Annotated in this window: 43 protein-coding genes (1 of these 43 running past the window's edge); 36 read left to right on the forward strand and 7 right to left on the reverse strand. The window is 70.7% G+C overall.

Going from position 1 to position 57,671, the window contains the following annotated elements; translation table 11 throughout:
- The first annotated feature begins 296 nt into the window (after positions 1 to 296).
- Positions 297 to 3,224 carry an alpha-mannosidase gene (locus ABTY62_RS42550; protein WP_352134743.1) on the forward strand — a complete coding sequence of 976 codons (2,928 nt, stop codon included), beginning with the start codon at positions 297 to 299 and terminating at the stop codon, positions 3,222 to 3,224.
- Complete coding sequence (locus ABTY62_RS42555) at positions 3,217 to 5,385, forward strand: ROK family protein (protein WP_352134744.1); 2,169 nt, start codon at positions 3,217 to 3,219, stop codon at positions 5,383 to 5,385. Before ABTY62_RS42550 ends, ABTY62_RS42555 begins: the two co-directional genes overlap by 8 nt.
- 36 nt (positions 5,386 to 5,421) lie before the next feature.
- Here the strand turns inward: ABTY62_RS42555 and ABTY62_RS42560 are convergent, their stop codons facing one another.
- Positions 5,422 to 6,681 (reverse strand): glycoside hydrolase family 99 protein, encoded by a 1,260-nt coding sequence (locus tag ABTY62_RS42560; protein ID WP_352134745.1) that lies wholly within the window; start codon positions 6,679 to 6,681, stop codon positions 5,422 to 5,424.
- 392 nt (positions 6,682 to 7,073) lie between these two features.
- Between ABTY62_RS42560 and ABTY62_RS42565 the strand changes: the two genes are divergently transcribed.
- Genes ABTY62_RS42565 through ABTY62_RS42590 form a run of 6 tightly spaced genes read left to right on the forward strand, consistent with a single transcriptional unit; the run spans position 7,074 to position 18,177 of the window.
- On the forward strand, positions 7,074 to 7,730 hold the full coding sequence (locus ABTY62_RS42565; protein ID WP_352134746.1) for a ThuA domain-containing protein: 657 nt from the start codon (positions 7,074 to 7,076) through the stop codon (positions 7,728 to 7,730).
- Positions 7,715 to 8,812, forward strand: coding sequence for a Gfo/Idh/MocA family protein (locus ABTY62_RS42570; RefSeq protein ID WP_352134747.1), 1,098 nt, complete (start codon positions 7,715 to 7,717; stop codon positions 8,810 to 8,812). The genes ABTY62_RS42565 and ABTY62_RS42570 overlap by 16 nt, the downstream gene beginning before the upstream one ends.
- A gap of 51 nt (positions 8,813 to 8,863) precedes the next feature.
- A complete protein-coding gene (locus ABTY62_RS42575; protein WP_352134748.1) occupies positions 8,864 to 11,896 on the forward strand; it encodes an alpha-mannosidase in 3,033 nt (1,010 codons plus the stop codon).
- Positions 11,893 to 13,869 carry a DUF2264 domain-containing protein gene (locus ABTY62_RS42580; RefSeq protein WP_352134749.1) on the forward strand — a complete coding sequence of 659 codons (1,977 nt, stop codon included), beginning with the start codon at positions 11,893 to 11,895 and terminating at the stop codon, positions 13,867 to 13,869. Before ABTY62_RS42575 ends, ABTY62_RS42580 begins: the two co-directional genes overlap by 4 nt.
- Positions 13,862 to 16,966: an alpha-mannosidase gene (locus ABTY62_RS42585; protein WP_352134750.1), complete on the forward strand. Its 3,105-nt coding sequence runs from the start codon at positions 13,862 to 13,864 to the stop codon at positions 16,964 to 16,966. Before ABTY62_RS42580 ends, ABTY62_RS42585 begins: the two co-directional genes overlap by 8 nt.
- A gap of 59 nt (positions 16,967 to 17,025) precedes the next feature.
- A complete protein-coding gene (locus tag ABTY62_RS42590; RefSeq protein ID WP_502997638.1) occupies positions 17,026 to 18,177 on the forward strand; it encodes an ROK family transcriptional regulator in 1,152 nt (383 codons plus the stop codon).
- 46 nt (positions 18,178 to 18,223) lie between these two features.
- Here ABTY62_RS42590 and ABTY62_RS42595 read toward each other — a convergent pair whose 3' ends face one another.
- Positions 18,224 to 20,014, reverse strand: a complete 1,791-nt coding sequence (locus ABTY62_RS42595; RefSeq protein ID WP_352134751.1) for a pectate lyase-like domain-containing protein — start codon at positions 20,012 to 20,014, stop codon at positions 18,224 to 18,226.
- Positions 20,015 to 20,455: 441 nt separating this feature from the next.
- Here ABTY62_RS42595 and ABTY62_RS42600 point away from each other — a divergent pair, with 441 nt between their 5' ends.
- The 3 genes from ABTY62_RS42600 (at position 20,456) to ABTY62_RS42610 (ending at position 24,488) form a co-directional block, all read left to right on the forward strand.
- Positions 20,456 to 21,544 (forward strand): DUF1996 domain-containing protein, encoded by a 1,089-nt coding sequence (locus ABTY62_RS42600; RefSeq protein ID WP_352134752.1) that lies wholly within the window; start codon positions 20,456 to 20,458, stop codon positions 21,542 to 21,544.
- Positions 21,545 to 21,637: 93 nt separating this feature from the next.
- Positions 21,638 to 23,386 (forward strand): discoidin domain-containing protein, encoded by a 1,749-nt coding sequence (locus tag ABTY62_RS42605; RefSeq protein WP_352134753.1) that lies wholly within the window; start codon positions 21,638 to 21,640, stop codon positions 23,384 to 23,386.
- 61 nt (positions 23,387 to 23,447) lie between these two features.
- Positions 23,448 to 24,488 (forward strand): LacI family DNA-binding transcriptional regulator, encoded by a 1,041-nt coding sequence (locus ABTY62_RS42610; RefSeq protein ID WP_352134754.1) that lies wholly within the window; start codon positions 23,448 to 23,450, stop codon positions 24,486 to 24,488.
- 3 nt (positions 24,489 to 24,491) lie between these two features.
- On the opposite strand, the gene ABTY62_RS42615 is transcribed toward ABTY62_RS42610, so the two are convergent.
- A complete protein-coding gene (locus ABTY62_RS42615; protein ID WP_352134755.1) occupies positions 24,492 to 25,799 on the reverse strand; it encodes an ROK family transcriptional regulator in 1,308 nt (435 codons plus the stop codon).
- Positions 25,800 to 25,983: 184 nt separating this feature from the next.
- Between ABTY62_RS42615 and ABTY62_RS42620 the strand changes: the two genes are divergently transcribed.
- From ABTY62_RS42620 to ABTY62_RS42670, 11 genes are all read left to right on the forward strand, one after another.
- Positions 25,984 to 27,303, forward strand: coding sequence for an ABC transporter substrate-binding protein (locus ABTY62_RS42620; protein WP_352134756.1), 1,320 nt, complete (start codon positions 25,984 to 25,986; stop codon positions 27,301 to 27,303).
- Between the two features lie 14 nt (positions 27,304 to 27,317).
- Positions 27,318 to 28,316 carry a carbohydrate ABC transporter permease gene (locus ABTY62_RS42625; protein WP_352134757.1) on the forward strand — a complete coding sequence of 333 codons (999 nt, stop codon included), beginning with the start codon at positions 27,318 to 27,320 and terminating at the stop codon, positions 28,314 to 28,316.
- Complete coding sequence (locus ABTY62_RS42630) at positions 28,309 to 29,181, forward strand: carbohydrate ABC transporter permease (protein WP_352134758.1); 873 nt, start codon at positions 28,309 to 28,311, stop codon at positions 29,179 to 29,181. Before ABTY62_RS42625 ends, ABTY62_RS42630 begins: the two co-directional genes overlap by 8 nt.
- A gap of 29 nt (positions 29,182 to 29,210) precedes the next feature.
- Positions 29,211 to 30,581, forward strand: a complete 1,371-nt coding sequence (locus ABTY62_RS42635) for a GH1 family beta-glucosidase (protein ID WP_352134759.1) — start codon at positions 29,211 to 29,213, stop codon at positions 30,579 to 30,581.
- A gap of 42 nt (positions 30,582 to 30,623) precedes the next feature.
- On the forward strand, positions 30,624 to 31,604 hold the full coding sequence (locus ABTY62_RS42640) for a threonine ammonia-lyase (protein ID WP_352134760.1): 981 nt from the start codon (positions 30,624 to 30,626) through the stop codon (positions 31,602 to 31,604).
- A 237-nt stretch (positions 31,605 to 31,841) separates the two neighbouring features.
- A complete protein-coding gene (locus ABTY62_RS42645) occupies positions 31,842 to 32,879 on the forward strand; it encodes an ABC transporter permease (protein WP_352134761.1) in 1,038 nt (345 codons plus the stop codon).
- Positions 32,876 to 33,772 carry an ABC transporter permease gene (locus ABTY62_RS42650; protein ID WP_352134762.1) on the forward strand — a complete coding sequence of 299 codons (897 nt, stop codon included), beginning with the start codon at positions 32,876 to 32,878 and terminating at the stop codon, positions 33,770 to 33,772. Before ABTY62_RS42645 ends, ABTY62_RS42650 begins: the two co-directional genes overlap by 4 nt.
- 70 nt (positions 33,773 to 33,842) lie before the next feature.
- Positions 33,843 to 35,459, forward strand: coding sequence for an ABC transporter substrate-binding protein (locus ABTY62_RS42655; RefSeq protein ID WP_352134763.1), 1,617 nt, complete (start codon positions 33,843 to 33,845; stop codon positions 35,457 to 35,459).
- Positions 35,459 to 37,288, forward strand: coding sequence for a dipeptide ABC transporter ATP-binding protein (locus tag ABTY62_RS42660; protein ID WP_352134764.1), 1,830 nt, complete (start codon positions 35,459 to 35,461; stop codon positions 37,286 to 37,288). The genes ABTY62_RS42655 and ABTY62_RS42660 overlap by 1 nt, the downstream gene beginning before the upstream one ends.
- Positions 37,285 to 38,751, forward strand: coding sequence for an amidase (locus ABTY62_RS42665; protein WP_352134765.1), 1,467 nt, complete (start codon positions 37,285 to 37,287; stop codon positions 38,749 to 38,751). The genes ABTY62_RS42660 and ABTY62_RS42665 overlap by 4 nt, the downstream gene beginning before the upstream one ends.
- The gene (locus tag ABTY62_RS42670) at positions 38,748 to 40,010 is read left to right on the forward strand and encodes a metal-dependent hydrolase family protein (protein ID WP_352134766.1); all 1,263 of its coding nucleotides are present in this window, start codon (positions 38,748 to 38,750) and stop codon (positions 40,008 to 40,010) included. The genes ABTY62_RS42665 and ABTY62_RS42670 overlap by 4 nt, the downstream gene beginning before the upstream one ends.
- A gap of 69 nt (positions 40,011 to 40,079) precedes the next feature.
- Here ABTY62_RS42670 and ABTY62_RS42675 read toward each other — a convergent pair whose 3' ends face one another.
- The 3 genes from ABTY62_RS42675 to ABTY62_RS42685 are packed head-to-tail and all read right to left on the reverse strand — an operon-like array spanning position 40,080 to position 44,772.
- The gene (locus ABTY62_RS42675) at positions 40,080 to 41,582 is read right to left on the reverse strand and encodes an AMP-binding protein (protein WP_352134767.1); all 1,503 of its coding nucleotides are present in this window, start codon (positions 41,580 to 41,582) and stop codon (positions 40,080 to 40,082) included.
- Positions 41,579 to 43,888, reverse strand: a complete 2,310-nt coding sequence (locus ABTY62_RS42680; protein ID WP_352134768.1) for a CaiB/BaiF CoA-transferase family protein — start codon at positions 43,886 to 43,888, stop codon at positions 41,579 to 41,581. Before ABTY62_RS42680 ends, ABTY62_RS42675 begins: the two co-directional genes overlap by 4 nt.
- A gap of 17 nt (positions 43,889 to 43,905) precedes the next feature.
- Entirely contained in the window at positions 43,906 to 44,772 is an 867-nt protein-coding gene (locus tag ABTY62_RS42685; protein ID WP_352134769.1) for an alpha/beta fold hydrolase, read from the reverse strand.
- A gap of 126 nt (positions 44,773 to 44,898) precedes the next feature.
- Here ABTY62_RS42685 and ABTY62_RS42690 point away from each other — a divergent pair, with 126 nt between their 5' ends.
- Entirely contained in the window at positions 44,899 to 45,381 is a 483-nt protein-coding gene (locus tag ABTY62_RS42690) for an FAS1-like dehydratase domain-containing protein (RefSeq protein WP_352134770.1), read from the forward strand.
- A 10-nt stretch (positions 45,382 to 45,391) separates the two neighbouring features.
- Positions 45,392 to 45,823, forward strand: coding sequence for a hotdog family protein (locus ABTY62_RS42695; protein ID WP_352134771.1), 432 nt, complete (start codon positions 45,392 to 45,394; stop codon positions 45,821 to 45,823).
- 6 nt (positions 45,824 to 45,829) lie between these two features.
- On the opposite strand, the gene ABTY62_RS42700 is transcribed toward ABTY62_RS42695, so the two are convergent.
- Positions 45,830 to 46,783, reverse strand: a complete 954-nt coding sequence (locus ABTY62_RS42700) for a quinone oxidoreductase family protein (RefSeq protein ID WP_352134772.1) — start codon at positions 46,781 to 46,783, stop codon at positions 45,830 to 45,832.
- Between the two features lie 240 nt (positions 46,784 to 47,023).
- Here ABTY62_RS42700 and ABTY62_RS42705 point away from each other — a divergent pair, with 240 nt between their 5' ends.
- The 12 genes from ABTY62_RS42705 to dmpG all read left to right on the forward strand — a co-directional run.
- Positions 47,024 to 48,280: a Rieske 2Fe-2S domain-containing protein gene (locus ABTY62_RS42705; RefSeq protein WP_352134773.1), complete on the forward strand. Its 1,257-nt coding sequence runs from the start codon at positions 47,024 to 47,026 to the stop codon at positions 48,278 to 48,280.
- A gap of 115 nt (positions 48,281 to 48,395) precedes the next feature.
- Positions 48,396 to 49,766, forward strand: a complete 1,371-nt coding sequence (locus ABTY62_RS42710) for a M20 family metallopeptidase (RefSeq protein ID WP_352134774.1) — start codon at positions 48,396 to 48,398, stop codon at positions 49,764 to 49,766.
- The gene (locus tag ABTY62_RS42715) at positions 49,763 to 50,707 is read left to right on the forward strand and encodes a DODA-type extradiol aromatic ring-opening family dioxygenase (RefSeq protein WP_352134775.1); all 945 of its coding nucleotides are present in this window, start codon (positions 49,763 to 49,765) and stop codon (positions 50,705 to 50,707) included. Before ABTY62_RS42710 ends, ABTY62_RS42715 begins: the two co-directional genes overlap by 4 nt.
- A 12-nt stretch (positions 50,708 to 50,719) precedes the next feature.
- Positions 50,720 to 51,577: an alpha/beta fold hydrolase gene (locus ABTY62_RS42720; RefSeq protein ID WP_352134776.1), complete on the forward strand. Its 858-nt coding sequence runs from the start codon at positions 50,720 to 50,722 to the stop codon at positions 51,575 to 51,577.
- Between the two features lie 145 nt (positions 51,578 to 51,722).
- Positions 51,723 to 52,559: an IclR family transcriptional regulator gene (locus tag ABTY62_RS42725; RefSeq protein ID WP_352134777.1), complete on the forward strand. Its 837-nt coding sequence runs from the start codon at positions 51,723 to 51,725 to the stop codon at positions 52,557 to 52,559.
- Positions 52,556 to 53,065 (forward strand): hypothetical protein, encoded by a 510-nt coding sequence (locus tag ABTY62_RS42730; protein ID WP_352134778.1) that lies wholly within the window; start codon positions 52,556 to 52,558, stop codon positions 53,063 to 53,065. Before ABTY62_RS42725 ends, ABTY62_RS42730 begins: the two co-directional genes overlap by 4 nt.
- Complete coding sequence (locus ABTY62_RS42735) at positions 53,062 to 53,487, forward strand: hotdog family protein (RefSeq protein WP_352134779.1); 426 nt, start codon at positions 53,062 to 53,064, stop codon at positions 53,485 to 53,487. Before ABTY62_RS42730 ends, ABTY62_RS42735 begins: the two co-directional genes overlap by 4 nt.
- Positions 53,488 to 53,645: 158 nt before the next feature.
- Positions 53,646 to 54,668: an NAD(P)/FAD-dependent oxidoreductase gene (locus ABTY62_RS42740; RefSeq protein WP_352134780.1), complete on the forward strand. Its 1,023-nt coding sequence runs from the start codon at positions 53,646 to 53,648 to the stop codon at positions 54,666 to 54,668.
- A 1-nt stretch (position 54,669) separates the two neighbouring features.
- Positions 54,670 to 54,990: a ferredoxin gene (fdxA, locus tag ABTY62_RS42745; RefSeq protein ID WP_352134781.1), complete on the forward strand. Its 321-nt coding sequence runs from the start codon at positions 54,670 to 54,672 to the stop codon at positions 54,988 to 54,990.
- Positions 54,987 to 55,793, forward strand: a complete 807-nt coding sequence (locus ABTY62_RS42750) for a 2-keto-4-pentenoate hydratase (RefSeq protein ID WP_352134782.1) — start codon at positions 54,987 to 54,989, stop codon at positions 55,791 to 55,793. The genes fdxA and ABTY62_RS42750 overlap by 4 nt, the downstream gene beginning before the upstream one ends.
- An 8-nt stretch (positions 55,794 to 55,801) precedes the next feature.
- Complete coding sequence (locus ABTY62_RS42755) at positions 55,802 to 56,734, forward strand: acetaldehyde dehydrogenase (acetylating) (protein WP_352134813.1); 933 nt, start codon at positions 55,802 to 55,804, stop codon at positions 56,732 to 56,734.
- Positions 56,731 to 57,671: the 5' portion of a 4-hydroxy-2-oxovalerate aldolase gene (dmpG, locus tag ABTY62_RS42760; RefSeq protein WP_352134783.1), read on the forward strand. 73 nt of this gene lie beyond the right edge of the window; 941 of the gene's 1,014 nt are visible here — the first part of the coding sequence; its start codon is at positions 56,731 to 56,733; its stop codon lies beyond the right edge, outside the window. Before ABTY62_RS42755 ends, dmpG begins: the two co-directional genes overlap by 4 nt.

Here is a 57,671-nt window from a genome sequence, read left to right on the forward strand (position 1 = left end):
TGCGGACCGGGCGGGCCGAAGGGGCCCGGGCCGGTTACGCGGAGGCCTGGGTGGCCGCCGTGATCCGCTCGTTGCGCAGCGCGTCGTCCCACTGGGTGTGCTCTCGCCGCGCTCGCATACCCGAAACGTCAATCCTTTTCTTTACAAGCGACCTCGGATTTGGAATCTAAGTCCCCTGACAAAAGAAATCTCCCCGGCTCTCATCTGCAATTCAAGGGAGCGGGTGCGAGGCGTTGACTTGATAACACACATGGTTTTACATGGCGGTTACTGGCTGGACGCGAAGGGGACCGCCCATGCTCGAAGAGCGCATAGCCGCATTCCTCGCCCAAAGGCTGCGACCGGCGCTGTACCCGCACCGCATCCCTCTCGATGTCGGCGCCTGGCATCTGCCGGGCGAGCCCGTGCCGGCACATGTCGCCCTGCGCGCCGACTATGAACCGTTCTCCGTGGGCGACCCATGGGGGCAGCCGTGGTCAACCTCCTGGTTCACGCTCCGGGCGACCGTACCGAAGCGCTGGGCGGGCCGCCGCGTCGAGGCGGTCCTCGACCTGGGCGGCGGGGAAGACGCCAGGCCGCAGGCGCTCGTCCGCGACGCGTACGGAGCGCCGCTGCGAGGACTGGGCGCCGGGCATCCGGATCCGGTCCTCGTCGCCGGGCGCGCTCATGGAGGCGACGACGTACGACTCTTCGTCGAGGCCTCCGTCACCGCGACCGCGGCCGATGCCCTGCCGCTGCGGGTGGGCCGTGCCGACCTCGCCGTGCGCGACGAGGCGGTGTGGCGGCTGTCGCACGACATACGGGCACTGCACCGACTCCAGCGCTCGCTGTCCGACGACGTACCGCGTGCGGCCCGCATACGCGACGCCCTGGAGCGCGCGATGGACGCCGTCGACCCGCGTGCCGTCGGCCGCACCGCCTCCGCCGCATGCGCCGTGCTCGCCCCCGAACTCGCACGCGCCGCCGAGCCGTCGAGCCGTCCCGCCCTTGTGGTGGGAGAGAGCGCACCCGTCTCACTCGGCGCCGTGCCCCTGCACGAGGCGGTCCGCGCCTGCGCCCGGGACTTCAGCACGCTCGCCGCGCTTTCCGACGAGTACCCCGGATTCGTCTCCGTCGCGCCCGCGGTGCAGCACTACGCGTGGATGAAGCAGCATGAGCCGCATGTCTTCGAGCGGCTGCGCAAGATGGTCGCCGACGGCGCCTGGCTGCCGGTCGGCGGCCTGTGGGCGCAGGCCGACACCGAACTGGCCGGAGCGGAGTCGCTGGTACGGCAGTTCGTACACGGGCGTCGGTTTCTCCGTGGCGAATTCGGCGCCGACAGCGACGGTGTCTGGCTGACCGACGCGGACGGTGTCTCGCCGGCCCTGCCGCAGATCGCCAGGGCCGCGGGCGCGCACTGGCTGCTGGTCTCCCGACGGGACGAGTCGCGGTCGGGGCCAACCTTCACCTGGGAGGGCATCGACGGCACCACCATGCTCACCCGCCTCGCGGGCCGTGCGGCCGGCCCCGGGAACGATGACGCCTCCGCCCGGTCCTTCCACACCCTGCGCAACCCCGACCGCGCCACGCTGGAGCGGGCCCGCCGCCTCGCGGACCTGGACGGCCCGCCGTCACACACCCTGCACCCCGCACACGACACGGGCGTCGGCGCCGGCATGCGCGGCGCCCTCGACCTCGCCCCGCACGCGGGCGCGTACACCAGCCAGGCGCGCACCAAGCGAGGCAACCGGATGTGCGAGGTGCTGCTCCATGAGGCGGAGCTGTGGTCGGCGACGGCAGCGGTGCGGCGCGGCATTCCCTATCCGTACGACGCACTGAACCGCATCTGGCAGTCGGTGCTCACCCAGCAGAGCCACGACGTCCTCGCCGGCGCCGCGGTCGCCCGGGCCCGCCAGGACGCCGAGGATGCGCACCACCAGGCCGCGCGCCGGCTCACCCGGATCGTCCACCGCGCCCTCGGGCCGGGCGGGGACGTCGCCGCGCACAACGCGGCACCGTTCGCCCGCCGCGAGGTCGTCGTGCTGGACGGCGTGGTCGGGGGCGCCGCCGTCGCCCAGGGGCTGCCCGACGGGCGGTGCGCCGTGCTCGCCGAGGCGCCCGCCCACGGCAGCGGCCCGGTGGGCGTCGCACTGGACGGCACGGCACCGGTCATGGCCCGCCGCACCCGCGAGGGGCACCGCGTCCTCGACAACGGCCTGGTGCGCGTCACCATCGACGGCGACGGTCTCGTGCGTTCCCTTGTCGACCCGGCCACGGGTCACGATGTCATCGCCCCCGGCGGGCGCGGAAACCTGCTGGAACTCCACCGTGACGAGCCGGTCGCCGACCCTGCCCGCACACTCGCGCTCGGCAGCGACCGTACGCGCCGGGACCTGATCCACGCGCAGGACATCGAACTTCTCGCGAGCGGGCCGCTGGTGGCCACGGTGCGGGTACGCCGCGGAAACGGCCGTTCCGTCTTCACACAGGATCTGACGCTGACCGCGGGCCGCCCCTCGCTGACGGTCGACACCGAGGTCGACTGGCGCGAGCGCGACACCACCCTCAAGCAGACGTGGCCGCTCAACGGGCAAGCATCACACGTACGGTGCGGCATCGCCTTCGGCCACACCGTGCACCCACCGGGCGACGGAGACGAACGGGTGGCGCAGCGCTGGATCCATGTCGGCGCCCCCACGTGGACGGTCGGCTTCGCCGGCGACGTCACCCACGGCCACGACGTCGTCCGTCACGAACGGTGCGACGGCGGCACGGACACGACGCTGCGGCACACCCTGCTCCGCGCCCCGCACAGCCCTGACCCGTACGCCGACCGGGGAGTGCACCGCTTCCGCCACACCGTGCGGCCCGGCGCCACCATCGGCGACGCTGTCGTGGACGGCTACCGCCTGGACATGCCCCTGCGCCTGTCGGACGGGGTTTCGTCGTTGCGTCCGCTGGTATGCGTCGACCACCCGGACGTCGTCGTGGAGACGGTGAAGCTCGCCGAGGACCGCAGCGGAGACGTTGTCATACGTCTGTACGAAGCCGGCGGCAGCGCTGCGCGGACCACGCTCACCGCGGACTTCGCCGTCGCCGAAGTGTGTACGACGGACCTGCTCGAGGAGAACGCCGTCCCGCACGCCCACGACGGACCCCACATCCACCTGGAACTTCGCCCGTTCGAGATCCGCACCCTGAGGATCAGCCGGGCCGAGGCCGACGAGGAGCCGCTCGGTGCCTGATCCCCTCCACGCCGACACGCTGACGTCCCCGGCCCGGGCGACGCTGCGCGACTGGGCCGCCGCCGACGGGCCCCTCGCACTGCGCGCCCGGATCGTGCTGCTGGCCGCCGAGGGGCGGCGCGACGCGGAAATCGCACGGCGCCTCGGCGTGTCCCGACAGACCGTGGGCGCCTGGCGGCACCGCTGGTACAGCGGCGGACTCGCCGGGCTCGAACAGCGCAGGCGCACCGGACGGCCCGTCACGGTCGACGAGGCGGACGTCGTCACCCGAACCCTGCTCGCGCCCGGCGGCAGCGGCGCGAGCCGTGCCATCGCCCGCGAACTCGGCGTCTCCCACGCCACGGTCGCGGCGATCCGCCGCCGCTGGAACATCATGCCGGACCAGCCGATCGTCCCCCGCGTCCCGACCCGTCCGCCACTGCCCGGCGCCGATGCGTGGGTCATGGGCCTGTACGCCGACGTCGACCGCGGCGTCCTGCTCGTCGGTACCCGCACGGAGGCCCCGAGGCCCGCGGCCGCGGTCACCGTGATCGACGCCGAGGTCCTGGCCGGACTCGACCGGGCCCTGGACACGTTGCGCCTCGAACCGACCGCGGATGAGCGGGAGTTCAGCGCCTTCCTCGCCGATGCGGCGGCCCTGCACGCGGACATCACCCTGCACGCCGTCACGCTGTGGTCGACCGATGAGCGGTGGCCCGCCGGATCGCTCGTGAGCCACCACGACCTGCCGGTGCGCGCGAGCTGGCGCGGCTTCCTCAATGCCCTGATCGCCCTGGACAGCACGAGTCACCCTGAGTCGTCACGCCGGGTCTTCCTCGACCTGGTGGCGGCGCTCGAGCGCCCCGCACAGTCGGCCGGCCGCTCGGTCCGGTGGCTGCGCGAGCGCGTCGCCGAGCACCAGAGCCGTCCGGATGGCGGTTGGCACGCCCCGGACGCACCGTCGTTCAGCGGAGTCAACCAGCTGGACCTCGGATCCTTCAACGAGTGCGTGGTCATCGAGACCGTACGCCTCGTCGGCACCGTCACCCGCGGCGAGATCGCCCACCGGACCGGCCTCACCCAGCAGTCCGTGTCCCGCATCGCCCGGTCGCTGCTGGACCGTGGCTTTCTCGTGGAGGATGCCCAGCGCCGTGCCACCTCCGGCAAGCCGCGCACACCGGTGCGGCTGTGCGGCTCCGCCGCGCACGCGCTCGGCCTGCACATCGACCCGGAGGTGCTCACCGCCGTCGTGATCGACCTCGACGGAGCCCTCGTGTGTACGTGCACACGCACCATCAGTGCCGACATCGACCCCGCCGAATTCGTCGCGCAAGCCGTCGAGGTGGGCAATGAAGCGCTGGGCAAGGCGCGTGGCGCCGTTCAGCCAGGCGGCTTCCTCGGCGTCGGCGTGGCCGTGCCGGGGCCGGTCGACATCGCCTCCGGCACCGTCCTCGGGCCGCCCCTGATGCGGGCCTGGCAGGACCTGCCCCTGCTGTACCTGCTGAAGGAGCACTTCCCCTGCCCGGTCCTCATCGAGAAGGACTCGCTCGCCGCCGCCGCGGGCGAGCGCTGGATCGGGCGCGACCGCAGGGCCCGGGACTTCGCCTATCTCTATCTCGGCACCGGCGTCGGCTCCGGCCTCTACCTCAACGGCGACCTCTACCGAGGAGTCAGCGCGAACGCGGGGGAGTTCGGGCAGCTGTGCGCGCTCGCCCTCGACCGCGTCGCCGTGGACGGACGGCCCGAGATCCTGCCCGAGTGCAACCCGCCCGTGTCCGTGCCGAAGTTCGCCGAGCGGCTCGGCCTGCACACCGTCGGTACGGAGCACAGCAGCACCGAGGCATACCGCGCCGTCGGGCGCGCGGCCGCGGCCGGACACCCGGCCGCAACCGCCGCCCTGCGCGAAGTGGCACGTGCCGTCGGACGAGGAGCCCTGGGGCTCGTCGACCTTCTCGACATCGACCTGATCGTCCTGGGCGGCCCGTTCTTCACCGACGACGTCGCCGACTGCTACTTGGAGGAGATCGGCCGCGCCGTCAACGAGTTCCCCACCGCCCGCCGGTTGCGGCGCGTCCACGTGGAGCGCTCGGTGCTGAGCGCGGAAGCCGCCGCGGTGGGCGCCGCGTCGACCCTGTTCCACGCCACGTTCACCCCGCGCCTGAAGGGACGCGAGCGGGGCTGAGGCAGGGGGAGCACCCCGCCTCGGCCCCGGCCGCCCTCACGTGGTCGGTGTCGGCCGGTTGGGGGTGAGAGCGATCTGCCCCTTGAGCATGCGGCCGCCGTCACCGGTGAGCCGCAGGTAGTAGTCGGACGAGCACGCCGTCCCGTCCTCGTCGAGCGCCCAGATCCCCGAACCCGACGGCACATCGGCCGCCCTCGCCGCTGTCTTGGCGATCTGATTGCCCTCGTTGAACTCGTCGAACATGGAGATGTAGATGCCGCCCGCACCCAGCCGCACCATGTTGTAGAACTGCCGCCACATGAAATCACCGTGCCTGCGGTGACGTTCCTGGAGATCGCCCGGCATCACGCACGGCTGATAGTCGATGCCGTGCGCATCACAATCCGCCTTGTCCGGCGTATTGATGTTGGTGAAGAAGTCATCGGACTGGGAGGCGCTGGAAATGCGCCCCACCATCCACGGGGAGATCATGTTGAACGAATGGTACACGTCGGAGAATCCGGGCCGTGAATCCTCGGTCCCGTTACGCCAGTGTGTGGGCACACCGCCGATCACATAACAGCCCTGCGCCTTGAACCAGTCCACAACGTCCTTGCACGGCCCTGGCTCGAACGGTCTCCCCGAGTCATTGAAGCCGAACCCCCAAATGCACACCACCGGCTTGCCGTTCTGTCGCGCATAAGCGCTGGACGCGGTGTGCGCCTTCATCTTTTCCGTCCAGTCCTGCTTGATCTGGGACTGCATGGACGTCCAGCCGGTGACGTCGTACATGATGTAGAACTTGCGCCCGTTCGCCTCGGCCGACTGACGCACCTTCTGTGCCATGCCGTCACGCGTGGGACCCTCGTCACCGAAGGGGTTGAAGCGCTGAAGAGCGGCCGTGTCGATGTTGTTCTCGCGCATCCAGCGAAAGTGCGTGTCGACGGTCTGCTGGTCCCACGACGAGAAGAGCTGAGCGGGTCTGCCGCTGTTGAGGTTCGGGTACGCGGTGGTGAACCCGCGCTGGTAATCGGCCATATCCGGCCATGATTTGATGGTGGTGTTGGACAGTGACGGAGATTGGAACCGGTCCCTGCTCCAGTGCCACCAGCTGTTGATGGGGGAGCCGTCGCCTGTGCAGGCGAACCAGCCCTGATAGCCGACAGATATCTTGCCGACGACATCACCCGGCCCGCTGGCGGCGGGATGGGCGCCGGCGCTCTCGGCCGCGTCGGCCCGCGTCAGTCCGGCCACGGTGCTCAGGCCTGCGGTCGCGGCGATCGCGCCGCCGATCATTCTGCGCCTGGTGAGGGCCATGGAGTTCCTCCAGTGGGGTTGGGGGAGTGGGGTATTTCTCCGCGTGCCAGCAAAACCACGGCGCCGCCCGGCGTCAATGGCCGGCGTGGTCATTTCTCCCGCGAATCGGAAACTGGTCAAGAAGAATTCTGGTTGCCGGTAGTAAATTGAGTGGGGAGTGGAAAATAAGTGGCCTGACATCTGAACCGGCAGGCGTGAACAAGACCTTCGTCGACTCGGGGTGCGCGGGCCCCTCCCATGCTTCCTCCAACGTATTGACAAAATGCGACGGCGGTTCGTAGTTTCTCGCTCAGCATCAACTTCTGCTGGGCCGCGACGATCCGTTGAGCGACTTCATCCGACTCCGACCGCCGCACTCCACCCTGCGGCGCCGATGGGAGCGTGTCATCACCTTGACCAGCGACATCCGGCGGGCGCTCGTCGTCCGTGGCGGCTGGGACGGGCATCAGCCCGTGACGATCAGCGACAGCTTCGTACCGTTCCTCAAGGACCGCGGATTCACCGTGGAAACCTCCGAGGACCTCGCCGTGTACGAGGACGCGGAGCGCTTGGCCGCGACCGACCTGATCGTGCAGTGCTGGACGATGGGGACCATCACCCGCGAGCAGAGCGAAAACCTCGCCGTGGCGGTGCGCGCGGGCACCGGCCTCGCCGGCTGGCACGGCGGCATCGTCGACTGCTTCCACGACCACGGCTACCACCTGCTGACCGGCGGCAAGTTCGTGATGCACCCGCCGGGCTTCCACGACCACACCGTGCGCCTGCTGCCCGAGCGAGCCGACCATCCCGTCATCGAAGGCCTCGACGACTTCACCGTGCACACCGAGCAGTACTGGGTGCTCACCGACCCGCACATCGACGTCCTCGCCACCACCACCTTCGCGGCCGACGAACTGCGGGACCGGCCCGCGGTGATGCCCGCCGTGTGGACCAGGACCTGGGGCGCGGGCCGGGTCTTCGTCTCGACCATCGGGCACAAGCCCGACGACTTCGACGTGCCCGAGGTGCGCACGCTGACCGAAAGGGGACTGCTGTGGGCGAGCCGCTGAAGCCCTTGAACATCGGCATCGTGGGCGCGGGAAAGATCAGCGGTGCCTACCTCGCCACGCTGGAGCGGCTGACTTCGCTGCGGCTGACCGCCGTCACCGACCTCGACCGCGGCCGCGCCCAGGCCGTTGCGGAGCAGGTCACGGGCGGGGGAGAGCCGGCCGTCGCGGAGTCCGTGGCCGACCTGGTGGCCCGGGACGACGTGGACGCCGTGCTCAACCTGACGATCCCGGCCGCGCACGCCGAGGTCGCCCTCGCGGCGCTCGGCGCGGGCAAGCATGTGTACGGGGAGAAGCCCCTGGCGGCCAACCGCGAGGAGGCCGACGCCGTGCTGGAGGCGTCGCGCGCGTCAGGCCTGCGGGTCGGCTGCGCGCCCGACACGGTCCTCGGCACCGGGACCCAGACGGCGCGCAAGGCGGTGGACGACGGTCTGATCGGCGCGCCGGTCGCGGCCACCGCGTTCATGACCACCGCGGGCCATGAGAAGTGGCATCCGGACCCGGAGTTCTACTACCAGCCGGGCGGCGGCCCACTGCTCGACATGGGGCCCTACTACCTGTCGGCCCTGGTCCACCTGCTCGGCCCGGTGGTCAGGGTGACCGGCGCGTCCTCCCGACCGCGCGCACGGCGCACGATCGGCAGCGGCCCGCGCGCCGGGCACACCTTCCCGGTGGAGGTGGACACCCACATCACCGGCGTCCTGGAGCACGCGGGTGGAGCCCTGTCCACGCTCGTAATGAGCTTCGACATCGGCGCCGCGCGGCTGCCGCGCATCGAGGTCCACGGCACCGAAGCCTCGCTGTCCCTGCCCGACCCGAACGGCTTCGACGGCGCCGTCGAGATCCACCGCGGAGACGGCTGGAAGATGCTGCCCGTCTCTGCCGGCTACCCGGACGCGGGACGCGGCGTGGGCCTCGCCGACCTGGCCGATGCCCTGTCGGCCGGACGGCCGCACCGGGCGTCGGCCGAACTCGCCGCACACGTCCTGGACATCATGCTCACCCTCATGGACGCGGCGGCCCAGGGCCGAGCCCTCCAGGTGACCAGCTCCTGCGAGCGCCCCGCTCCGGTGGACGGTCGCTGAACGACACCCGCACCACCTCCCGCCCGCTCGCAGCAACAGGAGACCCCTTTCATGCACGACGACCGGAAGCTGGTCGAAGCACGCCTGGAACGCGTCCTCAGAGAGCGCATCCGGCCGGCCGTCCACCCCCTCACGACACCCCTCGCCGTGGAGATCTGGTCCACCCCCGGAGAACCCGTGCCGGTGGCCGAGGGCCTTGCGGCACCCACCCGCCCCATCGCCCCCGGCACCCCGTGGGGAACGCCGTGGGGGACCAGCTGGTTCAAGGTCACCGGGACGGTCCCCGCCGAGTGGGCGGGCCGCACCGTCGAGGCCATCCTCGACCTCGGATTCACTCCGCGCACCCCGGGTTTCCAGTGTGAGGGCCTCGTTTACGCCCCCGACGGCACCCCGGTCAAGGGACTCCACCCGCGCAACAGCCACGTCAGCGTCGGCTCGCCCGTGTCCGGCGGCGAGCGGATCCACTGGCGCATCGAGGCGGCCTCCAACCCGGACCTCGACGCGAGCGGCGTCCCGTTCCAGCCGACACCGATGGGCGACAAGGCCACCGCCGGTGACGCACCCCAGTACGCGCTCGGCGAGATGCGGCTGGCCGTCCTCGACGAGACGGTCTGGAACCTGGTCATGGACCTGGAGGTGCTCGGGGAACTGATGGCGGAACTGCCCGTCGACGGGGCCCGCCGCTGGGAGATCCTGCGCGCGGTCGGCCGCGCCCTGGACGCCGTCGACCTCCAGGACGTCAACGGTACGGCGCAGGCCGCACGGCACGCACTGGCCGGTGTGCTCGCCACGCCCGCCGTCCCCGCGGCCCACCGCATCAGCGCCGTCGGCCACGCCCACATCGACTCCGCGTGGCTGTGGCCGCTGCGGGAGACGGTCCGCAAGGTCGCCCGCACGGCGTCGAACATGACGCAACTCATCGACGCTGACCCCGAGTTCATCTTCGCCATGTCCCAGGCGCAGCAGTTCGCCTGGATCAAGGAGCACCGGCCCGAGGTGTACGCCAGGGTCAAGAAGGCCGTCGCCGAAGGACGGTTCGTACCCGTCGGCGGGATGTGGGTCGAGTCCGACACCAACATGCCCGGGTCGGAGGCGATGGCCCGCCAGTTCGTCCACGGCAAGCGCTTCTTCCTCGAAGAGTTCGGCATCGAGAGCGACGAGGCGTGGCTGCCCGACACGTTCGGCTTCGCGGCCGGCCTGCCGCAGATCATCAAGGCCGCGGGCGCGACACGCCTGCTCACCCAGAAGATCTCGTGGAGCCGCACCAACACGTTCCCGCACCACACGTTCTTCTGGGAGGGCATCGACGGCACCCGCATCTTCACGCACTTCCCGCCCGTCGACTCGTACAACTGCGAAATGACGGGCCGTCAGCTGGCCCATGCCGCGCAGAATTTCAAGGAGAAGGGTGTCGCCACGCGCTCCCTCGCGCCGACCGGCTACGGCGACGGCGGAGGCGGCACCACGCGCGAGATGGTCGCCAAGGCGGCCCGGATGCGAAGCCTGGAGGGCGCCCCGGCCGTCGTATGGGAGACCCCCGCCACCTTCTTCACCAAGGCCGAGGCCGAATACCCGAACCCGCCCGTCTGGGTCGGCGAGCTCTACCTCGAGCTGCACCGCGCCACCCTCACCAGCCAGGCGCAGACGAAGCGCGGCAACCGGCGCAGCGAGTCCCTCCTGTACGAGGCGGAGCTGTGGGCCGCGACGGCGACGGTGCGCGTCGGTATCCCCTATCCCTACGAAGAGTTGGACCGGATCTGGAAGACGGTGCTGCTGCACCAGTTCCACGACATCCTGCCGGGTTCGTCCATCGCATGGGTGCACCGAGAGGCACGCGAGACCTATGCGCGCCTCGCCGCGGAACTCGAGGGCATCATCGCGGATGCCCAGCGCGCGCTGGCCGGTGATCCATCGGGAGGCACCGAACTCATCTTCAACTCGGCTCCCCACACCCGCCGTTCGGTCCCCGCCCGGGGGGCCTCCGCACAGGCCACGGACGGGGACGGTGTCACGCCTGTCCCGCGTGACGGGGGCGGCTACGTCCTGGACAACGGCTTGCTCCGGGTCGAGATCGACGGGCGGGGCCTGGTGGTCTCCGTCTACGACCGGACCGGCGACCGGGAGGTGATCGCTCCGGGGCAGGCGGCCAATCTGCTTCAGCTGCACCCCGACTTCCCCAACCAGTGGGACGCCTGGGACGTGGACGCCTTCTACCGCAACGTAGGAAGCGACCTCACCGAGGCAGCCGACGTACGTGTCGACGGCGGCGCGGTGCGGATCGAGCGGGTCTTCGGGCGCTCCGGGACGGTTCAGCTGCTGTCCGTTCCTGCCGACGCCAAGCGGCTCGACATCGACACCGAGGTCGACTGGCACGAGACGGAGAAGTTCCTGAAGCTGGCGTTCCCGCTCGATGTGAAGGCCGACCGGTACGCCTCCGAGACCCAGTTCGGCCATGTGTACCGTCCCACCCACCAGAACACGAGCTGGGAGTGGGCCAAATTCGAGGCCTGCAACCACCGCTTCGTCCATGTTGAGGAGCCGGGCTGGGGCGTCGCCCTCGTCAACGACGCGACGTACGGCCACGACGTGACCCGCGCCGTCCGTACGGGTGCCGACGCGGGTACGACGACCACGGTGCGGGCCTCGCTGCTGCGCGCGCCTCGCTACCCGGACCCGGAGACCGATCAGGGTGTGCACCGGTTCCATCACGCGCTCGCGCCGGGTGCGACGATCGGCGACGCCGTCCGCGAGGGCCACCGGGCCAACCTGCCCGAGCGCCGGATCACCGGAACCGCCGAAGCGGTCGCGCCTCTGGTCGCCGTGGACAACGACGCCGTGGTGGTCAGCGCGGTGAAGCTGGCCGACGACCGCAGCGGCGACCTCGTCGTCCGCCTCTACGAGGCGCACGGCGGCCGCGCCCGTGCCATCGTCCGCATCGACGGCTTCGCCATCGAACAGGCCGCTCCGACGGATCTGCTGGAGCGGCCGCTCCCGGACGCCGAACCACCGACACAGGCCGACGGCGGCGTCGTGCTCGCACTGCGACCGTTCCAGATGGTGACCCTGCGCCTGCCGCGGTCATGAATCGCACCCCGGCCGAGGACCGTGCGCACTGGGAGCGGACCGCAGACCAGCTGCTGCTCGCCGTCCGGCCCTACGCCACCGACGAGCACGCCCTGATCGACCTGCCCGGCGTGCCGAGCGCGAACGGCGCGCACAGCGACGGACTCGAGGGGTTCGCCCGCACCTTCCTGCTGGCCGGCTTCCGGCTCGCGGGAGGGGGCGGGAACGATCCGCACGACCTCGCCGGGTGGTACGCGCAGGGCCTGGCCGTTGGCACCGACCCGGACAACCCGGAGCGCTGGCCCACGTTCACCGAGTGCAACCAGGCCAAGGTCGAGGCCGCGTCCATCGCGCTCGCGCTGCACGAGACGCGGCCGCTGATCTGGGACCGGCTCGACGACCAGGTGCGGCAGCGGGTCCTCGACTGGCTCGCCCCGATGGTCGGCGACCCGATGCCCGGCAACAACTGGATCTGGTTCCACGGCATCACCGAGGCATTCGCCCGCACGGTCGGCGGTCAGTGGCGGCAACAGGACCTCGACCGGATCATCGCCCTGACGGACGGCTGGTACGCGGGCGACGGCTGGTACTCCGACGGCCTCACCGGCGGCGCCCACCGCAACTTCGACCACTACAACGGCTGGGCCATGCACCTGTACCCGCTGTGGTTCTGCCGCATCCTCGGCCATGCGGCACCCGGCGGACTCCTCGACCGCTACCGGGCCCGGCTGCACCGCTTCCTGGCGGACCAGCGCCTCCTGATCGGCGCCAACGGCTCACCGCTCATCCAGGGCCGCTCCCTTACGTACCGCCACGCCGCGCTCGCCTCGCTGTGGACCGGCGCCCTGTTCGACGCGACGCCGCTGGCACCGGGGGAGACCCGGGCACTGGCGAACCGTATGCTCCACCACTTCACCGACCACGGCGCCATGGACGAGCGGGGACTGCTCACGCTCGGCTGGCACCGGCCCTACCGCGGCATCCTCCAGGCGTACTCGGGACCCGCGTCCCCGTACTGGGCGAGCAAGGGCTTCATCGGTCTCGCCCTGCCGCCGGACCACCCGGTGTGGACCGAGGACGAGGCACAACTCGCCATAGATCAGGGCAACGTCACGCGCACTCTGCCCGCGCCCGGCTGGCTCGTCTCCGGTACGGCCGCCGACGGTGTGGTACGAGTCGTCAACCACGGCGGCGACCACGCCGACCCGGCTCGGCCCCACGCCGACGACCCCTGCTACGCCCGGTTCGCCTACTCGACACACACGGCACCCGAGACCCCCGGCGACCCCACGGCCGGTCCGGGCGCCTGCGCGGACACAGATCCGCTCGACAACGCGGTCGTGCTCCTCGACGCGGCGGGCCGTGCCTCGCACCGCCGCCCGGCGACCAGGATCTCCATGGCCGGTGCCGCAGCCGTCTCGCGCTCGCGCGCGCACTGGCCACAGGACGCGACGTGGGACCCGTTCGGCGGGCCCGACACTCCTTACGCGCTCGGTCCCTGGGTCACCGTCGGTTCCGCGTTGCGCGGGTCGATCGAGGTACGGGCCGTGCGCGTCGACCCCGCCGCCGGTGGTGAGCCGACCGGTCATGTGCTGCGGATCGGCGGATGGTCCCTTGCCGTCGATCCGCAGGGCGCGCCGTGCGCTGCGCAAGGCGCCACCGCCCGCGTAGCAGGGGTCGACGGGCTGGTCTCCTCGCTCATCGGCGCACACGGGTTGCCCGCCGCGTCCGTGGTGCCGGGAGCCGACAGCAACGCGCTGGGCGCCGCATCCGCCACCCCCGTCGTGCGGACCGACGGCCCGGTCGCCCACGGCACCCTCCACGTCGCCCTCGTTCACCTCGGCGGTTCGGATCCCGACTCCCTGCCGCGGGTCACCACCCGTGCCGAGGGGACCACCCTGGTCGCGGACGTGACCTGGGCCGACGGCGCACGGGACGCCATTCGACTGCCCGCTGCTGAAGAAGAGGCATGGAAGGACCAGCACCGTGCATGACGACCGCCGGATCATCGAGACACGGATCCGCAAACTGCTGGACCGTGTGATCCGCCCCGCCCTCTACAGCTCCGCATGCCCGCTCACGCTCAGCGCCTGGTTCGTCGAAGGCGAACCGGTCCCCGTGGCCGACGCCCTGCGCGCCGACTACGAGCCCTTCACCCTCGGCTCCACCTGGGGCTGCCCGTGGGCGACAACATGGATGCGGGCGAGTGCGGAGATACCCGAGCAGTGGACGGGGCGTCGCGTCGAGGCCGTCTTCGACCTCGGCTTCGACCTCACCAAGGGGCCCGGCGGTCAGGCCGAGGGCCTGGTGCACGATGCCCGCGGCACACCGATCCAGGGCCTGCACCCTTACCACCGAAGCGTGCTGCTCACCGACTCCGCCACCGGTGGCGCCCGCGTGGACCTGCTGATCGAGCTCGCCGCCAACCCGCCCATCGTGGCCAGCGCGGGTCTGCACATCCACCACGGTTCGCGCGAGACCGCCGGCGCCGAGCACATCTACCGCCTCAAGCAGGCCGAGATCGCGGTGCGCGAGGACGACGTATGGCACCTCATCCACGACATCGAGGTGCTCGACGAGCTGATGCATGAGCTGCCGCTCGGATCATCGCGGCGTCACGAGATCCGCTACGCGCTGCGCCGCGCCGCCGACACCGTCGACCCGGGCGACGTGGCGGGCACCGCGGCGCGGGCCCGCGGCCGGCTGGCCGATGTACTGGCCCGGCCCGCACACGCCTCCGCGCACACCATCGCCGCGGTCGGCCACGCCCATATCGACTCGGCCTGGCTGTGGCCGGTCCGGGAGACCGTGCGCAAGTGCGCGCGCACCTTCACCAACATGACCACCCTCGCCCAGGAGTACCCGGAGCTGATCTTCGCCTGCTCCTCGGCACAGCAGTACGCGTGGATGAAGGAACACCACCCGGATGTCTTCGCCCGGATGAAGCGAGCGGCCGCCGACGGCAACTGGGTGCCGGTGGGCGGCATGTGGGTCGAGGCCGACGGCAACCTCCCCGGCGGCGAAGCGCTCGCACGCCAACTCGTTTACGGGCGGCGCTTCTTCGCGGAGGAGTTCGGCGCCCCGCAGAAGGGCGTATGGCTGCCCGATTCGTTCGGGTACACCGCCGCCTACCCGCAGCTCGCGAAGCTCGCGGGAGCCGAGTGGTTCCTCACCCAGAAGCTGTCCTGGAACGAGACCAACAAGCTGCCGCACCACACCTTCGCGTGGGAGGGCATCGACGGCTCGCGCGTCTTCACCCACTTCCCGCCCGTCGACAGCTACGTCGCCTCCCTCACCGCGGCCGAACTCGCCCACGCCGAGAGCAATTTCGCGGACAAGGGCGTGGCCACGCGCTCGCTCGTCCCGTTCGGTTACGGCGACGGAGGTGGCGGCCCCAGCCGCTCGATGCTGGAGAAGGCCCGCCGCCTGCGCGACCTCGAAGGCTCGCCCAAGGTCGTCATCGAGGCGCCGGACGACTTCTTCGCGGCGGCACGCTCCGAACGCGACCGACTCCCCGTCTGGCGTGGCGAGCTGTACCTGGAGAACCATCGCGGCACCTACACCAGCCAGGCGCGCACCAAACGCGGCAACCGGCGCAGCGAGGCCCTGCTGCGCGAGGCCGAACTCTGGGCCGCGACTGCCGCTGTCCGGGCCGGGGCGCCGTATCCGTACGAGCGCCTGGAATCGCTGTGGCGGCGGGTCCTGCTCAACCAGTTCCACGACATCCTGCCGGGCTCGTCCATCGCCTGGGTGCACCAGCAGGCCGAGCGCGAGTACGCCGAGATCCACGCCGACCTCGAGATGCTGATCGCCGACGCGGTCGGTCACCTGCCCGGCGCGCCCGCGCTGCTCAACGCCGGTCCCTACGCCCGTCGCGAGGTCGCCGTCGTCACCGGCGGGGAGTTCGCGGGAGCGCAGCGTCTTGTCGACGGACGCAGCGCCGTCCTCGCCGACGTCCCGCCGCTCGCCACGGGCGGCACGGTGGACACGCACCGGGGCTCCGTCACCGCCACGGCACAGGACGCGGGCTTCATCCTGGACAACGGGATACTGACGGTCGTCGTGGACCGCCGCGGCCTGATCACGTCGGTGTACGACCACACGGCGCAGCGCGAGGCCATCGCCCCCGGCGCCGCGGGCAACCTCCTCCAGCTCCACCCCGACGACCCCAACCTGTGGTCGGCGTGGAACATCGACCCGTACTACCGCGACACCGTGCGCGACCTGGACGAGGCCGAGTCGGTGACCCTCGTGGACGAGGGACCGCTTCTCGCCTCGGTCCGGGTCGAGCGCGCCTCCGGAGCGTCCCGGTTCGTCCAGCACATCGAGGTCGCCGCCGAGTCCCGCCAGGTGATCGTCCGCAACGACATCGACTGGCAGGAGCGGGACACCGTCCTCAAGGCGGCCTGGCCGCTGGATGTGCACGCGGACCGGGAGAGCGCCGAGATCCAGTTCGGCCATGTACAGCGCCCCACACACGAGAACACCAGCTGGGACGCGGCCCGCTTCGAACTGTGGGCGCACCGCTGGGTGCACGTCGGCGAACGGCACTGGGGTGCGGCCCTGCTGAGCGACGCGACATACGGCCACGACGTGGGCCGCGACACCCGCGAGGACGGCGGAACCACCACCACGGTCCGACTCTCGCTGCTGCGCTCCCCGCACAGCCCCGACCCGCAGGCCGACCGCGGGCGGCACAGCTTCAGCTACGCCCTCCTCGCGGGCACCGGGATCGAGGGGGCGATCGCCGGGGGCTACGCGCTGAACCTGCCGCTGCGTCCGGCCCCGGCCTCGGCCCGCTCCCTGGTCGACGTCGACACCACGGACGTCGTGGTGGAGTCGGTGAAGCTCGCGGACGACCGCAGCGGGGACGTCGTGGTCCGCCTGTACGAGGCATGCGGTGGAGCGGTCGCCGCGCGCCTGCGCGTGGGCTTCCCGCTCGCCGCGGCGCTCGACTGCGACCTGCTGGAAGTGCCGGCTCAGCAGCTGACGGCCCGCCCCGACGACGAACGGGCCGTCGATCTCCGGTTCCGGCCCTTCCAGATCCGTACCCTGCGCCTGCGCCCCGACGTGGCCGGGGAGGAACATTGACGGCCAGGACGGCGAGAACCGAGAAGGCCGCCATGCGGCGCGGCACCAACCTGCCGCGCATGGGCGACTTCAACGAATCCGTGATTCTCGACGCCATCCGCCGCCACCACCCCACCGGCCTGAGCCGCGTGGAACTCGCCCAGGCCACCGGCCTGTCCGCGCAGACCGTCTCGAACATCACCCGGCGGCTGCTCGACCAAGGTGTGGCCCGCGAATCGGGCAAGCACAACACGGGCAGCGGAAAGCCTCGCACACTTCTCGAAGCCGTCCCCACCTCCCGCTATGCCGTGGGAGTCCACCTCGACCCGGCCGTCATCAGCTGCGTCCTGGTGGACCTGCTCGGCACGGTCGTGGCCCAGCGCAGCCGGCGGACCCCGAGCGGCGGCGACACCGACGGGATCGTCGCCGACATGGCCGCCTCGGTAGGTGCGCTCGTGGCGGAAGCGGTGGTGGACACGGCAGCAGTCCTGGGTCTGGGCATCGCAGCACCGGGGCCGATCGACGCGGCCGCCGGATGGGTCGTCGATCCGCCGGAACTGCGTGGCTGGGGCCGCTATCCGCTGCGCGACCGGCTCAGCGCGGCAACCGGATTCCCGGCCCTGCTCGACAAGGACGTCACGGCCGCCGTCGTCGCGGAGCGTTGGGCCGGGGCGGCAACCGACAGCCGCAACCTGCTCTTCTTCTACCTCGGCACCGGTTCCGGAATGGGGCTCGTGGTGGATGACACCGTGCTGCGCGGCGTGTCGGGGAACGCCGGCGAGGTCGGCGGACTGGGCGCGGCCTTCTCGACCCGGACGCTCGTCGACGAGGCCATCGCCCTGGGCGCGCTCGGAGCCGAGTTCACGGTCCGCGACCCGGCCGATGCCCAGCGCGGTCTGAAGCGGCTCGCGGAGCTCGCCGGCGAGGGGGAGGCGCAGGCGGACGGCATCATCGAGCGCCTGGGCATCCGCATCGGCCGAGGCGTGTGTGCGGCGGCGACACTCCTCGACGTCGGCACCATCGTCTTCGGCGGACCCACCTGGCAACTGCTCGCGGACCGTCTGCTGGCGACCATCGAACCGATGGTCGCCCAGTCCCCGTTCGTCAGGGCGACCCACCCGACCACGGTCCTCTCCACCACCCTGGGTGAGAACGTGGCCGCGGTGGGGGCGGCGTCCCTCGTCCTTGACCGGGCACTGTCCGTGCAGCCGAGGTCCCTGCTGCTGGGCTGACCCCGCACCAGTTCGTCAGGGCACAGGCTCGCCGAGAAATCGCGGATCAGGGATATGACACCACGGTGGAGGGCACGGTGGAGGTGCCCGAGGTGGGGGAACCGGTGTCATTGATGACGCGTTCGTACTGGCCGTTGCCGCCGAGCGAGACGACCAGCAGATTGTGGAACTTCACCCCCGGCGCGTTCGGGGCGGCGAAGCCGTGGTGCTGCACGATGCTCGGGTCGACGTTGTAGTAGCAGTAGCTGCCGAGCCCCCATCCTTCGTGCGTGGTCACCGAGTCGGCCACCTTGTAGGCCGCGTAGCCCTTGAGGGAGCCGTTCTGGATGGCGGCCTGGTTCGGGGCGTCGTATGCCTTCTCGTTCTGGAAGAAGATGGTGCGGCCCCGCTGACCGAACCACTGCACGTCGTACTTGTTGAAGTGCTCCACGAACAGACCCGTGGCGAGGACGTCGTCACCGTTGACCCGGACTCCGTAGTCGGCGCGGTTGGTCTCCCAGCCGACGCCGTCTCCGTGGTCGGCGCGCCAGACCCAGGTGTGGTCGACGATGGTGTGACGGCTGTTGATCACCATGCTGGTGGTGGCCTTGCCGGGCCCCGCGCCACCGATGCGTATGAACACGTCCTGCACGGTGGTGGGGTTGGCCGAGTGGTCGGCCGAGGCCCCTTGCGGGCCGACTTCCAGCAGGGTGGCGGAGTTGACCGGTCCGGCGTCGATGAGGAAACCGGCCAGCCGGACCCCGTCGACGTCGGCGACCTTCAGTGCGGTGACGCCGTTGTCGGGGATGAGGGTGGCGTAGCCGAGCCCGAGGACGACGGTGTTCGCCCGGTTCACCTGGATGGGCTGGTCGAGGTGGTAGATCCCCGGGGTGAGCAGCAGTTGGAGCCCCTGGGTGAGTGCTTCGTTGAGGGTGGCCGCGGTGACGCCGGGCTTGGCCACATAGAACTGCGACAGAGGCAGCGAGGTGCCTCTGGGGGTGCCGTTGCCCCAGGTGACCCCGCGGGCGTTGGTCCGCTTCTCGGGCAGGAAGACCCGGTATTCGGTGCCGTTGAGGTACAGGAAGGGCTTCTCCCGGGAGATGGGGGTGGTGTCGATCGTGGTGTACGGCGGGTTCGGGAAGCTCTGCGCGGGCGCGCCCTCCACACCGGAGAACACCATGTTCCACACGGCGTTGAGCCAGCCGCCGACGGCGCTGTCGCGGGTGTACCACTGCTGCTGGGAGTACGGTCCCACCTGGCCGTCGATGCGGCTGTCCGCGATGTAACCGCCGCTCGCCCAGCCGTAGCCGTCGGGGGAGAGGTTGAGTCCGCCGCGGACATGCATCCGCCGGAAGGGCGCGGCCTGCGCCACGGCCCAGCGGTTGGTGCCGTTGACCGGTACGAGCGCAAGGTTCTCCGCGGAACGCCAGAAGTTCTGCGTGGCATTGCCGTTGAACCACCCGGCGTCGACGGTGACATCGCCGTTGATGGTCGTGTCGTCGGGGGACAGCCCCAGCCCGGCGATGGAGGTGTAGAAGCCGAGCTGGGCGTTGAGCCCCTGGTAGGTGCCGGGTTTGAACAGCAGGGCGTAGCGCCCGGTGCTGAACTGTGCCGACTCCTGCTTCTTGAACACCTCGTCCAGCTTGGCCTGGATGCCGGGCGTGGACGGGTCGAAGACGATGACGTTGGGGCCGAGGTCGCCGCCGCCCGGCAGGGCGCGCGGGCTCCTGCTCCGGCTCGCGGGGGCGGCGGAGGCGGGAGCGGACAGGCCGACGAGGGCGGGGGCCGATGCGGCGGCGGCCGCGGCGCCGAGGACCGCTCGGCGGCCGATGGAGGAATGCCTGCGGGAAGGCGTCATGGGGGCGACTCTCCTGGTTCAGTAAATGAACGAGATGGGGGGTGAGGGAGCGCTCTCTTGCCGTCGCATGCTTCAGCCATGTGAACGACACGTCAAGAGTTGTGACCGTACTCCTTGCCCGCTGTCGCCTCTCGATCGCCAATTGGCAGGGAAGTTAAGGTAGTTTGCGAGCCCTTGGGCGGGATACGGCCGTCGGCGTCCGCGATCGCTAACTTCAAGAAGTAATAGAAGTCGGCGTTGATCCTCTCCGCTCGACGCCTTGACACTGTCGCGTCACCGCCGTGACACTCCCATCTCGGAGAGCGCTCTCCCACTCGTTGTCGCGGGCCTGTGACGGCCCGTCATACGGGCGGCCCGGCCCGCACCCCACGGCGCAGCGGATCCTCGCAGTGCCCGGCCGCCTGACCACTTTCGCCTTCTCTCCATGTGGCAGGAGTCTCCATGGCACGGAGATCGAAGATCCTCTCAGGAACCCTGATCGCAGGCGCGCTGCTGCTGACCTCGCTCGGGCTCGGTGGCATCGCGATGAGCGCCGAAGCGCCCCCGGCGCGGCCCGCGGGCGGCATCACGGCCGCCCACGCGGGGCACGCCATGGCGGCGCCGTCCGCCTCCTCGCCCGAGGACCCGGACGGCGACGGCTATATCCCCGCGGACCCGCCGGTCACCGGCGTCACCCCGTCCACGAAGGAGCCGCCCCACCGCTACTTCCACGAGTTCCAGGCCAACTGCTCGGTGAGCCACACCAAGGCGGACGACCCCATCGTGTATCCGCGGCAGCCGGGCGCGTCCCATGACCACACCTTCATGGGCAACACCACCACCGACGCGGCCAGCACCACAGCCTCCCTCGACGCCGGCCGCACCACCTGCAAGGCACCGGGGGACAGGTCGGGCTATTGGATGCCCACGCTCTTCCAGGGTGACCGGCCGGTGCTGCCGGTCGGCCCGCAGACCATCTACTACAAGGCGGGCGTGACCGACTACACCAGCGTGCGGCCGTTCCCCAAGGGGCTGCGGTACGTGGTGGGAAACCCGATGCAGAGCGCCGAGGAGTTCCGCCGCCACCCCGGCTTCGTCGAGGGCTGGGAGTGCGGCGACAGCTTCTTCAACGTCGAGTTCCCCAAGGACTGCCCGAGCCGGGCGGACGTCCAGCTCAACATTCGTTTCCAGGCGCCCAGTTGCTGGGACGGCAAGTACCTGGACACGCCCGACCACCGCAGCCATATGGCGTACCCCGTGGTCAACCCCGGGACGAACAACAATGTGTGCCCCGCCGACCACCCGGTCGCGCTGCCGATGATCGAGTTCAAGATGGCCTTCCCGGTCAACGGTGACCTCTCCCAGGTGAGGCTGGCCAGCGGCCGGAGCTGGTCGTTCCACTACGACTTCTTCAATGCCTGGGACGCGCCCACGCTCAAGGCGCTCGTCGACCACTGCGTCGTCGGGGGGCTCCAGTGCGACGCCCGCGGCTACGACCAGACCCACCCCGAGGCCGGAGCGGCCCTCAACGACCACTACGAACTGCCCTGAACCATGGCCCGGCCGCCCGGGTGGACACCGGCGCGGCCGGGCCGCTTCCGCTTCCCCCCCCCACTTTCCCCACACCCCGAAAGACACCCCACCATGACCCGGACCCGTACCGTTCCACGCCGCATCGCGGCGCCCCTCACCGCCGGCCTGCTGACCGCCGGTGCCCTCGCGCTGCCCGGCCAGCAGGCACACGCCGCCGGAAGCGTCGTCAAGGTCGCCGGCGCCCCCGGCGACTGGCGGCTGACCGTGGACGGCCAGCCGTATCAGATCAAGGGCCTGACCTGGGGCCCCGCCATCGCGGACGCCGACCGTTACCTGCCCGACCTGCGGACGATGGGCGTCAACACCATCCGCACCTGGGGCACCGACGCCACCAGCAAACCCCTTTTCGACTCCGCGGCCGCCCACGGCATCAAGGTGATCGCCGGTTTCTGGCTACAGCCCGGCGGCGGGCCGGGCAGCGGCGGCTGTGTGAACTACCGGACGGACACCGCCTACAAGGACCAGATGCTCGCCGAGTTCCCCAAGTGGGTCTCCGCCTACAAGGACCACCCGGGCGTGCTGATGTGGAACGTTGGTAACGAGTCGGTACTCGGCCTTCAGAACTGCTACACCGGCGATGAGCTGGAACGACAGCGTGACGCCTACACTACGTTCGTCAACGACATCGCCAAGAAGATCCATGGCATCGACCCCGACCACCCGGTCACCTCCACCGACGCGTGGACCGGCGCCTGGCCGTACTACCAGAAGAACGCCCCCGACCTCGACCTGTACGCCGTCAACTCCTACAACGCCGTCTGCGACATCAAGGCCACCTGGGAACAGGGCGGCTACACCAAGCCGTACATCGTGACCGAGACCGGCCCCGCGGGGGAGTGGGAGGTCCCCGACGACCCCAACGGCGTGCCGCAGGAACCCACCGACCAGGCCAAGGCCGAGGGCTACACCAAGGCGTGGAACTGCGTCACCGGCCACAAGGGCGTCGCGCTCGGCGCCACGATGTTCCACTACGGCACCGAGGACGACTTCGGCGGCGTCTGGTTCAACCTGCTGCCCGCCGGACAGAAGCGGTTGTCGTACTACGCGGTGAAGAAGGCGTACGGCGCGGACACCTCGCGCGACAACACACCACCGGTCCTCTCCGGACTGGCCGTGGACGGCGATGCCACCAAGGTGGAGGCAGGCCGCCCCCTGACGCTTACGGTCAAGGCCACCGACCCCGACGGTGACGCCATCTCCTACCAGGTGCTGGGCAGCACCATGTACATCGACAAGGACAAGAAGCTCACCCCGCTGCCCGCCGCCGACCTCGGCGGCGGCCGCCTGAGGGTCACCGCGCCTGACCGGCTCGGCGTGTGGAAGGTCTACGTCAAGGCCACCGACGGCAAGGGCAACGTCGGCATCGAGACCCGTTCCGTACGGGTCGTCCCACCCGCCGTGAACGGCACCAATGTGGCCCTCGGCAAGCCGGCCACCGCCTCCTCCTACCAGACGGGCGGCGGCGACTGCCCCTGCACCGCCGCCAACGCCGTGGACGGCAGGACGGACACCCGCTGGGCCGGCGACTGGAGCGATCCGCAGTGGCTCCAGGTGGACCTGGGGGCGTCCACCGCCTTCACCCACGTCCAGCTGGCCTGGGAGGCCGCCTACGCCAAGGCGTACACCATCCAGACCTCCGACGACGGCCAGAGCTGGCGGACCGTCCGTGAGGTGACCGACGGCAACGGCGGCGTCGACGACTTCGACGTCTCGGGCACCGGCCGCTACGTCCGTGTCCACGGCACGGCCCGTGGCACCGGCTACGGCTACTCGCTCTACGAGTTCGGCGTCTACCGCTGACCCGTGGCGGGGCGGGAGAGCGCTCTATGACGCCGGGGCGCGCTGCCACTAGGGTGCGGGCATGAACCGACAGGCCCCGACCTTGGAGGATGTCGCCCGGGAGGCCGGTGTCTCCCGGGCGACCGTCTCCCGGGTCGTCAATGGCGTCCGCAATGTGGATCCGGCCATCCAGGACCTGGTGCGCCTCGCGATCGAGAGGACCGGCTACACGCCCAACCGGGCGGCCAGATCGCTGGTGACCCGGCGAACCGGGACCGTTGCGCTCGTCGTCTCCGGGGTCGGCGAGCCCTCGGAGAAGGAGCAGAACGCTTTCGCCGCACGGGTGTTCACCGACCCGTTCTTCGGCCGGGTGGTCGGTGGGGTGGTCGGATTTCTGCGGCCCCGCTCGATGCACCCGGTGCTGATGTTCGCCGAGTCCTCCGAGGCCAGGCAGGAGGTGCTGAGGTATCTGCGGCAGGGGAACGCGGACGGCGCCCTCGTGGTGTCGACCCATTCCGGCGATCCGCTGCCCACGCTGCTGGCCGAGGCCGGACTGCCCGCCGTGCTGTTCGCCCGGCCCGCGCGACCGGTCGCGCTCAGCCATGTGGACCTTGCGCACTGGGACGGCGGCCGCCTCGCGGCCGAGCGTCTGCTGGCCCGGGGGTGCCGGAGGGTGGCCACCGTGTCGGGGCCGTCGACCGTGTCCGCCAGCCAGGAGCGGCTCGCCGGGTTCCGCGACACCATGGCCCGCGGGGGCCATCCGTACGTTCCGGTGGCCGAGGGGGGCTTCACACTGGACAGCGGGGTGACGGCGATGACGGAACTGCTCACCGAACATCCCGATGTGGAAGGAGTGTTCGCCGCCAACGACCTGATGGCGCAGGGAGTCTGCCAGGTGCTGAGGGAACGCGGCCGACGGGTGCCGGACGATGTCGCGGTCATCGGCTTCGACGACTCCGGCGTGGCCGCCACCTGCCGGCCGCCGCTGACCTCGGTGCGCCAGCCGGTGGAGGACATGGCGGCGACGATGGCCCGGCTGCTCGACGAACACGTGCGGGGCATGCGGACCGAGCCGACCTCGGTCCTCTTCGAACCGGAGCTGGTGGTACGGGAGTCGGCGTAGCCCTCACACCAGTCGCGTGCCAAGGCTGGTGCGCCACCCGGGGGCCGGCTCCGGCGCGGGGGGTGCGGGCAGCCGGCGCCCGCCGCGTGCGAAGAAGTCGGCGAGCGGCAGGGTCGCGGCGCCCACGGTCACCGCGTCGGGCCCCAGCGCGCCCAGGTCGATGCCGACACGTCCGGAGGGGTACGGCAGCGCGTAGGACAGCGCGTGGCGGCGCACCGACTCCAGGAAACGCGAGCCGAGCTGGAGACCGGCCCAGCCGCCAACGAGGATGCGCTCGGGCTGGAAGAGATTGATCAGGTCGGACAGCCCCGCGCCCAGGTACTCCGCGGTCTCGTCGAGGACGGCGGCCGCCACCGGGTCCGGGGCGCCACCGTCCGCAGGGTAGGCGCCGGCCAGCATCGCCGTCAGGGCGGTCTCCTCGTCGGTGTCGGGCGGCGGCTGCCCGCCCGCCTCCTGCCAGCGCTCCAGCAGTGCTTCCGCGCCCGCGTAGGCTTCCAGACAGCCCAGTGCCCCGCAGCGGCACCGCCGGCCCCGTACCCGCACGGTGAGGTGGCCCCACTCCACCGCCCGGCCGTGCTCGACGTCATCGGTGACGACGCAGGCGCCGACGCCCGACCCGAAGAGGACGACCACCGCGCTGCGCGCACCGCGCCCGGCGCCGAACCACATCTCGGCCTGGCCCAGCGTCTTGGCGCCGTTCTCGATGAAGTAGGGCACCTGCTGGGGCAGATGACCAGGGCGGCGCAGCATCCGTTCCAGCGGGACCGCTTCCCAGCCGATCGGGGTGCAGTGCACCACCGCGCCGTCCTCCTCGGAGTGTTCGATGATTCCCGGGGTGCCGATGCCGACACCGAGGATCTGCCCGGGGGTGAGCCTGGCAGTGTTCAGGACCTCGGTGATGCCGTCTCGGATGTGGCCCGCGATCAGTTCGCTGTCGTAGCGGTCCGGGCGGGCAGTCCCGCGCGTGGGCAATGGCCGCTCCGCGCGGCCCTGTTCGGCCAGCGACAGATCGAACAGCTCGACACGGACCCGGGTCTCGCCGACGTCCACCCCGATCAAGTGGCCGCTGCGCGGGGCGATGCGCAGCAGCGTGCGGGGGCGGCCGCCGTCGGAGTCGACGCTTCCGGCCTCCTCCACCAGCCCCTCGGTGAGCAGTTCGGTGACCACATTGCTGATGGAGCCTGAACTCAGCCCGGTCGCTGGGGCAAGCGAGAGGCGGCTCATCGGCCCGTCGAAGAACAACCGGCGCAGCACGGCGGTGCGGTTCTCCCGCCGCAGGTCACGCACCGTGCGGCTGTTGTGTGCAGCCACCTGACCTCCTCAAGTCCCGGATCCGCGTAACAAGATACCTACTGCCGGATCTCTTGACGCGCCTTTCTCTTGAGGTTTAACTCACGTCGTAAATTAAGCCATGAGGGGCTTCGGGAGTTGAACGCACATAGACGTGCCCGGGCCCTCTTCGGCGTACTCGACTCGGAAAGGGACACCTGGAGCCATGCGCAGCATCCGAGCCGCGGCCATCGGCGCCGTCACCTTGTCACTCGCCATTGCCGCCACGGCCTGCGGAGGCGGTTCGTCCACGGCCGGAAACGGGTCCAACGACTCGCCGAAGACGCTCACCTACTGGGCCTCCAACCAGGGCGCGAGCATCAACGTGGACAAGAAGGTCCTCCAGCCCGAACTCGACAAGTTCAAAGAGCAGACCGGGATCACCGTCAAGCTGGAGGTGGTGCCCTGGTCGGAGCTGCTGAACCGGATCCTCACCGCGACCACCTCCGGCCAGGGCCCCGACGTGCTGAACATCGGCAACACCTGGAGCGCCTCACTCCAGGCATCCGGGGCCCTGCTGTCATGGGACGCCGAGAACTTCGACGCGATCGGTGGCAAGGACCGCTTCGTGGACTCGGCCCTCGGCTCGACGGGAGCGCAGGGCCAGGACCCGGCCGCCGTACCGCTGTACTCGATGGCGTACGCGCTCTACTACAACAAGAAGATCTTCGCCGACGCGGGCATCGCCAAGCCGCCGGCCACCTGGGACGAACTGGTCGCGGACGCCAAGAAGATCAAGCAGCGCGGCGCGGCGGCGCTGGGCGCCGAGGGGGCGAACCTGTCGGAGAACATCCACCACGCCTTCGTCTTCGCCAAGCAGCACGGCGCTGACTTCTTCACCGCCGAGGGCAAGCCGGACTTCACCTCGGACGGCGCGGTCGCCGCGGTCAAGCAGTACGTCGACCTGATGGCCAAGGACAAGGCCATCCCGCCGGGCAACGCCGAATACGCCCAGAACCAGTCCCTCAGCGACTTCGCCAAGGGCAAGACCGCGATGGTGCTGTGGCAGACGGCCTCCGCCACCTTCAAATCGCTCGGCATGAAGGACGACGAGTGGGGCGTGGCCCCGGCGCCCACCCCTTCCGGCACCCCCGGCACCGGCACCTCCGTCAACTCGATGGTCGCCGGCATCAACATGGCCGTCTTCAAGAACACCGACAACCACGACGGCGCGCTGAAGTTCGTGAAGTTCATGACCAGCGACGCCGAGCAGAAGATCCTCAACAAGGCCTACGGCTCCATCCCGCCGGTCAGGGCCGCCCAGTCCGACCCCGCGTTCAACAGCCAGGCCACGACCGTTCTGCGCGACACCCTCGCCAAGAGCGCCGAGGCCCTGCCGCAGGTCCCCCAGGAGTCCCAGTTCGAGACGGCGGTGGGCACAGCCGTCAAGGAACTGTTCGCCGACGCCGCCGCCGGACGCGCCGTGACCACGGAGTCGGTGAAGGCACGGCTCCACAAGGCCCAGCAGCAGATGCCGGCGAAGTGACCGCGGACATCCCCATGACCACCACGACCGCCACCGCACAGGTCGACAAGCAGGCGGCGCCGGGGAAGACCCCCGGTGCGGCGCGAGGCCCGCGCCGCACCGGGCGGATCCGCCGCATGGCACTGCCGTACCTGCTGCTCCTGCCGGCCCTGCTGCTGGAACTCCTGGTCCATCTGGTGCCGATGGCGATCGGCATCCTGATGAGCTTCAAGGAGCTCACCCAGTTCTTCATCCGCGACTGGACCACCGCCCCCTGGTCCGGCTTCGACAACTACCGGCTCTCGGTGGACTTCGACGCGCCGGTCGGCGAGGCGCTGCTCCACTCGTTCCTGGTCACCTGCGGATTCACCCTGCTGTCGGTCGGACTGTGCTGGCTGCTCGGCACCGCCACCGCCATCTTCCTCCAGGACACCTTCCGCGGCCGCGGCCTGCTGCGCACCCTGTTCCTCATCCCGTACGCGCTCCCCGTGTACACCGCCGTCATCACCTGGGCGTTCATGTTCCAGCACGACAACGGCCTGGTGAACCACGTCCTGCACGACCAGCTCGGCCTCACCGACAAGCCCTCCTTCTGGCTCATCGGCGACAACAGCTTCATCGCGCTGCTGACCGTCTCGGTGTGGAAGGGCTGGCCGTTCGCGTTTCTCATCGTCATGGCCGGCCTACAGAACATCCCCCGGGAGCTCTACGAGGCGGCAGCCCTCGACGGTTCGGGTATGTGGCAGCAGATCCGCCACATCACCCTGCCCTCGCTGCGCCCGGTCAACCAGGTGTTGGTGCTGGTCCTGTTCCTGTGGACGTTCAACGACTTCAACACGCCGTTCACGCTGTTCGGCAAGGCGGCGCCGGAGGCCGCGGATCTCATCTCGATCCACATCTACCAGTCGTCGTTCGTCACCTGGAACTTCGGCACCGGCTCCGCCATGTCCGTCCTCCTGCTGCTCTTCCTCCTCGTGGTGACGGGCGTCTACCTCCTGCTGACCTCCCGACGAAGGAAGACAGCCGATGTCTAGCGCCACATCCAAGCCCCGCTCACCGATGGCCGCCCCGCGATCCTTCCTCTGGGCCCGCCGGATCTTCCTCACCCTGCTCACCGGCTTCGTCCTGGTGCCGGTGTACGTGATGATCTCCAGCTCCCTGAAGCCGCTCCAGGACGTGTCGGGGACGTTCCGCTGGCTGCCCAGCGGGCTGACCGTCCGCCCCTACATCGACATCTGGTCGACCGTCCCGCTCGCCGACTACTTCGTGAACTCGGTCATCGTGGCGAGCGCGGCCACGGTCTGCTCGGTGGTGATCGCGGTCTTCGCCGCCTACGCGGTCAGCCGCTACCGCTTCCGGGGCAGGCGCGTGTTCACCGTCACCGTGCTCTCCACACAGATGCTCCCCGGCATCCTCTTCCTGCTGCCCCTGTTCCTCATCTACGTCAGCATCGGCAACACCACCGGCATCGCCCTCTTCGGCTCCCGCGGCGGCCTCATCCTCACCTATCTCACCTTCTCGCTGCCGTTCTCGATCTGGATGCTCATCGGGTACTTCGACTCGGTCCCGCGCGACCTGGACGAGGCCGCGCTGGTGGACGGCTGCGGCCCCCTCGGCGCACTGCTGCGGGTCGTCGTCCCGGCCGCCACCCCCGGCATCGTCGCCGTGGCCGTCTACGCCTTCATGACCGCCTGGGGCGAGGTGCTCTTCGCGTCCGTGATGACGAACGAAGCCACCCGCACCCTCGCCATCGGCCTCCAGGGCTACGCCAGTCAGAACGACGTCTACTGGAACCAGATCATGGCCGCCTCCCTCGTGGTGAGCGTCCCCGTGGTCGCGGGATTCCTCCTGCTCCAGCGCTATCTCGTCGCCGGACTCACCGCCGGAGCCGTGAAGTGACCGGCCATCCCCTCTCCGAAAGGACGTACGTGTCCGAACTCCTGGACCTCACAGCCCTCCCGCACGACTTCCTCTGGGGCACGGCCACCTCGGCCTACCAGATCGAGGGAGCCGTCGCCGAGGACGGGCGGTCGCCCTCGATCTGGGACACCTTCTCGCACACCCCCGGCAGGATCGCGGGCGACGACCACGGCGACGTGGCCTGCGACCACTACCACCGCTGGCGCGAGGACATCGGCCTGATGAAGCAGCTGGGCACCAACGCCTACCGGCTGTCCATCGCCTGGCCGCGGGTGATGCCGGGCGGCGACGGGCCAGTCAACGCCAAGGGCCTGGCCTTCTACGACGAGCTGATCGACGGTCTGCTGGAAGCGGGCATCACCCCCTCCGTCACCCTGTACCACTGGGACCTTCCGCAGGTGCTCCAGGACCGGGGCGGCTGGCCCGTGCGCGACACCGCGGAGCACTTCGCCGCGTACGCCTCGGCGACGGCCGACCGCCTCGGTGACCGGGTCCGCCACTGGACCACCCTCAACGAACCGCTGTGCTCGGCCTGGATCGGCCACCTCGACGGTGTGATGGCGCCCGGCCTCACGGATCTGACCGCAGCCGTCCGCGCCTCGTACCATCTGCTGCTCGGCCACGGCCTCGCCACCCAGGCGATCCGGGCCGCCGCACCGGGCGCCGAGGTCGGCATCGTCAACAACCTCTCCACCGTCCACGCCGCCACCGACCGGCCCGAGGACCTGGCGGCCGCGCGGCGCATGGACGGCCACACCAACCGCTGGTGGCTGGACCCCGTCCACGGCCGCGGTTTCCCCGCGGACATGCGCGAGGTGTACGGGGTCGAACTGCCGGAACACCCCGGCGACCTGGAAACCATCGCCGCGCCCCTGGACTGGCTGGGCCTGAACTACTACTTCCCGGTCACCGTCACCGACGCCCCCACCGCCCCGGCTCCCCACGCCCACGGCATCCGCCGCCCGGACGTGCCCCGCACCGGCATGGACTGGGAGATCGACCCCACCGGCATCGAAACCCTCCTGCTGCGTCTGACCGACGAATACGGCGCCCGCAAGCTGTACGTCACCGAGAACGGCTCCTCCTACCCCGACGTCATACGCCCGGACGGCACCGTCGACGACCCCGAGCGCCAGGACTACCTCATCCGACACCTCGCGGCCTGCGCCTCGGCCGCCCGCAAGGGCGCCCCGATGGCCGGCTACTTCGCCTGGTCGCTGCTCGACAACTTCGAGTGGGCCTACGGATACGACAAGCGCTTCGGGCTCGTCCACGTCGACTACCGCACCCAGGCCCGCACCATCAAGGGGACCGGCCACCGCTACGCGGAGATCATCCGCGGCCATCGTGACCAGGCCCGCCCAGACCTGGGTGCTTGATCAAGTCATTGAACACGGTCGGCGGCGCTACGCTGCTGTGCCATGCAGGAGACACGCCTCGACACTGCCCGGATCCGGGCGGCTCGCCGGGTGATCGACCCGATTTTTCTCGACACTCCGCTGTACCGCTGCGAGGCGCTGGAGCCGGCCCTCGGGTGCGCGGTGAGCATCAAGCTCGAAACGGCGAACCCGGTCCGAAGCTTCAAGGGCCGCGGCACCGAGGTGGTCGCGAGCCTGCTCGCCGACCATGGCTCGCGAGACGTGGTGTGCGCCAGCGCGGGCAACCTCGGCCAGGCCCTCGCCTGGTCCGGTCGCGGCCGGGGGCTCGACGTCACCGTTGTGGCATCCCGCTTCGCGACGGTGGCCAAGCTCGACCGCATCCGCGCACTGGGCGCCAGGCTGGAACTGGTCGACGGCGACCACGAGATGGCGCGCGAGCGGGCCGCGGCCATCGCGCGCTGCGACGGCATCCGGCTGGTCGAGGACAGCCTGGACCTCGAGACCTGCGAGGGCGCGGCGACCATCGGCCTGGAGCTGGTGGACGCCGCGCCGTCGTTCGACGCCGTGCTGATCGCTCTCGGCGGCGGCGCACTGGCCACCGGCGTGGGTCATGTGGTGAAGGCCATGGCGCCCGAAGCCGAGGTGATCTGCGTCCAGCCGCTGGGCGCACCGGCGATGACACACTCGTGGCGCCGGCGGCGCGTCGTCACCACCGACTCGACCGACACCATCGCCGACGGCGTCGCCGGCCGGTGTCCCATCCCGGCCGTCCTGGACGACCTCCTGCTGGTCGCCGACGACGCCGTCCTGGTCCAGGAGGCGTCGATCATCGCCGGTATGCGGATGCTCCTCGACCACGCCGGCCTCGTCGTCGAGCCGTCGGCCGCGCTCGGCATCGCGGCGATCCTCGAAGACCGCGACCGCTTCGCCGGCCGACACGTGGTCACCATCGTGTGCGGCAGCAACGTCGACGTGGACGCCTATCACCGCTGGGTCGGTGCGGCTCCCGTCCACAGGCCTTGACGATGACTCGTTCGGCGCGGCCGCGTACCTCCACCGCCGCGGCGATCGCGGGCCGAGGCTGACGCACGATCAGGCGCCGGACACCCTCCCCTCCCGACGCACAGGGGTCCGCTGAGCGGGACGAGTGGCTTCGCCCTCCGTATCCGAATGGGCAAGGTACCGCTCACCATCCGCCGTACTCAGTACGTATCCCGCAGGGGACCGCACTCAGTACCCATCCCAACGGGAGGCCCTGGGATGCAGCATGTTTCCGGGCTGGGCCCGCGCGGTCGGCCCCTCGCGGCCGTGGCCGCGGGCCCGGTGAGGTGGGCGACGAGCCTGCCGCCGCTGATACCGTTCGTCGCCCGACGAGTCCTTCGTGGACTGGCCGTCCTGTTCGTCCTGTCGGTCGTCGCGTTCGGGCTCGTCCGGCTGCTTCCGGGTAATCCGGCGGACGTTTTGGCCGGACCGTACTCCGACGCGGCGACCCGGGCGCGGCTGGCGGAGGATCTCGGACTCAACCAACCGGTCACCGAGCAGTACCTGCTGTGGCTCGGCAGGCTGCTCCACGGTGACTTCGGTCTCTCGGTCTACAACGGTATGCCGGTCCTCGAGCTCATCAAGGAACGACTGCCGAACACCTTGGAGCTGGCCCTGGCCGCCACGGTGGTGTCGGTCCTGTGGGGCGTGCCGGCCGGTGCGATCGCGGCCCTTCGCCAGGGCCGGCTCTTCGACCGGCTGGCTCGAGGGTCGGCCTTCCTGGGACTGGCGACTCCGGTGTTCGTCTTCGGCCTCTGCCTGATACTGCTGGTCTCGTTCGTCGCTCCGACGTGGCCGACCGTCGGGTTCGTGACCTTCTCCGACGATCCGGTGCGGAACCTGCAAAGTGTGGTCCTGCCGGCGCTCGCCCTGGGGCTGCCACTCGGTTCGACCCTGTGCCGGTTCATGCGCACCTCGATGATCGAGGTCTACGAACAGGACTACATGCGCACCGCGCTGGCGACCGGGGCGACGCGGTGGGAGTCCACCCTCCGGCACGGGCTGCGGAACGCGTCGGGGCCGGTGGTCACGGTGGCCGGGCTCCAGCTGGCCGGTCTGGTCGGCAACTCCCTCCTGATCGAGAACGTCTTCGCGATCCCGGGCATCGGCCAGCTCACCGTGAACTCGCTGCTACAGAAGGACTATGCGGTGACCCAGGCCTGCATCCTGCTGCTCGGACTGACCTACATCGTGATGAACCTCGTGGTGGACCTGCTCCACCGGCTGATCGATCCCAAGGTGGGTGATGCGCGATGAGCCGGTCGCCGGTGGACTCCGACGTGCCCGTGGACCCGAACCCGGAGGAATCCACGGTGGACGGATCCGGGCCCCGCCCCAGGCGGCGACGTATCCGGCCGGGCGTCGGCGTCGCTTTCGGTCTCGGCATCCTGGTGCTGCTGTTCGCCATGGCGTACGTGGCGCCCCTGATCCGGCCGTTCTCACCGAGCGAGGTGGCCGGAGCGCCCTTCTCCCCGCCGGGCGGGACCCACTGGCTGGGCACGGACGACCTGGGGCGGGACTATTTCGTCCGACTGTGCGTTGCCGGGCGCACCTCGCTGTCGATCGCGCTGGCAGGTTCGCTGCTGGCACTGGTGGCCGGTTCGGCCGTCGGGTTCGCGGCCGGCGTCGGTGGCAGGTGGCTGGACACCCTGCTGATGGGCGGGGTCGACCTGCTGCTGTCGTTCCCCTCGCTGCTGCTGGGGCTCGCGGCGGTGACCGTCTTCTCGCCCTCGACGACGACCCTGATCGTGGTGCTGTCGCTGGTGTCGCTACCGCACTTCGCACGCATCGTGCGGGCGCGGTGCCTCGAACTCCGCGAGCTGGAATTCGTGCTCTCCGCGCGGATCTCCGGAGTCCGGTCCTCCGTGATCGTCCTGAAGCATCTGCTCCCCAATGTCCTTCCTCTGATGATGGTCCAGCTCGCCAACTCGGCGGCCATCGTCATCCTGCTGGAGTCCGCGCTCAGCTACCTCGGCCTCGGGGTTCAGCCACCCACCCCGAGCTGGGGCCGGATGGTCGCCGAGGCGCAGAACTATCTGACGGACTCACCGTGGCTCGTCCTCGGCGCCGGTGGAGCCCTGCTGTTGTCCTCCATCGGATGGGGACTCATCGGCGAGGGCTTCGCGATTTCACGCCGCTCCGTCGTGTGACCCGTGCCGTGCACAGCGGCAGCGATCAAGTGTTTCCTCCCCCAGGTCACGGAAAGAAAGAAGCCTCACCATGACATCACTCAGGCCGGTCGGGAGACTGGCGGTCACCGTCGCGGCGGTCACCGCCATGGCGACGGCACTCGCGGGTTGCGGAGGCGGAGGCCAGGCGCAGTCCCGTACGGGAGGCGGCAAGCCGCACCGCGGCGGCACCCTCGTCGTCGGCGACGAGAGCCAGCCACTGAGCGGGCTCGACCCCATCCTGGCCCAGGCGCTCGACGCGAAGCGCATGGCCGCACAGTTCTACGAGGGTCTCCTCTCCCTCGGACCCGACGGCACCTCCCTGCGGCCGGCACTGGCGACCTCATGGAAGCAGACGACGCCGACAACCTACGAATTCACACTGCGCCACAACGTCAGGTTCCACGACGGCCGGGTGCTGAGCGCCAGTGACGTGGCGTTCAGCCTCAAGCGGATCGTCGATCCCGCGGTGCACTCGCCGTACGCGTCGCTCTACAAGTTCAAGGACGTGACCGCACCCAGCGCCGACAAGGTCGTGGTGAAGCTGGCCCAGCCGCAGTCGTCCCTGCTGCACCTGCTCGCCCAGCCCTGGAGCGCCGGCATCGTCAGCGAGCAGTGGGCCCGGTCCCACTCGGCCAACGACCTCAAGACCAGGGAGAACGGGACGGGGCCTTACAAGCTCTCGGAGTTCCGGGAGGGCTCCCTCATCAAGACCATTCGGTTCGACGGATACTGGGACCGGTCGAAGCCGTACATCAACGAGATCGACTACCGGGTCATGCCCGACGAGGCCACCCGGGTGCAGGCCCTCCAGTCGGGGACCGTGGACACCATCCAGGTCTCCTTGCCGAAGAACGCGGCCTCGCTCAAGAAGCGCGGGTTCACCGTGGGCGACAGGCACGACGTCGGCGCGTACTGGCTGGGCCTGAACACCCTGAGCGGTCCACTGGCGAACGAGAAGGTGCGGCAGGCGATCAGCCTCGGCATCGACAGGAAGCAGCTGATCAGCATCGGATCGCAGGGGGCCGGCGTCGACTCCGGGGTCATCCCGGCCGGGGACCCGGTCCTGTCCGGTGACAAGGTCGACAAGGGCGACAAGGGCGACAAGGCTGACCTGCCCAACGCCGAGTACGACCCGGCCGAGGCGAAGCGGCTCCTCGACCGGTCGGGGGCGGGAACCGTGAAGCTCAAACTGGCGATCCGGTCGAACCGGCCGGACAAACTCGCCACCGCGCAGCTCATCAAGGAACAGCTGTCGAAGATCGGCGTGACGGTGGACATCGTCCAGATCCCCTTCGAGCAGCTGATCGGCAACCTGCTGTCCGGCAAGTGGAACGCCGACATGATTCAACTGACGTCCTCTCTCAACGCCGATGCGAGTCAGTACCTCAGCCTGTGGTTCGAGAAGGGCGCGAAGTCGACGAAGGTCGACGACCCGGTGCTGTGGCGGAGGATGTCGGACGCCATCCAGAAGGCGGGCAGTGACCAGGACCGCGCCCGGATGTACAAGGAACTGAACCGGTACGTGGCACAGCGGGTGTACGTCCTCGTCCCGTATGCCTCACCCACCGTGTACGACGTGTGGTCCGGCAAGGTCGCGGGGTTCAGGACCGAAGCGTCCAGTACCCGGATGTTCCTCAAGGACGCCTGGATCGCGACGGAGCGGTGATGAACGTCGCTGCCGTGGACGGCACGGGGAAGACGGACGTACTGCGGTTCCGTGATTTCAGCATCCGATACGGCACGGCCCCGCCCAGCGTCCGTGGGATCGACCTGACGGTCCGGGCCGGGGAGATCGTCGGTCTGATCGGGGAGAGCGGGAGCGGGAAGACCTCCGTGGCGATGGCCTGCCTCGGACTGCTGCCGAAGCAGGCGCGGGTACACGCCGATCTGTTCGAGGTATGCGGCACCGACCTGGCAGCCGCGGACGAGAGGGCGCTGACGCGGCTGCGCGGCGGCGACGTCGCGATGGTCTTCCAGGACGCCATGGGAGCGCTGGACCCGAGCATGCGGGTCGGCCGGCAGATCGGCGAGGTACTGGCGCGGCACCGTGGTCTGAAGGGCGGGGCGCGGCACCAGGCCGTGCTCGATCTGCTCCACCGGGTGCGGGTGCCGGAACCGGAACGCAGGGCACGCCAGTATCCGCACCAGCTTTCCGGTGGACTTCGGCAGCGAGTGGCGATGGCGCTCGCGCTGGCCGGCGAACCACGGCTGCTCCTGGCCGACGAACCGACGACGGCGCTGGACGTCACGGTGCAGGCGGAGATCCTGCGGCTGCTCAGGACGATCCGCGACGAGTTCGGTGTCGCCATCCTGCTGATCTCGCACGACATCGGCGTGATCGCGCAGACCGCGGACCGGGTCGCCGTCATGCGGGACGGCGAGATCGTCGAGACCGGCACCGCCGAGGAGGTGCTGGTGCGTCCGGTCTCCCCGTACACGAAGATGCTGCTGGACTCGGTGCCCAGGGTGGGCGGTCACCTCCGGCACCGGCCGGAGGACGCACCGGTGGGCGACGCCGGTCCGGACGGCGCCGCGCTTTTCGCGGTGGACGGGTTGAGCCGCAGTTTCCGCTCGCGGGGCCATGCCGTGCACGCGGTCCGGGACGTCTCCTTGCGTGTCGGCAGGGGAGAGGTCCTGGGCGTCGTCGGCGAGTCCGGTTCGGGCAAGAGCACCCTCGCCAAGATGCTGGTCCGGTTGGACCGGCCCACCTCGGGCCGGCTGGAGATGGACGGGGCCGACTACGGCAGGCTCCGGGGCAAGCGGCTCAAGGCCTTCCGGCGTGCCGTGCAGATGGTGTTCCAGCATCCGGCGGGTTCGCTGAACCCGAAGCTGAGGGTGGCGGCCTCGGTGCGCGAGCCACTGGCCACGAGCGGTGTGACCGGTGACGAGGCGCGTCGGCGGATCGGCGAGGTGCTGGCGGAGGTCGGCCTGCCACCGGAAGCAGCGAGCCGGCTGCCCCACGAGTTCTCCGGCGGCCAGAAGCAGCGCATCGCCATCGCACGCGCGATCGCGGCCCGGCCCGAGGTCGTGGTCCTGGACGAGCCGACCTCGGCGCTGGATGTCTCCGTGCAGGCGCAGGTGCTGGATCTGCTGCTCAGGATCCAGCGAACGGAGGAGTTGACCTACCTGTTCATCTCCCATGACCTTGCGGTGGTCCAGGCCATCTCCGACCGGGTCGTGGTGATGTACGCGGGCCGTGTCGTGGAAGTCGCGGAGACGGACACCCTGTTCGCTTCGCCGGCGCACTGGTACACCAGAACGCTGCTCGAAGCCGTTCCGTCGCCCGATCCGCGTGACCGGCCCGACGCGGGCGCGGCGCGCTCGGCGGACGAGGCCCCGCGCGACCAGCAGGGACAGGGCCAGGGGTGTGCGTTCGCGGCCCGGTGTCCCCGGGCCGAGACACGTTGCCGGCTGGAGACTCCGGAACTGTCCGCGGTGCGGGCGGGGCATGCGGCCGCCTGCCACTTCCCCGCAGATGAGGAGATCCGCGCATGAGGGTGTCGGCCGGCCTGGACGCGGTGGCCCAGGCGGATCTGGTCCGGCGGGGTGAGGCAGCGCCGAGAGAGCTGGTCGAGGCCGCCATCGAGCGCATCGAGGCGACCGATCCGCAGATCAACGCCATCACCCACCGGCGCTACGAGCAGGCGCTCGACGAGGCGGGGCGGATCCGCGGGGACGCGCCGTTCGCGGGAGTGCCCACGCTGGTGAAAGCGCTCAACGACAGCAAGGGCGATCCGGCGAACTACGGGTGCGCGTGGGTGGCCGGGCACGGCCGCGTCGCCAGGGAGGACGCGGTCATCACCCGACGGCTCAGGCGGGCCGGCTTCGTTGTGGTCGGCCAGACCTCGACTCCGGAGTTCGGCCTGCTCTCGGTCAGCGAGAGCGGCGTCCACGGGGTCACCCGGAACCCCTGGCGCACCGATGTGACGTCCGGTGGTTCGTCGGGCGGCGCGTCGGCCGCGGTCGCCGCGGGCATGGTGCCCGTGGCGCAGGGCGGCGACGGCGGCGGGTCGATCCGGATGCCGGCCGCGTTCTGCCATCTGCTCGGCCTGAAGCCGAGCGTGGGGCGGATCAGCGCGGGCCCGGGCAGGCCCAGCAGATGGGGACACAGCGTCCCCGCCGTGGTCACCCGGACCGTACGCGACACCGCCGCGGTCCTCGACGCGGTGAGCGGTGGCGCGCCGGGAGACCGGGGCGGGCCCGCCCCCCTTCCGGCGGACGGCCTGGCCGCCCTGGTCGGCCGCGATCCGGGAAGGCTCCGGATCGGTGTCCTCGCCCATGCCCCCGACCATGCCCCGCAGGTCGCGCCCCCGGTACGGGAGGCGGTGCTGGACACCGCCCGGATACTCGAGCGGCTCGGACACGAGGTCGAGCACGCCTATCCCGAGCCGATGCTTGACCCCATGTGCCTGAAGGCGTTCTTCGACGCTCTCAGCGTCACGGTGGTGCAGACCGTCGAGGCGCTGAGCGCGGAACTGGGGGAGCGGCCCGGCCCGGACGACCTTGACGCCGTCACCCGGTTCTGGCTGCGGCGCGGCAGCGAGATCACCGGGCTGGAGCTCGCCGAAGCCTTCGCCTGGCAGGAGAGGCTGCGCGCCGACATGGCCGACTGGTGGCTCCGATTCGACCTGCTGCTGAGCCCGGTGTTCGCCACGCCGCCGAAGCCGGTGGGCTGGCCATGGCAGGAAGCCGATGGCCTGCGGAAGTCGGTGGACGTGCTCACCTTCACCGCGCCGTTCAACACGACCGGGCAGCCCGCGATCGCGGTTCCCGCCCACCTGACCGAGTCCGGCGAGCCCATTGGGATCCAGCTGGCGGCGGCCTACGGGCGGGAGGACCTGCTCGTCTCCGTGGCGGCACAGCTGGAGGCAGAGCGTCCCTGGGACTCGCTCCGTCCTCCGGTCTTCGCGGACGACATGCCGATGCCGCGCCTCTCGCGGGACAGGAGTGGAAGATGACCGAGAATCTCGCACACCGATCGCCGGTGCCCACGGTGTTCACCGGCGCCCGGGTGATCGACGGAACCGCTGCCGCTCCCGTCGACGCGGCGGCCGTGGTGGTGGAGGACGGCCGGTTCACCTATGTCGGGCCGGAGACCTCACGGCCGCGGATCGACGGCGCGGAGGTCATCGATCTCGGCGGACGTACGCTCCTGCCGGGGTTCTTCGACTGCCACCTGCATTTCCTCATGGACAGCAACGCCGATTTCACGGGGAGGCTGCTGACCAACCGCCCGACGGTCACCGTTTTCGAGCGGGCACGGCGCATGCGTGAGACGTTGCATGCGGGAATCACGACGGCGCGCGACCTCGGCGGCATCGATGCCGGCTATCGGGACGCGGTGGCGCTCGGCCTGATCGAAGGGCCCCGGCTGCACGTCGCGGTGAGGCTGATGAGCCACACCGGCGGGCATGCCGACTTCAGCCTGCCGACCGGGTTCGACCCGTCGGCCCTGCTCGAGCCGTTCAGCGAGCTCGCGGACGACCCCGCTCAGGTCCGGTTGGCGACGAGGCGGCTGCTCCACGACGGTGCCGATGTCATCAAGATCTGCGCGACGGGCGGTGTGAACAGCCCGAGCGACCAGCCCGAGGACGAGGGCCTGACCGTCGAGGAGATCGCGGCGGTCGTGGACGAGACCCGTCGGCATCGCGGGCGCCCGGTCGCCGCCCACGCACAGGGCGCGCAGGGCATCAAGAACGCCCTGCGTGGCGGCGTGACCAGCATCGAACACGGCTATCTCATCGACGACGAGGGCATCGATCTGATGCTGGAGAGGGGTGCGTTCATCGTTCCGACGCTGTCGACCTTCCACGTCGACCCGGGACGCTTCACCGCCGCGGCCTACGAGAAGAAGATGCGCATGGCCGAAGCCGCCATGGACCGGCTGGGTGAGGCGGTCCGGCGCGGAGTGAAGGTGGCGCTCGGCACCGACGCGGGCGCCGTTCCGCACGCCCGGAACCTCCGGGAGCTCGGGCACCTGGTCGAGCTGGGCCTGTCACCGCTGGAGGCCATCCGCGCCGGGACGCTGAACGCCGCTCGGCTGATGGGGCTGGACGAGACGCTCGGCACCATCGAGCCGGGAAAGACCGCCGACCTCATCGTGTGCGACGGCGACCCGGTGGCCGACATCGATCTGCTCGGCGACCCGGCGAACGTGGTGCTGGTGATGCAGGAAGGCCGGCCGGCCAAGCGCACGCTGTCCGAGGCCGTACGGTAGGGAACCGGCTCGTCGCGACCGGCGGTGGACGCGTCCCGCCGCCGGTCGCGCGCAGAGCGCGGCAGGCGTTCACAGCCGCTCGGCGGTGCGGTCCCACGTGCCCGGGGCGACGCCGCGCTCCCGCAGCTCCGCCTTGCGTATCTTGCCCGTCTCGGTGAGCGGCAGGGCGGGGACCATCTCGATGTACCGGGGCACGGCGAAGGACGGGAGCTCACGCGCGCAGTGCCGGGCGAGGTCCGCCGGGTCCAGCGTGCTGCCGGGCCGGACGACGACCGCGACCATGACCTCGTCCTCGGCCAGTTCCGAGGCCACCGGGAACGCGGCGGCCTGGAAGACCGCCGGGTGGGAGCGGACGGCCGACTCCACCTCGTACGAGGAGATGTTCTCGCCGCGACGACGGATGACGTCCTTGATGCGGTCGACGAAGCGGAACCAGCCGTCGGGTTCGTGGACCACGCGGTCGCCGGTGCGGCGCCAGGAGTCGGGTGCGGGTTCCGGCTCGCCCAGGTAGCCGGTGCAGAACGCGTACTCCTGGTGGCTGCGCACGACGAGTTCGCCGGGCGTACCGTCGGCGACGGGATCGAGGGCTTCGTCGACCACCCGCGCGGAGAAGCCCGCGCGCAGGGTACCGATGTAGCCGGGCCGGTACTCCTCGGGTGTCGCGCCGATGACGAGGTTCGTCTCCGTGGAGCCGAACCCGTCGACGAGGGTGACCCCGAAACGCTCCCGAAAGGGCTGCCACACCGGCGCCGGGGTCGCCGGGGAGAGCCCGCGCCACGCCTGATGTGCCCGGTCCTGCGGCCCGGGCGGCTGCGCGAGCAGCATCGGGATCATCGCGCCGAGCAGATAGACGGCCGTGGCACGGGCTTCGGCGACCTGCGTCCAGTAGTGCGAAGCGGAGAACCGCCCGCCCACAACACAGCTCGCGCCCACCGTCATGGCGTGCGCGAGCGTGTTGAGCGCGTTGGTGTGGAACAACGGCAGGCAGGTGAACAGCACGTCGTCGCGGGTGAGGCGCAGGGCGCCGGACACATTGCGGCCCCATCGGACGAACTGGGCCTGCGGGCAGCGCACACCGCGCGCCGCCCCCGTGGTTCCCGAGGTGAACAGGATGGCGGCGGTGTCCCGCGGACGGACCGGGGCGGGACGGATCGCCTCGGTCCTGCCGGGGAGCGGAGCGTGCTGCCCGCCCACCTCCCAGACGACCCCGCGATGTCCGGCCGAGACGGCGTGGATCGCCAACTCCGCCTCAGCGTACAGGAACCGCGGTTGCGCCGCCCGCAGCACATGCCGCAGCGACCGGCCGCGCAGCGCCGTGTTCAACGGCACCGCCACGGCTCCGAGCCAGGCACAGCCGAGGACCAGGTCGACGAGTTCTGTCCGGTTGGACATCAGGGCCGCGACGCGGTCGCCCGGCCGGCAGCCGAGTTCGGCCAGCGCCCCGGCCATGGTGGCCGCGGCCTCGCGGGTCTGCGCGTACGTCCGCGTCGTGTCTCCTATGCGCAGGAAGATCCGGTCACCGAACTTCTCGCCCGCGGCCTCGACCAGAGCCGGCACGGTCAGGCCGTTCAACGCAGCACTCCGGCTTCGCGCAGGCGCTTCACCCGATCCGGGGTGAAGCCGGCCACCTCACGCAGTACCGCGTCGGTGTCGGCGCCGAGCACGGGTGCGGCGCTGCGGACGGAACCGGGCGTGCCGGTGAGGCGGATGGGCACACCTTCGTGCAGAAAGGCCCCCGCGGCCGGGTGCTCTCCACGGACGTAGAACTTCCGCGCCCTCAGCTGCGGGTCGTGTTCCGCCAGATCGCGGCCGTCCTGCACCGCCCCCGCCGGAATCCCCCGCGCCTGAAGCAGCTCGGCCGCCATGTCGGCGGGAAGGCCCCGTGCCCATGCGCCGAGCACGCCGTCGATCAGGGTGGCCTCCCGCCTGCGGCCGTCCGCTGTGCGCAACCGGTCGTCGGCGGCCAGATCGGGACGCTCGATCGCCTCGCACAGGGCCGTCCACTCCTCGTCCGAGCGGACACTGACGGCCAGCCAACGGTCCGCGCCGAGGCACCGGTACACCCCCTGCGGGCTCCATCGCGGGTGCGTGTTGCCGGTCGGCGACCGTGACGACGTCAGCAGACTCGTCCCCAGGTGCGCGGTGACCGCCTCGAGCTGGGACAGGTCGATGTGCTGTCCGCGGCCCGTTTCCGTGCGGTGTTCGAGCGCGGCGACCGTGGCCAGCGCCGCCTGGAGGCCGGCGACGATGTCGCCGTGACCGTAGATGAGGCCGACCACATCGTCCGGCCCCCAACCGGTCAGCCCGGTCAGTCCCGAACCGGCCGAGACGGTGTCCGCGTACGACACCCAGCCGGCCCGTGGGCCGGTGTGGCCCATGCCCGACATGCTCACGTAGACGAGGCCCGGGTTGATCTCGCGCAGCACGTCGTAGCCGAGGCCGAGCTTGCTCATCACCGTGGCACTGAAGTTCTCCACGAGGACGTCGCAGGAGGCGACCAGCTCGCGGAGCACGGCGACGCCGTCCTCGGTCCGTGTGTCGAGCGCGATGCTGCGCTTGTTGCGATTGGTCTCGTTGAAGTAGCCGTTGGTGTTCGGGTCGGTGTGCTCGCCCCGGGAGAGGTGCATGAAGGGGGCGAACCGGGTGGGGTCGGGACGCCGGACGGACTCGACCTTGATGACGTCCGCGCCGTGGTCGGCCAGGACCTTGGTGCAGTACGGACCCGCCAGCACCCACGTCAGGTCCAGCACCCGTACTCCGTCCAGGGCGGGCAGGCCGCGTGCGCCGCTGTCGCCGACCGGGGGCGTCGCGCGCCGCTCGTCGAGCAGGACCTGGTCGGCGCCGGGACCTGGCACGGTGAGTGAGGTGACCCTGCGGCCCTCGGGGAACGCGAACGGGAAGCCGAGGTCGGTCCGGCCCCCGGCCTCCGTGAAGAACTTCCGCGCGGCGAGCTGTGGATTGCCCGGCAGTTCGGGCGGCAGGTCGACGGCCGCCCAGGGCAGTTTCCTGGCCTGGGCCCGCTCGGCGAAGTCGGCCTTGGGCCAGGTGCCCACGAAGTCCTGGACGACCTTGAACACATGGCCCTGGTGCTTCTTGCGCTCGACCGGATCCTGCCACCTGGGCTCCGTCAGGTCCGCCTCCGCGCCCTCCTCGCACAGCCAGGCCAGCAACGCGTCCCACATGCGTGGGCTGCCGCCGAGTCCGCCGCCCACGTACCCGTCGGCGGCGCGGAACAGCCCGTGCGGGACCAGCGGGTGCACCCGCCCCGGCCGTGGCGGTACCCGGTCCTCGTGCAGGTAGGCGAGGGTCCCCGCCTCCAGGGCCGCCGCGACGCAGGCCTGGGCGGAGACGTCGATGAGCTGCCCCGGCCCCCGGCGCCGTGCCCGGAGCCCGAGCAGGACGGCGATCGCCGCGTTCACGCCCGCGAGATGCTCGGCCTGGTCCTGCGGCAGACGCAGCGGCGGGCCGTCGGGATCGCCGGCCTGCGCGAGCATCCCGCCCAGCGCGGCCACCACCAGATCGGTGCCCTGCCAGCCGCTTCGGGGACCGACCAGCCCGAAGGGGGTGACCCGCACATGGACGAGGTGGTCGAGGCCCTCGGCCGCCGCCTCCATGCCGCCGGGGGTGCCGTCGAGAAGGACGTCGGCGCCCGACAGCAGGCGGCGCAGCCCGGCGGGGGACGCCGCCGGGTCGATGGTCACCGAGCGTTTTCCGGCGTGCCAGTGGGTGAAGGCGTCCCCGTCGAGCTCGCGTCGCGTCTCATCGCCTTCCGGGGGTTCCACCAGCACCACCTCGTAGCCGAGTCCGACCAGAAGCCGGCCGGCGAACCGGGTGAACGGGCTGGTCAGCTCGACGACGCGCGGGATCGATGCGGTCACGTGTCCTCCGTTCTCCGTCAGTCGTGGTGCTGGTTCAGGAAGCCCGTGACGACGGTGTAGTAGTCGTGGGGCCGCTCTTCCTGGGGGTGGTGGGAGGCGTGACTCATCACGTGCAGACTGCCCTTGGGGATCATTCGGGCGAGCATCAGGGGGTAGTCCGGGGTCAGGAAGGCGTCGTACATCCCCCACAGGAAGAGCGCGGGGGCTTCGATCCGGCCGAGCTCGGCGGACAGGTCCTGCCAGTCCCCGCGCGGGTTGTCCGACGCGCCGGCGAGGGCGGTCTCCTCCGGGTCGAGGCTCTGCTCGTAGCGCAGCGTCACGGTGCCCTCGGGCACGGCCTCCGGGTCGTACCACTCCAGGCGCCCGATCAGGTCCCGCATCTTCTGCCGGGACGGGCCGTCACCGCCGTAGTACACGTCGCGGGCGTTGCGTCCGCGGCGGCCGCCCTCCGGCAGCGGGGCGAGCGGGCCGTGGAAGACCGGCATGCTGCCCGTGATGACCAACGACCGTACGCGCTCGGGGTACTTGGCGGCCAGGTTGAGCGCTATCGTCCCGCCCCACGAGTTGCAGACGAAGTCGGCGCGCCCGACACCGAGGGAGTCCATCAGCGCCACGGTCCTGGCCGCGTGGTAGTCCCACATCGGACCCTTGATCACCGGCTTCGCCGACTTGCCGTACTGAAGGATGTCCACCAGGAAGCAGCGGCGGTCCGCGGCGAACAGCGGAGCCGCCTGCCCGAAGTCCGACCAGCCGGTGCATCCCGGGCCGCCGCCGTGCAGGAAGATCGTCGGGCTGCCCTCGCCCATCTCGATGTAGTGGTACTCGACGCCGTCCGCCTCCGCGTAGGCGCCCTGTGGGGGCGTCTGAATGGCCATGAGATCCATAGGCGGATGGTGTCGGGCCGCCGACCGCCGGTCCAAGCGAAGCGGTCCGCTCAGCGGGCCGGATCCGTGGTTGCCGCGGCGCGGCGTCCCCTAGCGTTCCGGCATCCGATCGATCACGGAGGTGGCATGCCCCCCACCGAACTGGACCTTGCCGAGGAACGGGCACGGGCGGCCCTCGGGCGGTGGGAGCCGCGCTCCCTGGGCGTCGTACGGGCCGAGAGCGCCGCCGAGTTCGCGCGGGCCGCGGGGGAGACCACGCCGCGACTCGTCGATTCCGGCCACCCGGCGTTCGTGGTCCACCCCATGTACGTGGTCAGCCTGTTGCGTGCCGAACCGGGACCGGACGCCCACGAGTTGCGGCCCGACGGGATGTACCGCGACGAGGTGCCCGGGACCGACGGCCTCGATGTCCGCCTCATGGCCGGCGGGCAGGAGGTGCGGTGGACCGGCGACGTGCGGCCCGGCGACCGGATCGATGTGCGCCGTGCCGTCACGGCCGTCGAGCGCAAGGGTGTCGCGCCGGGCTTCCTGCTGATCACCGTCGACAAGGCGTACTCCACCGGGCGGGGGCTCCTCGTCACGGTCACGGAGAGGTTCATCGTCCGATGAGGGATACCGCGTGCTCGCCCGGTTGAGCGTGGGGCAGCCGGTGCCACCGGTGGAGCTCGTGCCCGACGAGATCATGCTGCTGCGCTTCGGCGCGGTCACCCGCAACACGCACCGCATCCACTACGACACCGCCTTCGCGCGGTCCGAGGGCCTGGACGGGCCGGTGGTCATGGCACAGCTCCACGGCTGCCTCTTCCAGCGGACGGCCGCGGGTTTCGCGGGCCCGGCGGGCCGGGTGCGCGAGGTTGCCTGGCAGAACCGGGCGCCCGCGTATCCCGGCGACCGGCTGCGTGTGAGCGGCACCGTTCGGGAAGCGGACCCCGTCACGGGCGAGGTCACCCTCGACCTCGTAGAACACCGTTTCCCCGGCGAGGCCGCGGACGGCGACGGCCCCGGCGGCATCGTCTGCTGCCGGGGCCACGCGGTGGTCGTCCTGGGCTGATACCGCTCAGGAGAAGTCGAGCACCACCTTCCCGACCGCCGCCCCGGTCCGAAGCCGCTCCGTCGCCTCGGACAGCCGGTCGGGCCCGTAACGTTCGATCGGCAGGTTCAGCTCGCCCGCCGCCAGCTCCGCCAGCAGCCGCTCGGCGTCCCCGGCGACCTCCTTGCCCCGCGTCATCAGGTTCACCGGCAGCAACGCCACGTCGGCCAGCAGGAAGTCCGCCAGATCCACGCTGAACCGGCGTCCCGCCGTGTAGCCGACCAGGGCGACGCGCCCGCGCGGGCGGACCAGGGTGAGGGCGCCCTGAAGTACCGGGCCGCCCACGGTGTCGACGACCGCGTCGACCCGTCCACCCACGGCCTCGGCCGACAACTCGGTCGCCAGGACCGCCCTGGCGACAGCGGGGACGTGTCCCAGCTTCGCCGGGCGGCCGACGACGCCGATCACCTCGGCTCCGGCGCGGGCGGCGACCTGCACCGCCAGTGATCCGACCGCGCCCGCCGCGCCGGTGACCAGGACCCGCTCGCCCGGCCGCACGGCGGCGACCGAGTGGACCGCCGCCCAGGCCGTGCCGGCCGGTGAGAAGAAGCTGCACGCCAGGGCGGGGTCCGTGCCGTCGGGAACCGCGGTCACGGCCGCGTCGGGCACCAGCGCGTGGTCGGCCCAGCAGCCGTCCCGGCGCAGCCCCAGCCCCTTGCCGTTGATCCTGACCAGGCGGCCCTCCGGATGGCTGTCCGAGGCCAGCACGGCCCCGCACCCCGTGGTGCCCGGTACCGCCGGAAGGTCCGGCAGGATCCCGAACGCGCCGTCCACGACGTTGAGATCGAGGTGGCCCACCTGCGCCGCCAGCATCCGTACGAGGGTATGGCCGGGGCGGGGCACCGGCACGGGCTGGGCCACCAGCCGGGGCAACGCGCCGAAACCCTCCAGTACCAGCGCGCGCGACGTCTCACCGCTCACGGTTCCACTCCATTTCTTCTGCTCATTGTCCGGGCCTTGGCGAAGTGAACTGGCGCACCCTAGAACACGGCGATCAGGGCCCGCGCCGGTGGCAGTCCGCTGAGCGGGACGCGCGCACCATGCCCTGTCACGCCGTTGCCGGACCGGCTGTGCGTCGGTTCGCGGACCGGTGCCGAGCCCGGTCTGTTCAGCGGAACGGTTCCGTAGGCGGTCGTGGCGGATGACCGGATGCTCGTGGCCATGCACCGACGGCAACGGCAGCAGGAGGTCACGCAGATGACGACGGGCGAGGATTCGCCGGCCACCAGGAGCAGGAGCCGGCCCGGGCGGGGTCCCGCTGGGTCGGCCGGTCGGCAGGACTGGGCGTCGTGGCCCCACTACGACGGGGCGGGCGCCGGATTCCGCGGGTACTGGTACCCGGTCACCTGGGCCGGCCGGATCACCGGCAAGCCGCTTCCGTTCACGATCTGTGGCGAGAAGATCACGCTGATCCGCGACGGCGGCAAGGTGTACGCCCTGCACAACCGCTGCCCGCACCGTGGGGTGCCGCTGTCCGAGGGCAACCAGCAGTTCCCCGGCACGGTCAGCTGCCCGTACCACGGCTGGACGTTCGACCTGCCCACCGGCAAGCTGTCCGCGGTCATCACCGATGGGCCCGGCTGCCGGCTGACCGGCAAGGTCCAGGTGCGGACGTACGCGGTCGAGGAGCGCCTCGGCATGGTGTGGGTGTACATCCCCCTCGCCGACGAGGAACCCCACCCCATCGACTCGCAGCTTCCCGAGGAACTCGTCGACAACGCCTTCGTGATGGGCGGCCGCATCGAGTCGCGCGGCGGCAACTGGCGCTTCGCCTGCGAGAACGGCTTCGACGAGGGCCACGCCAAGTACCTGCACCGCACGGCGCTGTGGCGGCTGTTCAAGCCGATGCCGACGTGGAACATCACCCGGATCGTGCCCAGGGGCCGCTGGATCTTCCGGGTCCAGGACGAGGTCCACTGGGAGGCCGATTTCCCCGGCGTCGGCCACTGGTCGAACAAGCGCTGGTGGAAGTTGCGGCCGCCGAAGGAGACCTTCAACATCGGCAACACCGGCAAGGCGGACAGGATCAACCCGACGATCGAGGCCCAGGAGTTCCCCGGCTTCGCGTCCCTGTCCATGCCGGGCGTGCTGCGCATCGTCTACCCGAATTTCATCCATTACGAGTTCTACGTTCCCATTGATGGAGAAAATCACAGTTACGTCGGTGTGATGGTCAACTTCACCGAGGGCTGGAAGACCCTCGGCTTCTACGCCAAGTACCTGGGCGCCATTCGCTGGCTGTTCCACGGACAGTTCTCCGGCCAGGACGCCTGGATGGTCGATGTCACCGACGCTCCCCCGGAGAAGCTCTACCGCCCGGATGTCTCGCTGACCGCCTGGCGGAACCTCAGCGAGGAGGAATACGGCAAGAAGCTGGCCGTGGCCGGCGCCGGATCCACCAGCCAGAAGGAGGCATGACCATGCGCCGCACACTCTTCGCCATGATGGCCGGGGCCGTCCTCGCCGTGGGGCTTCCGCTGGCCAAGAAGCGCTTCGAGCGCACCACCATGACCCAGGTCCACAGGATCAACCAGTGAGCGGCGACACGACGACGGGGCTGTCCGGGCTGGACGACCGGCGCGCCGCCTGGGTTGCCGAGGCCTGGCGGCACGTCACCGGTGACCGCCTGCGGGAGCTGATCATCGGGCTCGTGGACATCCCGAGTCCGACCGGTGACGAGGCGCCGCTCGCCACCCACATCGCGGACACCCTGCGGGCCTCGGGATGCCATGCCGCCGTCCAGCCGCTCGACGACCGTCAGGCCAACGCCTGGGCCCGGCTCCACGGCGACGGCACCGGGCCCGACCTCATGCTCTACGCACCGGTCGACACCCTGACCACGGGCCGGGAGAGCGAGGACCTCCCCTGGGCCGGCGCCGAGTTGCGGGACGACATGCGCCCGCAGGCCACCGTCTACGACGACCTGGTGGTAGGTCTCGGGGCGTCCAACCCGAAGGGCCACGCCGCCTGCGTGATGATGGCCGTCGAGGCCATCGCCCAGGCCGGTATCCCGCTCACCGGAGACCTGGTCGCGGCCTTCGGCGCGGGCGGTATGCCCACCAACGCCCGGCCGGGCGGCGCGCGCCGCAACACCGGACAGGGCGTCGGGTGCTCGTTCCTTCTCGAACAGGGCGTGTGGACCGACTACGCGGTCATCGCCAAGCCCGGGTGGGCGGTCTCCTGGGACGAGGTGGGACTCGTCTGGTTCGAGGTCACCGTGCACGGCACGCACACCTACGTCGGCTCCCGGCACCGGCTGCCCTACGACAACGCCATCGCCCGCGCCGGCGAGGTCGCCCGGCACCTGGAGGAGTGGTTCGTCGAGTACGCCGACCGCCACACCAGCGGCACCGTCGCGCCGCAGGGCATCGTCTCCTCCGTACGCGGCGGCTGGCCGCGCATGGCGGCCGTCACCCCGGCCGCCTGCACGCTCAGGGTGGACCTGCGCATCAGCCCCGACACGACGCCGATGCGGGCCAAGCGGGAGTTCACCGCGGCCCTGAACGACCTGCGGGAGAAACTGCCCGGCCTCGACGTCGACGTCGAGATGATCCTGGCCATCCCGGGGACGCGGACCGACCCGGGCAGTTGGATCTTCCGCAGCGCGGCAGCCGGCTGGGAGGCGTTCGAGGGCCGCGGACACGAGGCCATCCGGGGCAACAGCGGCGCGACGGACGCGAACATCCTGCGCGGGCGCGGCATCCCCACGGTGCGGGTCGGCATGCCGAAGGTCGGCGAGGTCGAGGCGCCCTTCGAGATCGATTTCGCCCGGGGGATGAACACAGTCTCCGTACGGGCCATGGAGAAGCTGACGCGCCATCTGATCCGTACCGCCGTCGACACCGTCACCCGCTCCCGCGCGGAGTTGCCGGAGCAGGCGGCGCCGGAAGGAGACCCCGCATGACCGAGATCGTCCTGGGAGTGGGTGCCTCGCACAGCACGCTGATGAACACCCACTGGCAGGAGACCCTCCACAAGGACCGCGCCGAACGATTCCGCGACGCGCTGCGCTCGGCGCGCGACGCACTCGCCTCGGCCCGCCCCGACACCGTGATCATCGTCGGCTCGAACCACTTCCGCGGCTTCTGGCTGGATCTGATCCCCAGCTTCACGATCGGCGTGGGGGAGTGCATCGCCGGCGGAGAGTCCGGCACCCCCCAGGGGCCGCAGCCGGTCGATGTGGCACTCGCCCGGCACATCGCCAACTCCCTCGTGGAGAGCGGCCGTTCCGACGCGGCCTTCTCGGCCCGGCTCCAGATCGACCACGGCCAGTCGCACGCCATCCAGTACCTGTTGGACGGGCTGGACGTGGAGATCGTGCCGCTCGTCGTGAACGTCTTCGCGCCGCCGCTGCCGAGTCTGGGGCGCTGCGACGACCTGGGCCGCGCCATCCGGGAGACGGTGCTGGCGTTCCCCGGGGACCGCCGCGTCGCCGTCATCGGTTCCGGCGGGCTCTCGCACCGCCTGCCCTGGCCGGACTGGCGCGATCCGCACGGCGACGACGAGGAGTTCATCGTCGACGCCTGGCTCAACGGCCGGGAGAACTGGCCGGACTACGACGCCCGCCGCCGCGAGATCATCCGTGCCGCCGAGGCCGCGATCAACCCGGAGTTCGACCACGCGTTCCTGCACCTGCTGGAACGCGGCCAGGCACACCGTCTCGCCGATGCGTTCACCACCGAGGAACTGGAGAAGACGGCGGGCAACGGAGCGCAGGAACTGCGCACCTGGCTGCTCATGGCGGCCCTGCTCGACCATGCCCCCGCACGCCGACTGGCGTACGAGTCCATGCCCGAATGGCTCACCGGCATGGCCGTGGCCGTCCTCGACCCCGCACACACCTAAGGAAAGGCAGTCATGAGCATCTGGACCGAACTGTCGGGTATCGACTACCGGCACGCCTACGTCGAAACCGGTGACGTCACGACCCGCGCCCTGCAAGCCGGTCCCGAGGACGGCGAGCACGTCGTGTTTCTGCACGGCACGACGGGCCACCTGGAGGCCTTCGTCCGGAACATCCCGGCGCATGCCGAGTGCTATCGCTGCCACGCCATCGACATGCTCGGTCACGGCTACACGGGCAAGCCGGACCGTCCCGGCGAGATTCCTGCGTACGTCGATCACCTGATGGCGTACCTCGACGCGGTGGGCGCCGAGCGGGCGCACCTGGTCGGTGAGTCGCTGGGCGGCTGGGTGTCGTCCTGGGCGGCGAGCGAGTACCCGGACCGGGTGGCCTCGCTCCAACTGCTGTGCATGGGCGGAACGAAGATCAACCCCAAGGTGATGGAGCGGCTGAAATCCTCCACCCGTGACGCCGCCCTCAAGGACGACATCTCCCACACCCGGGAGCGGCTGCGCCTGTTGTGGGCCGGGTGGGACGAGGACCTCGGGGAGGAGCTGACGCAGGTCCGTTACGAGATCTACCACCACCCCGACTTCCAGCGGAACCTGCACAACCTGCTGGCCCTCCAGGAAGTCGAGGCACGCGAACGGAACCTGCTGCGGCCGGACCGCATGGCCAGGATCAAGGCGCCGACCCTGGTGGTCTGGGGCAACAAGAACCCCCTCGGCGACGTCCCGGAGGCCGAGGCCATCGCCGCCGCGATCCCCGGCGCCCGCCTGGAGGTCTTCAGCGAGTGCGGGCACTGGCCACAGCATGAGAAGGCGGACCTGTACAACCCGCTGAGTCTGGCGTTCCTGGCCTCGGCTTCCTGAACCCGCCGTGGGCCCGGCGTGGCGGTTGTCCCGGAATTTACAACTCCACATATGGCCTGATCGAGGCACCCATGGTTTCTTGAAGGGATCAGAATCAGCCAAGCCGTGTTCTGCTGAACGTAACGGATTGACCGGAGGTTTTCCCATGGCCGTCACCACGGTCGGCCGTGTCGGCACCGAGGCCGTCGCGTCCGCGCACAGTGGGTCCCCACGTATCGCGTCCCTGCCCCGGGACGCGGCCCCCGTTCCCGACCCGATGAACTCGGTCCTGGGCAAGGTCAGGCCCATCCTGGAGGCGTTCACGGCGGAGGACGACACACTCTCCCTCGCCGAACTGGTGCGCCGGACCGGAGTGGCCAAGGCCACGGTGCACCGGCTCGCCCAGGAGCTCGTCGTCTGGGGGCTCCTGGAAAGAGCGGGCTGCGACTACCGGCTCGGGCTGCGCCTGTTCGAGATCGGCCAGCGCGTGCACCGGCAGCGGATCCTGCGCGATGTGGCCCAGCCGTACATGGAGGACCTGCTGCTGGCCACGCAGGAGACCATCCACTTCGCCATCCACGACAGTCTCGACGTCGTGTACCTGGAGAAGATCTTCCCGCACCGCGGCCTCAGCGAGGAGACCCGGGTGGCGGGGCGGCGGCCGCTGTACTGCACGGCCACCGGCAAGGCGATCCTGGCCTTCTCTCCGGACACCCTCTTCGCCGAGGTGGTCAGGAACGGGCTGAAACCCCTCACCCGCCACACGGTCACCCTGCCCGGGCGGCTGCGGGCCCAGCTGGAGCGGATCCGTGAAGAGGGCATCGCGGTCGAGGCGGAGGAGATCCGCCTGGGCTACGCGAGCATGGCCGTGCCGGTTCTCGGCGCTCACGGCAGCCTCGTGGGCGCGCTCTCCATCACCGCACCCACGTATCGGATGGATCCTTCCAAACACGCCGCCGCCCTGCGCACCGCGGCCCTCGGCATCGGCAGGTCGCTGCGGTGAGCGAGGTTCTTCAGGAGGTGCTGTCCCGCGCGCGGAAGCTGATCGGGCAGTGGGAGAGCGAGGACTGCGGTGTTCTCGGTGTGAAGGACTTCTGCCGGTACGCCGCCGCCCTCAACGACGTCGACTACATCCGCACCGCCCGCGCGCAGGAGGCGGCGGGAGAGGCCGTCGTCGCTCCCGCCCTGTTCCTCGCCTCCATGCTGAGCTGGGAGGACGGCCCGGCGGAGCACGGGCTGCGCCCGGACGGGCTGGCCACCCGCGAGTCGCCCTGCACCCAGGGCATGCCGGTGCGCCAGGTGCACGGCGGCCAGTCGGTCCGGCTGTGCCGGGCACCGGTGGCGGGGACCCGGGTCACCGCCACCCGGGCGGTCACCTCGGCCGGCCTCCGGCGCGGCCGCTCGGGCGAGTTCGTGCTGCTCGGCCTCGCCACCCGTTTCCTCGCCCAGGACGGAGCCGAGCTGATGGCCGTGGACGAGACGATCATCGTCAGAGGGGCCGTCGCATGACGGTCGCCCCCGTCGCCGGACAGGTCTGTCCGCCGCGCGAGTACGCCCACAGCAGGGTGCAACTCTTCCGGTTCAGTGCCGTGTCGTGGAACTCCCACCGCATCCACTACGACACCGGGTTCGCCGCTTCGGAAGGCTTCCCGGACGTGGTCGTGCAGTCCACGCTGCACGGCGAAACTCTCAGTCGGTACGCGCTTCAGTGGGCGGGGCCCGGGGCGGTCCTCGCCTCGGTGAGCTGGCGCAACCAGGCGACCGCCGTGGCCGAGGAACAGCTCACCTGGACCGCGACCGTGCGCACGGCCGAGCCCTGTGACGCGGGCGTCCTGGTGGCGCTCGACGTCGCGGTGCTCAAGGGCGACGGCGCCCCCTGCGTCACCGGGCAGGTCGTACTCACCTGGCGGCGGTCTCCTCGTTGTCCCTGAGCCGGCTCCGGCCGGCCGGCAGCCACTGCGCGTACGACACCCGAAACCGCCGACGTTGACCGCCGACGCCGCCACCCCCGCACGCTTGAGCCGGACGTCCTGCTCACCGGAACGAACCCATGTGGTGAGACCGTGGGCCGCTCCTACGCTCGCCGACCATGAGTGTTCTTTCCGACGTGCCGGCGAGCACGGACGAGTCGCGCGCGATCGAGACGGACATCCTGATCATCGGCGCCGGACCCGTCGGCCTCTACGGCGCCTACTACGCCGGTTTCCGCGGGCTGAGCGTCGCGGTCATGGATGTCCTGCCGCAGTGCGGAGGTCAGATCAGCGCGATGTACCCCGAGAAGCCCATCTTCGACATCGCCGGGTTCCCGGCGGTACGGGGCCGCGACCTGGTCGCCAACCTGGTCGCCCAGGCGGAGCCGTACGCCCCCCGCTACCTCCTCGGCCACCGGGCGGTCGAACTGTCCCACGGGCCCGACGGCCGCCCGGTGGTCCGGAGCGACCAGGGGGCCGCGGTCCGGGCCGGAGCGGTGGTGATCAGCGGAGGGGTGGGGACGTTCACCCCCCGGCCGCTCCCGGCGGGTGAGGACTACCTCGGCCGCGGCCAGGTGTACTTCGTCCCCGACCCCGCCGACCACACCGACCACGACGTCGTGGTCGTCGGCGGCGGCGACAGCGCCTTCGACTGGGCGGCCACCCTCGCCCCGGTCGCCCGGTCCGTCAAGCTCGTCCACCGCACCGGGCGGTTCCGGGCCCACCACGCGAGCGTGGCGAAGGTCCGCGGCCTGGGCATCGAGATCATCACCGATTGCGAGGTCAGCGCGTTGCACGGCCCCGCGCACGTCGAGCAGGTCGAGGTCCGGCACCGCACCACGAAGGCCACCCGGCTGCTGCCGGCACGGACCGTCGTCGCCGCCCTCGGCTTCATCGCCGACCTCGGCCCGCTCCAGAACTGGGGCCTGACGCTCACGGCGCGGAAGATCGCCGTGGACACCCGGATGGCCACCAACCTGCCCCGCGTCTTCGCCGCCGGGGACATCACCGACTACCCGGGCAAGGTGCGTCTGATCGCCGTCGGCTTCGGCGAGGTCGCCACCGCCGTGAACAACGCGGCCACCGCCATCGACCCGGACGCCGCCCTGTTCCCGGGGCATTCCACGGAGAAGGAGAACTGACATGGCCTACGTCATCGGCCCGGCCTGTGTCGACATCATGGACCGTTCCTGTGTCGAGGAATGCCCGGTCGACTGCATCTACGAGGGCGAGCGCAAGCTCTACATCAACCCGGCCGAGTGCATCGACTGCGGCGCCTGCGAGACGGCCTGCCCCGAGCAGGCGATCGCCGTGGACCGCCTCGCCGACCCCGATTCCCGTGCCGACAACCGCCGCTTCTTCGAAGACACCCTGCCCGGCCGTACGGAGCCGCTGGGCACCCCGGGCGGAGCGACCGGCCTCGGCCCGGTGGGCGTCGACACCCCTCTGGTGGGTGCCCGGTGACCGCCCCCGAGGTGGTGAAGGCGGCCGACGTGCTGCGTGAGGCCGCACGGACGCTGACCCCGTGTCCACCCGTGCGTTCCCTCCTCGGCGACGGCGACATCAAGGCCGCGTACGCGGTGCAGCGGGCGAACGTCCGGCACGGCGTGGCCGCCGGGAGGCGGATCGTCGGCCGCAAGATCGGCCTGACCTCGTCCGCCGTGCAGGCGCAGCTCGGCGTCGACCAGCCGGACTTCGGCACGCTCTTCGCCGACATGGCGATCCCCGACGGCGGCCGGATCGCGGCCGGACGGTTGCTTCAGCCCAAGGTGGAGGCCGAGGTCGCCCTCGTCCTCGGCGCCGCACTCCCGCACCCCCACTGCACGGTGGCGGACGTGCTGCGCGCGGCCGACTTCGCGCTGCCCGCGCTGGAGATCGTGGACAGCCGTATCGCCGGCTGGGACATCACCATCGTCGACACCGTCGCCGACAACGCCTCCAGCGGCCTGTTCGTCCTCGGCGGCACCCCCGTACCGCTGACGGGCCTGGATGCGCGCGGCGTACGGATGACGATGACCCGGGGCGGCGAGCCGGTCTCCGAAGGAACCGGCGCCGACTGCCTGGGCAGCCCGCTGGGCGCCGCGGCCTGGCTCGCCTCGACACTCGCCGCGATGGGCGATCCGCTGCGCGCCGGAGACATCGTGCTGACCGGGGCGCTGGGACCCATGGCGGTGGCCGCCCCCGGCGACGAGTTCGAGGCACACATCAGCCAACTGGGCCGCGTCGCGGTCACGTTCGCGAAGCAGACAGAGGGAGAAAGGCCGTGAACGACACCATCCCCACCAAGGTCGCCGTCATCGGCTCCGGCAACATCGGCACCGATCTCATGATCAAGGTGCTGCGGCTGTCCGAGAGCCTGGAGATGGCCGCGATGGCCGGCATCGACCCGGCCTCCGACGGCCTGGCACGCGCCCGCCGCATGAGGGTCACCACCACCCACGAGGGCGTGGACGGCCTGATCGCACTGGACGAGTTCGCCGATGTACGGATCGTCTTCGACGCCACGTCGGCGGGCGCCCACCGCCGCCACGACGAGGTGCTGCGCGCCCTCGGCCGCACGGTGGTCGACCTCACCCCGGCCGCCATCGGCCCCTACGTCGTCCCGCCGGTCAACCTGGACGCCCATCTCGACAGCCCGAACCTCAACATGGTGACCTGCGGAGGCCAGGCCACGATCCCGATCGTCTCCGCCGTCTCGGAGGTGACACCCGTGCACTACGGGGAGATCGTCGCCTCCATCGCCTCCCGTTCGGCCGGACCCGGCACCCGGGCCAACATCGACGAGTTCACCGAGACCACCGCGTCGGCCATCGAGAAGGTCGGTGGGGCGACACGAGGCAAGGCGATCATCGTCCTCAACCCCGCCGAACCGCCGCTCATCATGCGGGACACCGTGCACTGCCTGGTCTCGGAGTGCGACGAGGAAGCCGTCACCGCGTCCGTCGAGGCCATGGTGGAGCGTGTCCAGGCGTATGTGCCGGGCTACCGCCTCAAGCAGAAGGTGCAGTTCGACCGGATCGCCGACGACGATCCCCTGCGGGCGCTCGTGCCCACCGGCTCCGCCACCAAGGTATCGGTGTTCCTGGAGGTCGAGGGCGCCGCCCACTACCTCCCGGCCTACGCCGGAAACCTCGACATCATGACCTCGGCCGCGCTGCGCACCGCGGAGCGGCTGGCCGCCCACCACATCACGGAGGCAGCCGAGTGACCCCCTTGTACGTCCAGGACGTCACCCTGCGGGACGGCATGCACGCCGTCCGGCACCGCTACACCGTCGAGCAGGCCCGGACGATCGCCACCGCGCTCGATGTGGCCGGAGTGCGCGCCATCGAGATCGCGCACGGCGACGGCCTGTCCGGTTCCAGCATCACCTACGGCGTCGGCGCCCACACCGACTGGGAGTGGATCGAGGCGGTCACCGACGCCGTACGGCAGGCGATCCCCACCACCCTGCTGCTGCCCGGCATCGGCACGGTGCACGACCTCAAGCAGGCCCACGCACTGGGCATCCGCTCCGTGCGCATCGCCACCCACTGCACCGAGGCCGACATCTCCGCCCAGCACATCGCCGCCGCCCGCGAGCTGGGCATGGACGTCGCCGGATTCCTGATGATGTCCCACATGGCGGATCCGGCCGAACTGGCCCGCCAGGCGAAGCTGATGGAGTCGTACGGCGCCCACTGCGTGTACGTCACCGACTCCGGCGGACGGCTCACCATGGACGGGGTACGCGACCGCTTCACCGCCTACCGTGACGTCTTGTCCGCCGAAACCGAACTGGGCATCCACGCCCACCACAACCTCGGCCTCGGCGTGGCCAACAGCGTGGTCGCCGTCGAGAACGGCGCCACCCGCGTCGACGCCTCGCTGGCCGGGCAGGGCGCGGGGGCCGGCAACTGCCCCCTGGAAGCCTTCGTCGCCGTCGCCGAGCTGATGGGCCGGCCGCACGGCTGCGACCTGTTCGCGCTCATGGACGCCGCCGACGACCTGGTCCGCCCGCTACAGGACCGGCCCGTGCGGGTCGACCGGGAGACCCTCAGCCTTGGCTACGCGGGCGTGTACTCCAGCTTCCTGCGCCACGCCGAGGCCGCGGCGGCCCGCTACGGCCTCGACACGCGCACCATCCTCGTCGAGGTCGGCCGACG

It is taken from the genome of Streptomyces sp. NPDC097640 (assembly GCF_040302705.1).
Taxonomy (GTDB): domain Bacteria; phylum Actinomycetota; class Actinomycetes; order Streptomycetales; family Streptomycetaceae; genus Streptomyces.

Coding starts and splice junctions, on each gene's coding strand:
- ABTY62_RS42550 (WP_352134743.1), top strand. CDS start 297: ATGCTCGAAGAGCGCATAGCCGCATTCCTCGCCCAAAGGCTGCGACCG.
- ABTY62_RS42560 (WP_352134745.1), bottom strand. CDS start 6,681: ATGGCCCTCACCAGGCGCAGAATGATCGGCGGCGCGATCGCCGCGACC.
- ABTY62_RS42575 (WP_352134748.1), top strand. CDS start 8,864: ATGCACGACGACCGGAAGCTGGTCGAAGCACGCCTGGAACGCGTCCTC.
- ABTY62_RS42580 (WP_352134749.1), top strand. CDS start 11,893: ATGAATCGCACCCCGGCCGAGGACCGTGCGCACTGGGAGCGGACCGCA.
- ABTY62_RS42590 (WP_502997638.1), top strand. CDS start 17,026: ATGGGCGACTTCAACGAATCCGTGATTCTCGACGCCATCCGCCGCCAC.
- ABTY62_RS42595 (WP_352134751.1), bottom strand. CDS start 20,014: ATGACGCCTTCCCGCAGGCATTCCTCCATCGGCCGCCGAGCGGTCCTC.
- ABTY62_RS42600 (WP_352134752.1), top strand. CDS start 20,456: ATGGCACGGAGATCGAAGATCCTCTCAGGAACCCTGATCGCAGGCGCG.
- ABTY62_RS42605 (WP_352134753.1), top strand. CDS start 21,638: ATGACCCGGACCCGTACCGTTCCACGCCGCATCGCGGCGCCCCTCACC.
- ABTY62_RS42610 (WP_352134754.1), top strand. CDS start 23,448: ATGAACCGACAGGCCCCGACCTTGGAGGATGTCGCCCGGGAGGCCGGT.
- ABTY62_RS42620 (WP_352134756.1), top strand. CDS start 25,984: ATGCGCAGCATCCGAGCCGCGGCCATCGGCGCCGTCACCTTGTCACTC.
- ABTY62_RS42625 (WP_352134757.1), top strand. CDS start 27,318: ATGACCACCACGACCGCCACCGCACAGGTCGACAAGCAGGCGGCGCCG.
- ABTY62_RS42630 (WP_352134758.1), top strand. CDS start 28,309: ATGTCTAGCGCCACATCCAAGCCCCGCTCACCGATGGCCGCCCCGCGA.
- ABTY62_RS42640 (WP_352134760.1), top strand. CDS start 30,624: ATGCAGGAGACACGCCTCGACACTGCCCGGATCCGGGCGGCTCGCCGG.
- ABTY62_RS42645 (WP_352134761.1), top strand. CDS start 31,842: ATGCAGCATGTTTCCGGGCTGGGCCCGCGCGGTCGGCCCCTCGCGGCC.
- ABTY62_RS42650 (WP_352134762.1), top strand. CDS start 32,876: ATGAGCCGGTCGCCGGTGGACTCCGACGTGCCCGTGGACCCGAACCCG.
- ABTY62_RS42655 (WP_352134763.1), top strand. CDS start 33,843: ATGACATCACTCAGGCCGGTCGGGAGACTGGCGGTCACCGTCGCGGCG.
- ABTY62_RS42660 (WP_352134764.1), top strand. CDS start 35,459: ATGAACGTCGCTGCCGTGGACGGCACGGGGAAGACGGACGTACTGCGG.
- ABTY62_RS42665 (WP_352134765.1), top strand. CDS start 37,285: ATGAGGGTGTCGGCCGGCCTGGACGCGGTGGCCCAGGCGGATCTGGTC.
- ABTY62_RS42670 (WP_352134766.1), top strand. CDS start 38,748: ATGACCGAGAATCTCGCACACCGATCGCCGGTGCCCACGGTGTTCACC.
- ABTY62_RS42685 (WP_352134769.1), bottom strand. CDS start 44,772: ATGGATCTCATGGCCATTCAGACGCCCCCACAGGGCGCCTACGCGGAG.
- ABTY62_RS42690 (WP_352134770.1), top strand. CDS start 44,899: ATGCCCCCCACCGAACTGGACCTTGCCGAGGAACGGGCACGGGCGGCC.
- ABTY62_RS42705 (WP_352134773.1), top strand. CDS start 47,024: ATGCACCGACGGCAACGGCAGCAGGAGGTCACGCAGATGACGACGGGC.
- ABTY62_RS42715 (WP_352134775.1), top strand. CDS start 49,763: ATGACCGAGATCGTCCTGGGAGTGGGTGCCTCGCACAGCACGCTGATG.
- ABTY62_RS42720 (WP_352134776.1), top strand. CDS start 50,720: ATGAGCATCTGGACCGAACTGTCGGGTATCGACTACCGGCACGCCTAC.
- ABTY62_RS42725 (WP_352134777.1), top strand. CDS start 51,723: ATGGCCGTCACCACGGTCGGCCGTGTCGGCACCGAGGCCGTCGCGTCC.
- ABTY62_RS42735 (WP_352134779.1), top strand. CDS start 53,062: ATGACGGTCGCCCCCGTCGCCGGACAGGTCTGTCCGCCGCGCGAGTAC.
- ABTY62_RS42740 (WP_352134780.1), top strand. CDS start 53,646: ATGAGTGTTCTTTCCGACGTGCCGGCGAGCACGGACGAGTCGCGCGCG.
- fdxA (WP_352134781.1), top strand. CDS start 54,670: ATGGCCTACGTCATCGGCCCGGCCTGTGTCGACATCATGGACCGTTCC.